51 protein-coding genes and 3 pseudogenes are annotated in these 57,010 nt (G+C 60.9%); 23 read left to right on the top strand and 31 right to left on the bottom strand.

Going from position 1 to position 57,010, the window contains the following annotated elements:
* Positions 1-275: 275 nt before the first annotated feature.
* From AC630_RS26905 to AC630_RS26895, 3 genes are all read right to left on the bottom strand, one after another.
* Complete coding sequence (locus AC630_RS26905) at positions 276-1,145, bottom strand: SDR family oxidoreductase (protein ID WP_074121485.1); 870 nt, start codon at positions 1,143-1,145, stop codon at positions 276-278.
* Between the two features lie 114 nt (positions 1,146-1,259).
* Complete coding sequence (locus AC630_RS26900; protein WP_143198342.1) at positions 1,260-2,189, bottom strand: glutamate cyclase domain-containing protein; 930 nt, start codon at positions 2,187-2,189, stop codon at positions 1,260-1,262.
* Positions 2,190-2,328: 139 nt separating this feature from the next.
* Positions 2,329-2,553, bottom strand: coding sequence for a hypothetical protein (locus tag AC630_RS26895; RefSeq protein ID WP_143198341.1), 225 nt, complete (start codon positions 2,551-2,553; stop codon positions 2,329-2,331).
* Between the two features lie 434 nt (positions 2,554-2,987).
* Here AC630_RS26895 and AC630_RS26890 point away from each other — a divergent pair, with 434 nt between their 5' ends.
* From AC630_RS26890 to AC630_RS44290, 10 genes are all read left to right on the top strand, one after another.
* Positions 2,988-4,370: an ABC transporter substrate-binding protein gene (locus tag AC630_RS26890; RefSeq protein WP_083636407.1), complete on the top strand. Its 1,383-nt coding sequence runs from the start codon at positions 2,988-2,990 to the stop codon at positions 4,368-4,370.
* 190 nt (positions 4,371-4,560) lie between these two features.
* Positions 4,561-6,885: a hypothetical protein gene (locus tag AC630_RS26885; RefSeq protein ID WP_143198340.1), complete on the top strand. Its 2,325-nt coding sequence runs from the start codon at positions 4,561-4,563 to the stop codon at positions 6,883-6,885.
* Positions 6,882-7,772: a branched-chain amino acid ABC transporter permease gene (locus tag AC630_RS26880; RefSeq protein ID WP_074121478.1), complete on the top strand. Its 891-nt coding sequence runs from the start codon at positions 6,882-6,884 to the stop codon at positions 7,770-7,772. The genes AC630_RS26885 and AC630_RS26880 overlap by 4 nt, the downstream gene beginning before the upstream one ends.
* A gap of 2 nt (positions 7,773-7,774) precedes the next feature.
* Positions 7,775-8,779, top strand: a complete 1,005-nt coding sequence (locus tag AC630_RS26875; RefSeq protein WP_074121477.1) for a branched-chain amino acid ABC transporter permease — start codon at positions 7,775-7,777, stop codon at positions 8,777-8,779.
* Entirely contained in the window at positions 8,776-9,549 is a 774-nt protein-coding gene (locus AC630_RS26870; RefSeq protein WP_074121475.1) for an ABC transporter ATP-binding protein, read from the top strand. Before AC630_RS26875 ends, AC630_RS26870 begins: the two co-directional genes overlap by 4 nt.
* Entirely contained in the window at positions 9,546-10,271 is a 726-nt protein-coding gene (locus AC630_RS26865) for an ABC transporter ATP-binding protein (RefSeq protein WP_074121473.1), read from the top strand. The genes AC630_RS26870 and AC630_RS26865 overlap by 4 nt, the downstream gene beginning before the upstream one ends.
* A gap of 102 nt (positions 10,272-10,373) precedes the next feature.
* Positions 10,374-11,471 carry a hypothetical protein gene (locus AC630_RS26860; protein ID WP_143198339.1) on the top strand — a complete coding sequence of 366 codons (1,098 nt, stop codon included), beginning with the start codon at positions 10,374-10,376 and terminating at the stop codon, positions 11,469-11,471.
* Positions 11,472-11,483: 12 nt separating this feature from the next.
* Positions 11,484-11,864 carry a cupredoxin domain-containing protein gene (locus tag AC630_RS26855; protein WP_143198338.1) on the top strand — a complete coding sequence of 127 codons (381 nt, stop codon included), beginning with the start codon at positions 11,484-11,486 and terminating at the stop codon, positions 11,862-11,864.
* Positions 11,865-11,925: 61 nt separating this feature from the next.
* Positions 11,926-13,869, top strand: a complete 1,944-nt coding sequence (locus tag AC630_RS26850; protein WP_143198337.1) for a hypothetical protein — start codon at positions 11,926-11,928, stop codon at positions 13,867-13,869.
* A complete protein-coding gene (locus AC630_RS44290) occupies positions 13,802-14,515 on the top strand; it encodes a hypothetical protein (protein WP_143198336.1) in 714 nt (237 codons plus the stop codon). Before AC630_RS26850 ends, AC630_RS44290 begins: the two co-directional genes overlap by 68 nt.
* Here the strand turns inward: AC630_RS44290 and AC630_RS46345 are convergent.
* The 7 genes and pseudogenes from AC630_RS46345 to AC630_RS26820 form a co-directional block, all read right to left on the bottom strand.
* Positions 14,431-15,303: an ABC transporter permease gene (locus AC630_RS46345; RefSeq protein WP_245330532.1), complete on the bottom strand. Its 873-nt coding sequence runs from the start codon at positions 15,301-15,303 to the stop codon at positions 14,431-14,433. The genes AC630_RS44290 and AC630_RS46345 overlap by 85 nt on opposite strands.
* Positions 15,304-15,376: 73 nt before the next feature.
* Entirely contained in the window at positions 15,377-16,522 is a 1,146-nt protein-coding gene (locus tag AC630_RS26840; protein WP_143198335.1) for an ABC transporter permease, read from the bottom strand.
* Between the two features lie 66 nt (positions 16,523-16,588).
* On the bottom strand, positions 16,589-16,915 hold the full coding sequence (locus AC630_RS42975; protein ID WP_083636405.1) for a hypothetical protein: 327 nt from the start codon (positions 16,913-16,915) through the stop codon (positions 16,589-16,591).
* Between the two features lie 2 nt (positions 16,916-16,917).
* Positions 16,918-18,198, bottom strand: a complete 1,281-nt coding sequence (locus AC630_RS26835) for an ABC transporter substrate-binding protein (protein ID WP_083636404.1) — start codon at positions 18,196-18,198, stop codon at positions 16,918-16,920.
* A gap of 76 nt (positions 18,199-18,274) precedes the next feature.
* On the bottom strand, positions 18,275-19,270 hold the full coding sequence (locus AC630_RS26830) for an ABC transporter ATP-binding protein (RefSeq protein WP_074121463.1): 996 nt from the start codon (positions 19,268-19,270) through the stop codon (positions 18,275-18,277).
* Positions 19,267-20,268: pseudogene (locus AC630_RS26825) on the bottom strand (ABC transporter ATP-binding protein). Before AC630_RS26825 ends, AC630_RS26830 begins: the two are co-directional and overlap by 4 nt.
* Positions 20,269-21,033: 765 nt before the next feature.
* Positions 21,034-21,390, bottom strand: coding sequence for an Mth938-like domain-containing protein (locus tag AC630_RS26820; protein ID WP_074121493.1), 357 nt, complete (start codon positions 21,388-21,390; stop codon positions 21,034-21,036).
* A gap of 622 nt (positions 21,391-22,012) precedes the next feature.
* Between AC630_RS26820 and AC630_RS26815 the strand changes: the two genes are divergently transcribed.
* From AC630_RS26815 to AC630_RS48105, 3 genes are read left to right on the top strand one after another with little or no spacing between them, the layout of a single operon-like run.
* Positions 22,013-22,402, top strand: coding sequence for a hypothetical protein (locus AC630_RS26815; protein WP_074121492.1), 390 nt, complete (start codon positions 22,013-22,015; stop codon positions 22,400-22,402).
* A gap of 47 nt (positions 22,403-22,449) precedes the next feature.
* Positions 22,450-22,926, top strand: coding sequence for an SAM-dependent chlorinase/fluorinase (locus AC630_RS26810; protein ID WP_208867052.1), 477 nt, complete (start codon positions 22,450-22,452; stop codon positions 22,924-22,926).
* Positions 22,927-23,163, top strand: coding sequence for an SAM hydroxide adenosyltransferase (locus AC630_RS48105; RefSeq protein WP_349539332.1), 237 nt, complete (start codon positions 22,927-22,929; stop codon positions 23,161-23,163).
* 904 nt (positions 23,164-24,067) lie between these two features.
* Here the strand turns inward: AC630_RS48105 and AC630_RS26805 are convergent.
* Entirely contained in the window at positions 24,068-24,766 is a 699-nt protein-coding gene (locus AC630_RS26805) for an IS6 family transposase (RefSeq protein ID WP_074121491.1), read from the bottom strand.
* Positions 24,767-25,091: 325 nt separating this feature from the next.
* On the opposite strand from AC630_RS26805, the gene AC630_RS26800 reads away from it, so the two are divergent.
* Positions 25,092-25,316, top strand: coding sequence for a hypothetical protein (locus AC630_RS26800; RefSeq protein WP_074121461.1), 225 nt, complete (start codon positions 25,092-25,094; stop codon positions 25,314-25,316).
* On the opposite strand, the gene AC630_RS26795 is transcribed toward AC630_RS26800, so the two are convergent.
* Entirely contained in the window at positions 25,313-25,927 is a 615-nt protein-coding gene (locus AC630_RS26795; RefSeq protein ID WP_245330531.1) for a hypothetical protein, read from the bottom strand. The two genes, AC630_RS26800 and AC630_RS26795, sit on opposite strands and share 4 nt — an antisense overlap.
* 474 nt (positions 25,928-26,401) lie before the next feature.
* Here AC630_RS26795 and AC630_RS44285 point away from each other — a divergent pair, with 474 nt between their 5' ends.
* A complete protein-coding gene (locus AC630_RS44285; protein ID WP_143198334.1) occupies positions 26,402-26,653 on the top strand; it encodes a hypothetical protein in 252 nt (83 codons plus the stop codon).
* Between the two features lie 530 nt (positions 26,654-27,183).
* Here the strand turns inward: AC630_RS44285 and AC630_RS26790 are convergent.
* Positions 27,184-28,458: a helix-turn-helix transcriptional regulator gene (locus tag AC630_RS26790; protein WP_245330530.1), complete on the bottom strand. Its 1,275-nt coding sequence runs from the start codon at positions 28,456-28,458 to the stop codon at positions 27,184-27,186.
* Positions 28,459-28,526: 68 nt separating this feature from the next.
* Positions 28,527-29,045, bottom strand: coding sequence for an SRPBCC family protein (locus tag AC630_RS26785; protein WP_074121458.1), 519 nt, complete (start codon positions 29,043-29,045; stop codon positions 28,527-28,529).
* 229 nt (positions 29,046-29,274) lie between these two features.
* Here AC630_RS26785 and AC630_RS26780 point away from each other — a divergent pair, with 229 nt between their 5' ends.
* The 3 genes and pseudogenes from AC630_RS26780 (at position 29,275) to paaI (ending at position 32,602) form a co-directional block, all read left to right on the top strand.
* Entirely contained in the window at positions 29,275-29,973 is a 699-nt protein-coding gene (locus AC630_RS26780; RefSeq protein ID WP_074121456.1) for a winged helix-turn-helix transcriptional regulator, read from the top strand.
* A gap of 158 nt (positions 29,974-30,131) precedes the next feature.
* Positions 30,132-30,553, top strand: a pseudogene (locus AC630_RS26775) (GFA family protein).
* 1,590 nt (positions 30,554-32,143) lie between these two features.
* Positions 32,144-32,602: a hydroxyphenylacetyl-CoA thioesterase PaaI gene (paaI, locus tag AC630_RS26765; protein WP_074121453.1), complete on the top strand. Its 459-nt coding sequence runs from the start codon at positions 32,144-32,146 to the stop codon at positions 32,600-32,602.
* Between the two features lie 269 nt (positions 32,603-32,871).
* Here paaI and AC630_RS26760 read toward each other — a convergent pair whose 3' ends face one another.
* The 3 genes from AC630_RS26760 to AC630_RS26750 all read right to left on the bottom strand — a co-directional run bounded on the left by AC630_RS26760 (position 32,872) and on the right by AC630_RS26750 (position 35,446).
* Positions 32,872-33,378: a DUF3455 domain-containing protein gene (locus AC630_RS26760; protein WP_074121489.1), complete on the bottom strand. Its 507-nt coding sequence runs from the start codon at positions 33,376-33,378 to the stop codon at positions 32,872-32,874.
* A gap of 129 nt (positions 33,379-33,507) precedes the next feature.
* On the bottom strand, positions 33,508-34,158 hold the full coding sequence (locus AC630_RS44280; protein WP_143198333.1) for a hypothetical protein: 651 nt from the start codon (positions 34,156-34,158) through the stop codon (positions 33,508-33,510).
* Between the two features lie 304 nt (positions 34,159-34,462).
* Complete coding sequence (locus tag AC630_RS26750) at positions 34,463-35,446, bottom strand: hypothetical protein (RefSeq protein ID WP_074121450.1); 984 nt, start codon at positions 35,444-35,446, stop codon at positions 34,463-34,465.
* A 398-nt stretch (positions 35,447-35,844) separates the two neighbouring features.
* On the opposite strand from AC630_RS26750, the gene AC630_RS26745 reads away from it, so the two are divergent.
* The gene (locus AC630_RS26745; RefSeq protein ID WP_074121448.1) at positions 35,845-36,024 is read left to right on the top strand and encodes a hypothetical protein; all 180 of its coding nucleotides are present in this window, start codon (positions 35,845-35,847) and stop codon (positions 36,022-36,024) included.
* A gap of 349 nt (positions 36,025-36,373) precedes the next feature.
* A pseudogene (locus AC630_RS26740) lies at positions 36,374-36,703 on the top strand (winged helix-turn-helix transcriptional regulator); the annotation flags it as partial.
* A gap of 110 nt (positions 36,704-36,813) precedes the next feature.
* Here the strand turns inward: AC630_RS26740 and AC630_RS26735 are convergent.
* From AC630_RS26735 to AC630_RS26720, 4 genes are all read right to left on the bottom strand, one after another.
* Positions 36,814-37,659: a metal-dependent phosphohydrolase gene (locus AC630_RS26735; RefSeq protein ID WP_074121447.1), complete on the bottom strand. Its 846-nt coding sequence runs from the start codon at positions 37,657-37,659 to the stop codon at positions 36,814-36,816.
* Between the two features lie 582 nt (positions 37,660-38,241).
* On the bottom strand, positions 38,242-38,871 hold the full coding sequence (locus tag AC630_RS26730; RefSeq protein ID WP_245330527.1) for a DUF3455 domain-containing protein: 630 nt from the start codon (positions 38,869-38,871) through the stop codon (positions 38,242-38,244).
* An 18-nt stretch (positions 38,872-38,889) separates the two neighbouring features.
* Positions 38,890-39,753: a hypothetical protein gene (locus AC630_RS26725; RefSeq protein ID WP_143198332.1), complete on the bottom strand. Its 864-nt coding sequence runs from the start codon at positions 39,751-39,753 to the stop codon at positions 38,890-38,892.
* Between the two features lie 81 nt (positions 39,754-39,834).
* Complete coding sequence (locus tag AC630_RS26720; RefSeq protein ID WP_074121443.1) at positions 39,835-40,815, bottom strand: hypothetical protein; 981 nt, start codon at positions 40,813-40,815, stop codon at positions 39,835-39,837.
* A 488-nt stretch (positions 40,816-41,303) separates the two neighbouring features.
* Between AC630_RS26720 and AC630_RS26715 the strand changes: the two genes are divergently transcribed.
* Positions 41,304-41,564, top strand: coding sequence for a hypothetical protein (locus AC630_RS26715; RefSeq protein WP_074121441.1), 261 nt, complete (start codon positions 41,304-41,306; stop codon positions 41,562-41,564).
* A gap of 418 nt (positions 41,565-41,982) precedes the next feature.
* Here AC630_RS26715 and AC630_RS44275 read toward each other — a convergent pair whose 3' ends face one another.
* The 6 genes from AC630_RS44275 to AC630_RS26685 all read right to left on the bottom strand — a co-directional run bounded on the left by AC630_RS44275 (position 41,983) and on the right by AC630_RS26685 (position 49,597).
* Positions 41,983-42,468, bottom strand: coding sequence for a hypothetical protein (locus tag AC630_RS44275; protein WP_143198331.1), 486 nt, complete (start codon positions 42,466-42,468; stop codon positions 41,983-41,985).
* Between the two features lie 167 nt (positions 42,469-42,635).
* Entirely contained in the window at positions 42,636-43,850 is a 1,215-nt protein-coding gene (locus tag AC630_RS26705; protein WP_245330526.1) for a helix-turn-helix transcriptional regulator, read from the bottom strand.
* Positions 43,851-44,274: 424 nt separating this feature from the next.
* Positions 44,275-47,199, bottom strand: coding sequence for an autotransporter outer membrane beta-barrel domain-containing protein (locus AC630_RS26700; protein ID WP_074121437.1), 2,925 nt, complete (start codon positions 47,197-47,199; stop codon positions 44,275-44,277).
* 492 nt (positions 47,200-47,691) lie between these two features.
* Complete coding sequence (locus AC630_RS26695) at positions 47,692-48,792, bottom strand: helix-turn-helix transcriptional regulator (RefSeq protein ID WP_083636402.1); 1,101 nt, start codon at positions 48,790-48,792, stop codon at positions 47,692-47,694.
* Between the two features lie 150 nt (positions 48,793-48,942).
* The gene (locus AC630_RS48415; RefSeq protein WP_502691537.1) at positions 48,943-49,119 is read right to left on the bottom strand and encodes a hypothetical protein; all 177 of its coding nucleotides are present in this window, start codon (positions 49,117-49,119) and stop codon (positions 48,943-48,945) included.
* A gap of 202 nt (positions 49,120-49,321) precedes the next feature.
* Positions 49,322-49,597: a cysteine peptidase family C39 domain-containing protein gene (locus tag AC630_RS26685; protein WP_074121435.1), complete on the bottom strand. Its 276-nt coding sequence runs from the start codon at positions 49,595-49,597 to the stop codon at positions 49,322-49,324.
* Between the two features lie 673 nt (positions 49,598-50,270).
* On the opposite strand from AC630_RS26685, the gene AC630_RS26680 reads away from it, so the two are divergent.
* On the top strand, positions 50,271-50,597 hold the full coding sequence (locus tag AC630_RS26680; protein ID WP_074121433.1) for a DUF1330 domain-containing protein: 327 nt from the start codon (positions 50,271-50,273) through the stop codon (positions 50,595-50,597).
* 496 nt (positions 50,598-51,093) lie between these two features.
* Here the strand turns inward: AC630_RS26680 and AC630_RS26675 are convergent, their stop codons facing one another.
* The 4 genes from AC630_RS26675 to mddA form a co-directional block, all read right to left on the bottom strand.
* Positions 51,094-52,281, bottom strand: coding sequence for a helix-turn-helix transcriptional regulator (locus AC630_RS26675; protein ID WP_245330525.1), 1,188 nt, complete (start codon positions 52,279-52,281; stop codon positions 51,094-51,096).
* Positions 52,282-52,394: 113 nt separating this feature from the next.
* Positions 52,395-53,153 (bottom strand): hypothetical protein, encoded by a 759-nt coding sequence (locus AC630_RS26670; protein WP_074121429.1) that lies wholly within the window; start codon positions 53,151-53,153, stop codon positions 52,395-52,397.
* Complete coding sequence (locus AC630_RS26665; RefSeq protein WP_074121427.1) at positions 53,150-54,163, bottom strand: NADPH:quinone oxidoreductase family protein; 1,014 nt, start codon at positions 54,161-54,163, stop codon at positions 53,150-53,152. The genes AC630_RS26670 and AC630_RS26665 overlap by 4 nt, the downstream gene beginning before the upstream one ends.
* Positions 54,160-54,912 (bottom strand): methanethiol S-methyltransferase, encoded by a 753-nt coding sequence (gene mddA / locus AC630_RS26660; protein ID WP_074121425.1) that lies wholly within the window; start codon positions 54,910-54,912, stop codon positions 54,160-54,162. Before mddA ends, AC630_RS26665 begins: the two co-directional genes overlap by 4 nt.
* Positions 54,913-55,077: 165 nt before the next feature.
* On the opposite strand from mddA, the gene AC630_RS26655 reads away from it, so the two are divergent.
* On the top strand, positions 55,078-56,646 hold the full coding sequence (locus AC630_RS26655; RefSeq protein WP_074121424.1) for a bifunctional AfsR/SARP family transcriptional regulator/alpha/beta hydrolase: 1,569 nt from the start codon (positions 55,078-55,080) through the stop codon (positions 56,644-56,646).
* Positions 56,647-57,010: the final 364 nt, after the last annotated feature.

Below are 57,010 nucleotides of genomic sequence, written 5' to 3'. Positions count from 1 at the left end.
ATGTTTTCGAACTTGTCATCAAGCTCGATTTCCTTCGCTACAGTCACGCCATCCTCACTCTTGCTGATCTGGCTTGGTGTCGGCTGAGTGAACGATGGATGAAACGATCCGGCCTGGCCACGAGACCGAATGTCTGCATGTGGCCCGTACGCGACGGACCCCGATCCTTGATCTAGCCTCGGCTGTTAGGGGTTGACCGGACACGCGGCCCGGACGCGGCCCAGTCGGCGCGAATGGCCCCGAGCCGACGTTGATGCATTGGCAAACGCGCCGGCCTAGCGTAGGGGCATCACCGTGACGCCGGACGGCGGCACGTCGTCGTCGGGCACGAAGAAGTCCGACGCCAGCGGGACCGAGGCATCGACGCGATAGCGGTCGAAATCACGCACTCCGCTGGCAGAGAGCACCTTGTCATCGATACAGAACTGCCCGGTGAACTCGCGCGACGGCTTCGTGAGGATGACATAAGCCGCATCTCCCATGATCTCGGGCGTGCGGCTCGCGCGCATCATGGCATCGCCCCCCAGGAGATTGCCGACGGCGGCGGTAGCGATCGTGGTGCGTGGCCACAGCGCGTTGACCGCGACGCCCGCACTCTTCAGCTCGGCCGATAGTCCCAGCACGCACATGCTCATGCCGAACTTCGCCATGGTATAGGCGGTGGAGTGCTCGAACCATTTCGCCTTCATGTCGAGCGGCGGCGACAGCATCAGGATATGCGGGTTTTCGGCCTTCATCAGGTGCGGGATACAATATTTCGACACCATAAAAGTGCCGCGGGTGTTGATGCCCATCATCAGGTCGAACCGCTTCATGTCGGTTGCTTGGGAGTTGGTCAGGCTAATGGCGCTGGCGTTGTTGACGCAGATATCGATGCCACCGAATTCGGCGACGGTCTTATCAACAGCTGCGATCACCTGGGCCTCATCGCGAATATCGCAGATGACTGGCAACGCCTTGCCGCCGGCCGCGCGCACCTCGTCGGCGGCGGTAAAGATCGTGCCCTTCAGCTTCGGATGCGGCTCCGCAGTCTTCGCGGCGATCGCGACATTGGCGCCGTCGCGTGCCGCGCGCAGCGCGATCGCAAGCCCAATGCCGCGGCTCGCGCCGGAGATAAACAGCGTCTTGGCTTTAAGGGATGACATCGGAGGACTCCTGTATGGGACACACCGAGTTGGACTCACTCACCGTTGAGAGTGAGGGTGGGTTGGGGGTACCGCAAGCACCAGCCCCAGACTATCTCCCTCCCTAACCCGCCCTCAGCGGGCGTGCGACGCCACCACGGCGGATATCTCCTCAAGAAGAGCCGCGTGCTGTTCCCACGGTATGCTGTCGACACTCATCTGCGGTCGCCCGGGACTATCGACCCGGCTGTCATCGACCGCCTGCCCGGCTTCCACCGCCGCCGACAGGAACCGGTGATCCATATCGCGATTGAAATAACGCAGGAGAGCGTCCCGCAAGGCCGGCTTCGTGCAGGCCATTGCAGCAAGGAGCCCATAAGCTCCCCAGTTCGACACGCCGGCGACGATGAGCGAATCGACCGGAGTGGTTGCTGCGATCACCTCGCCGTTGGGAATTCCGCTTTCGATGATTTCCTTGGGCAAGGATCCCATCCCGATCTCATTGCCGCCGTCTCCCATGCCGATCGTGTACCAGCGGCGCTTCGCGGCGGGGTCGCTAAAGAGAAGATGCAGCGGTGCCGTTTCGCGCGACATGTCCCATCCGTGCTCCCGGTGAGGCTTCCCATCCGAACCGGGAGAAACTCGCTCAATTGCGATCAAGTGAGTGATCGGCCGATCGCCTGTTTCCATGTACTGCCGCAGGCGGAGAACCGAACTTTCCGTCGTCGACACGACCTCAAGATTGACGGGCGCCGGCAGCGCCTCGACCACGGCCCACACCGCCTTTGCGCATGGTGCATCGGTAATGACCGTTACCGGAATGCCCGCATTTGCGAGGCCCGCGGCCAGATGAGCCATGCCGCCGAGCCCATCCGTTTCCGGAGAAGGCGGCTCCGCGTGCTGGATATAGAAACCGGTGACGATTCCAACGTGCGCGTTGGGCATGTTCATTATTGCTTCCGCGGCGCGGGCGAGATTGCCTTTTGCCCATTCGGTCATCTGGCTGATGTCGCGTTTAACCTTGCGCCCGATGATCGCCTCGATCCGGGCCACTGACTCGTTCACTGTATCCACCTCGACTTGCCTTCTCGAAGGTGCGGGGCTGGTTCTGCCGGGTTTTTCCGGTCGCCCTACATGACGTCCTTGCTCTGTTGCTTAGCAAAATCGCATGTGCCTACCCCGGAGCTCATCCAAGGATAGTTCGTCAGGTGGGTGTTGGCTTCCGGGGATGGAATAGCTCTTCGACGGATTGTTTCGGGTCCTTGATCCGAGAGCGGTCCTTGCGATCGTTCTTCTGTGCTTCGAGCTTCTGCAGGAAACGGAAACGCGGCGATTGGGTCGCGTGCCCCGATCGGCCGTGCTTGGTCATGCCGAAACCCTTTTGGCCGCCCTGCGTCATTTGGTCACCAACGAAGGCTGCGCGGCTCATTTCTTGCGCCCGGGAGCCGCCACCGACGCCAAGCTCCTTGCGGTTGGCCGAGAGTACCATCAGGGAAAGGATAGCGCTGATCGTTAAAAGGCGCGAGGCTGGGTCGGCGCGAGAGCAAAATGCTGCAGTGCGGCGAGCGTGACACCGAACCAATTGAGTTCGGCGGACGGTGCCGTGAGTAGGGTGTCGCGCGCCGGGCGTAATGCCGCTGACAGCGATCGATGCTCCAGCACCGCTTGGCATACGGCTGCGATGGATCGGGCCGGAGCTCGAGAGGTGCAATCGCTGGTGCCGGGCGCGTTGGGACGTCAAAGATACATTCACAGAGTTGTGGTTTGTCGAGATACAATGGCCTAAAATGTAGCAATGAGCCCCCCAATTAGGAGCTTGAACGTGGCGAAATCATCAATGTCCTCGACAAGGGAGGATAAACCATGGAGCACAGAAACGTAGACCGCAGAAGCTTTCTCAATCAACTCGGCGTTGTGGTCGGCAGCGCCGCGGCGGCAACCGCAATACCGGCCGTGAAGCCTGCATCGGCGCAAACTCCTGCGGCGCCGAAGGGAAGAATTCCCGATACGCCACTCAAATTCGGTCACATGACCTTTTTGACCGGCCCCGGAGCGGTGCTCGGCGAGCCTTCGCTCAAGGGTCACATCCTGGCGGCTGAGGAAATCAACGCCCAGGGCGGCATTCTCGGCAAGCGCAAGATCGAGACGATCACTGCCGACGAGGCAGCCGGCACAGACGCCAACGTAAAAGAGCTTCGCCGTATGAAGCTCTCCGAAAAAATCGACCTGTTTACCGGTGTCATATCGAGCGGCAACACGCCGGCACTCGGCCCGGTCGCCGAGGAGCTTGGCGCGCTGACGATTTTTGTCGACGGCTGCACCGATTTTCTGTGGGACAAAGCGGTGCCGAATCCGAAATTCGCGTTCCGCATTACCAACATCCAGTCAGCGGACGGTGTCACTTGCGCACTGGCGGCGGCGCAGGCCTGGCCCGAGGCAAAGCGGGTCGCGCACATTCACCCGGACTACAGCTATGGCCGCAATGCCTTCGACCATTTCAACATCGCGTTCGGCAAGCTCGTTCCGGGCATCCAGGTCGTCTCGGAAGGCTGGCCGAAGCTCGGCACCACCGACTTCACCGCTCACATCACCAAGGCGATGTCGTCTAATCCAGACCTGATTGTTTCGTCGGTCTGGGGCGGCGACTACGTGGCAATGTACAAGCAGGCCTTGCGTTACGGCATGTTCAACAGCGCGAAGTTTGCGAGCACGATCGCGTTTGGCGTTGCGCCACATGCAATCGGCAAGGATCACCCGGAAGGCGTGATCGCGGGCGTGCACGCGAACTATTACTTCACCTTCCCGCCGGGAAATCGTTGGCCGGCCAACAAGAGGTTCGTCGAGAAGTACTATAAGCGCTGGAACGAGTATCCGAACTTCCAGTCGGATGGTGCGTATCACACGCTCTACATGTACAAGACGGCAGTCGAGAAGGCGAACAAGCTTACAGGTGGCTGGCCGGAGGAAGAGGCGGTCATCAGCCAGCTTGAAGGCATGTATTTCGAGACGGCAGCCGGTGACCTCTACATCCGTCCGGACAATCACCAGGGCTACAAGGACGCGGTGACGGGCTTCAGCAAGAACGTCCCCGAATACCCGTTCCCGATTCTGGATCCGAATCGGATGGTCACCATTCCGATCCGCAATATCACGGCGCCGCCGCACTGGCCGAAGCCGGGCAATGGTCACAACGATCCGACGGCCACGTACAATTGGATCAAGGAGACCTGGCCGCAGGTCGCTTGAACGCAGCAATCGAGACGGCCATGCCTTTCTCGAAGGCATGGCGGTGTTCGGGTCTTGATCGGGCGGCCGGCAACTCGAACTCCACATCCGCGTCGTACGGCCGCGGCGAGATCCTGCCGGCACTGCGGCGATCTCGGTGGAGCGGAACATGTCTCTGCACCCAGCTTCGCCCCGGGCGCGAATATGCGGCGTGGTGCTGGGGCTGATCTGTGCCGTCGTTACTGTGCCGCCATCGGCGCAGGCCGACCACGCGGTATCTTATTTTCCCTCGTTCTACCCACATGAGATCCGCATCGAGCCGCTCGATCCAGAAGGAGCGGCTCGCGAGTTTGTCAACAAGAGCGATCCCCTGCACGTATATGTGGGCACCGCACCAAGCTTTTCCGGCCAGATTCCCCAGCACCTCAAGTCGGTCGAGTCGCTCAAATCGCTAGTCACCGTCAGCGTCAATCCGCAGTCATCCCGGCTTCAAGCCCGCGAGGCGCGCTGTCACGCCATCGAACAGGCTGCCGCCGCGCTGGACGCGCCACCTGACGTCGTTATTCATCCGTATCCGATCACGCCCTATCACGCCGACTATCTCGGCCACGCAGATCGCGTGTCTCCCGCCAACGCCACGCCCACGCCGACCGGTGCGCCCACGCCGACGTTTCGCGCTGGCGCCGATGCGGCCCTGCTCTCGCCGCGGGCCCGCGTCCAGGCAACGGACTGGGATGTGAGTCTCGACGAGACTTCGGTAAGCGCATTGCTGATCGACGCAGGCGTCGGCTTCAACGATTGGCCAGCGCCACCCTGGACCAAAGAAGGATGGTTCCAAGCCTACCAGTTGCTTCGTCCGTCCCTCAGTCAGGCGAACGACCAAAAGCAGGCCGATGAGCTTTATGATCGTCTCACCCATAACGAGTTCAGGGATCGCACCGAACAGATCAACCTCGAGCGCGAGTTGCTGGCAGCATTGATCGGCAGTTGTGAGCGCGCCGTGGTCGGCTATCGGCTGCGGCGGGAATTCTATACTGACGACTTTTCCGACGGCATTGAAAATATCGCCGTGGATTCGCAGTCCGGTTTGAATTCGGCCGTCTTTCTGAGGACGGTCAAGCTCAAGGATTTCCTCTGGAATGGCACGCTGCGCATTGGGATCGATCCGCGCCCGACCGCAGCCTGGAATCCAATCGCTGGCTTTAACGATGCGGCTGGCCGTCTGGTGTGGTCGACCGTCGGAGACAACGCCTTCCTGCCCATTCCCTATAATAGCCGGTGGGTCCAGAACCGCGCCGAAATTCGCACTACGGACGAATCCGGTATCAAGCGGTCGGTTCGCGTTCCCGACGATGCGCTGATGCCGGAGACCATGGCCGGCAGGTTCGGCCAGGTCGGGCCGGGCCATGGCGCGATGACAAAAGTGCTGTATCGCCTGTCGGCCTCGAATTTCAGCGACGCCTCGGTGATGGAGGCGGCCGATTTACTTTACCCGTATGCACTGGCGTTCCGCTGGGGCGCCGGCGGGCAGCATGCGGGGGCCCACGATCCTGAGATCGCTGCTGCGACGCGGCTGATACGCGAGCGGCTGCGCGGCTTGAAGCTCCTCCGGGTGGAGGAAACCTCGCGGTCGGTCGCTGATCAGACCTTCACCTATCGCAGCCCGATTATCGAGATTTATCTCGATAACCTCGCATTCGACGAACTGGAGAACGCCCTCGTCGCTCCACCCTGGAGTTCGGTGCCCTGGCACGTGCTTGCGCTGATGGAGGCGGCGGTCGAGCGCGGCATCGCAGCCTTCTCGCGCGGCGAAGCGGAGCGGCGCCACCTGCCGTGGCTCGACCTCGTCCGCGATCCAGCGCAATTGAAGACATTCCGCGCGCTGATCAAGGAATTTGCTCAGACCGGCTACCGGCCGGCAGCGCTCGAGTCGCTTGTCGGCCCGGAGGCGGCGAAGGCCCGTTGGCAGCTTCTCGACCAGTTCGTTGAAGCCAACGGTCATTTGCTGGTGACCAACGGACCCTACCGGCTGAAGTCCTGGTCGCCCGACGCATTCGTTTTCGAGGTTGTACGGGAATTCACCTATCCCGTCGGTCTCGGTACGTTCAACGGCTTCGCTTACCCGGCACGCGCGCTCATCACCGCTATGGAGCGCGCGGGCGATCTCGTGCTGGTCAGCACCGACGCCGAATTCGCGGTCAAGCAGCAACGCGACCATCGCCTCGTCCGCGCGCCGCTGCAGCCTGACACGCTGCGTGGCACACTGCTGCCTATTCGGCCGGAATCGCACTACGTCGTCATTGGCAAGGACGGCCGGGTGGCTGCGGCCGGAAGCCTGGTGCGGCAACCGGACCATCGCTTTGCGGCTTCTCTGCCGACCACCCTTCAGTCCGGCGTCTACACTTTGTTCGCAGCGATCTTTCTTGATGGGAATACGATTAATCCAGCTATCGGACGCATCGAGCTGCGGGATAGCGGGACAATTGGCAAGGCCGGGCGAGCCGGGGGCCCAAAGGATGAGGAGGGAAAGCCGTGACGATCCTCGTCATCCAGATCCTGAACTCGTTTTTTTACGCGGCAGTCCTGTTCCTTATCGCCGCGGGCTTAAGTCTCATCTACGGCGTCATGCGCATCGTGAACCTGGCGCATGGGTCGCTCTATGCCCTCGGCGCTTATGTCTCCGCCTGGATTGTCGGCAGCGCGGTCGGCCACGCGCTGGAGGGAAATCTCGGCTTGGCCGGAACGCTTTTACTCCTTCCACTTGGCGCTGTTGCTGTTGCGGCCGTCGGCGCGGTGATCGAGCCTACCCTGTTGCGCCCCCTCTATCGACGATCGGAGGAATACCACCTGCTCGTCACGTTCGGCCTGCTCATGATCCTCGAGGACGTCATGAAACTCCTGTTTGGCCGCACGCCCCTATCGGCCGGCCAGATCATGGATCAGATGGGCAGTATCCCCGTCGGTCGCCTGATGTATCCCACGTACAACCTGTTCGTCGTCACAGTCGGGATTGCCGCCGCGATCGGATTGTGGGCGTTCATCTACCGCACCAAGTTTGGTGTCATCCTGCGCGCTACCTCGCAGGACCGACGCATGGCTGCGGCGCTGGGCATCAATGTCAGCCGCGTCTATGTTCAGGCCTTCGCCATCGGCTGCTTCATGGCCGGCCTCGGCGGTGCGGTGGTGGTGCCGGCGCAGGCGGCGGTCCTCGGCCTGGGTATCGAGGTGCTTATCCTGGCCTTCGTGGTCGTCGTGATCGGCGGACTCGGGAGCTTGCAAGGAGCGCTCGTCGGCGCGTTGATCGTGAGCTTCGTGCGCACCGCTGGCATTCAGTTTTTCCCCGAGATTGAACTTGCGGTTCTCTACCTGATTGCGGCCGCCGTCCTCCTCGTCCGTCCCACCGGTATGTTTGGAAGGGCGTGACGATGGAGAGGACAGCAGCCACTGCCACCTCGATTTGGCGAATCACCATCGGCGCCGCAATCGCTCTCGTGATCCTTGCCGTCCTGCCGCAGCTCGTCGATCCCTATCAAACGGTACTGCTGACCTACGGTCTGATCATGGCCATAGCCGCACTCGGCTTCAATCTGCTGCTCGGCTACACCGGCCTTTTGTCATTCGGCCATTCCGCCTATTTCGGCGCCGGCGCCTATTTGGTGGCCTTCATCATGCGAGATTTCGGCGCGCACTCCATGGAGCTGTGCATCGTTGGCGGAATGCTTGGCACGCTGATCATTGCTGCGACTTTCGGATTCGTCTGCGTGCGGCACACACGCATCTTCTTCGGCATCCTGACACTTGCGTTGTCGCAGGTTCTCTGGAGCCTTGCCTTCAAGTTCTTCTGGGTGACGGGCGGCACCGACGGCATTCGCGTACCCTATGCCAATCTCACGCTGCTCGGCGGCCTGGTCGATTTCAAGGGGTCGGGCTCGTTCCAGCGTTTCATCTATGCCTATTATTACTATGTCCTCGCGCTGTTTGCCGTCTCCACGATCATCATGTGGGTGATCGCGCACTCACCGTTCGGCAAGGCGCTGCAGGCGATCCGTGACAACGAAACGCGCGCGCGATTCGTCGGCATCTCTGTGCGGCGGTATCGCTGGATTGCTTTCATGATTTCCGGGACTCTTACGGGACTTGCCGGGATTCTGTGGGTTCCGCTCAACGGTCTCACCACGCCCGACATTCTCTATTGGCCATTCTCCGGCGAGATCGTGTTCATGACCGTGCTCGGCGGATTCCGCTCCTTCACCGGTCCGATCGTCGGTGCGATAGCCTTCAACTACCTGAAGACATACGCGATCGCCAGCACCGAATATTGGCAGCTTTTGCTTGGCGTCGTGCTTGTCATTCTGGTCATGGCGCTACCCGCCGGCATTGTCGGAACGACCGCGCGGCTCGCCGCAAAGCTCAGGAGAAGAACGAAATGACTCTCCTGGAGACGGTCAACCTGAGGAAATATTTCGGCGACACGCATGCCGTCGATGATGTCAACCTGACCATTGCGGAAGGCGAGTTCATTTCCCTGGTCGGCCCCAACGGGGCCGGAAAGACTTCGCTTTGCAACGTCATCAGCGCCCATCTCGTTCCCGATTCCGGAAAAATCATCTTCAAGGGTACGGACGTGACCCGTTCATCCGTGATCGAGCGAGTGAAGGCTGGCATCGCGCGCAGCTTCCAGCTGGTCAACCTGTTCGACGATCTGACGGCCTTCGACAACGTCGCACTGGCGATCTTTTCGCGCGACGGCAAGATCCGGAATATGGCTGCGCTCGCCGACCGCGACCGCGAGGTCGCCATCGAGGCCGACGCGATCCTCGATCAGTTCGGACTCGCCGGCAAGCGCAATGAGCCGGCGCGGGGTCTCGCGCAAGGCGAACGCAAACTGCTGGATGTGGCGCTCGCTTACGCACTGCGGCCGACGCTCTTGTTTCTCGACGAGCCGACGAGCGGGGTGAGCACGCGCGAGAAGGACCAGATCATGGACGTCATCGCCTCGGTCGTGCGTCGCGAAGGGATCACGGCCGCGATCATCGAACACGATATGGATATTGTCTTCAAGTATTCCAATCGAATAGTCGTGATGCACCAAGGGGCGATCCTCGCCCAAGGCACGCCGGACGCCATCAGAAGCAACGACGAGGTTGCGATGATCCTGCTCGGCTCCGCGGGACCGGACGCCTTTTCACGAAAGGAATGATCGTGCTGGAGGTCAAGGCGATCCACACCTACCGCGGCCGCGCTCACATCCTCAACGGCGTTTCGCTGCGCGTGGACAAACAGGAGGTCGTGTGCCTGGTCGGGCGTAACGGCGCCGGCAAGACCACGACGATCGAGAGCATTATGGGCTTCCTGCCACTGCAGGGCGGCAAGATCGTATTTGACGATGAGGACTTGACGAGGCTTGCCCCGCATGAACGCGCCAAGCGCGGAATCGGCTATTCGCCGGAGGATTGCGGCATCTTCCCGGAACTATCCGTCGACGACAATCTGATGATCAGCCGCTGGCTCGGCGATGAAGTGTCACGCCGACGCGACGGGGCTGTACGCCCAGACCCACGGACGCAGGCTTTCGGGGTCTTTCCCGAAGTTCGGGACCTGCTGCAACGCCAAGGCCTGCATCTGAGCGGCGGTCAGCGCAAGATGGTTGCGATCGCACGCGCGATGATGTTGTCACCGTCCCTCCTCCTGCTCGACGAGGCATTCGAGGGATTGGCGCCGGTCGTGATCAATCGATTCACGGAGGCTGTCATGAAGATCAAGGCGATGGGCGTTTCTATTCTGCTGGCAGAATCACATCTCGCCGCCGCATCCCGTATCTGCGATCGACTCTATGTGATCGATCGGGGCGAGATCATTTTCCATGGTTCGCCGAAGGAAGCGCGCGCCGATGAGAGGGTTGTGAAAGCGTTGCGCGGATGAAGCGCATCGTCGCACGCGCGTGCACGATGCCGACTACAGTTCTGCGGGGACTGCTTTATGAGACGCTGCCTCACGCTTGGATTGCTGTTGTCGACCCTGACTGTGACCGCGGCAGTGCGGGGTGGTCACGAATTGCCGGTCTATCCATCTTATTATCCGCACGAGATCGAGGTTTGGACCGTTGCCCCTGACGCCGCGGAACGCCTGCTGCAACAATCCAAGATCCATGCCTATCTCGGAAACGACCTCCACCTTTCTGGCTCAGCGCCGGATCTGATCACCGCCGTGGAATCGCTCGGCTCGTTGGTAATCGTCCGCATCAACCCACAATCGTCATATGCTAAAGAGAATACGACCGCCTGCGCGGTCGCGCATGCCGTTGCCCGAAAACTCAGCTCGAATAATCCGGATGTGATCCTGCATCCCTATCCGATCACGCCGCTGCACGGGGACTATTTGTACCATGTCGATCTCGCGGAAGCCGCGAAACGACGCTTGCTTTCCGACACCCCGGTTGAGCCAACAACCGGGAATCTGAAGGTGAAGGCGGCCGGCGCTGCCGCCGAACGCTTGCTCCACGCCGAGAAAGCGACGCAGGAATCGGACTGGGACGTTGAAATCAAGGAAACCAGCTTGGCGGAACTCACTGACTCGGCAATGACCGTGATCAACGGCTGGCTAGTGCCGCCAGTGGCCAGAAGCGGATGGTACCAGGCCTATCTCGCCCTGCGCGACGCAATCGACGTCGGAACAAGAGAGAGCGTGGAGGTTGACCTGCAACGGATCCAGTCAGGCGATTTCAACGACCCCGTCGATCACATCAATCTGGAGCGGGCGGTTGTGACAGCCCTGGTCAACGACTGCCGTCAAGTGGTCGTCGGCTACACGCTCAAGCGCGAATATTTCAATTCCGAATTCTCGGCCGGGATCGAGAACATCGCCTTCGATTCCCTTACAGGCCTCAACGCCGCAATCTTCCTTCGCACGGTCAAGCTGAAGGACTTTCCCTGGAACGGTTGGCTGCGCGTCGGAATCGACGCCCGACCGGCGTCGGCCTGGAATCCGATCACGGGCTTTTCCGACAAATTCGGGCGACTGCTGTGGTCCGCCGTCGCAGACCCGGCGCTATTGCCGTCGCCCTATGACCAGGCGTGGATGGCCAATCGGATCACTGAGGTTCAGACTTCGCCATCACGATGAGGAATTGCAGCGATGCCTTGCAGCGCAATTTTTCGCACATGTCTCATTGGCGCAGTGCTCGCTTGGGCAATCAGAGCGGCGCTCATCGGAGCCAGCGCCGCGGAGCTGGCATTCGACCTCCATATCGAACGGGGCCGGGTGGCAGAGAACATGTCAGTCATCCGGGTCAAGCAGGGAGACGTCGTCAGGCTTCGATGGAGCACGGATCGATCAATCATCCTGCATCTGCACGGTTATGACATTGAAAGGAAGATCGAGCCCGGCTCGATCGGCGTGATGGAATTCACCGCGGACGTCACAGGGCGGTTTCCTGTAGAAGTCCATCGGTCGTCCGAGGGCGGCGGCCATTCTCACGGGGACGCTCCACTTGTTCGTATCGAGGTCTACCCGTAGGAACGTTCGTCAACGCTTGATAGCGGCTGGATGCTGGCCGTTAGCGGCTGCGGCCGTGCTCGTGAGCTTCACCCCAGCCACGGCGCACGGCTTCGGCCAGCGTTATGACCTCCCCCTGCCGCTGCCTCTTTATCTCTTAGGCGCCGCGGCCGCGGTGGTGCTCTCCTTCGTGATCGTCGGCCTGTTCGTGCACAGCGCACCGCCGACGCGCCCCCATTCACGTAGCGATTTGTTCGATTATCCGCTCGGAAGAGCCGTCGCGGCGGCGTTGGGCGTTCCGCTCAGGCTGAGCGCTCTGGTCCTGTTTGCTGCGATGCTGCTGGCGGGTTTTCTCGGCGATCAAAATCCTTACCGCAATCTCGCTCCGACCCTCGTCTGGATCATTGCCTGGGTCGGCCTCGCCTATATTTCGGCCTTCGTCGGAAATATCTGGCCGCTCATCAATCCATTGCGGACTATCTTCGACGGGGTGGAGGCGGCGTACAGGCACATTTGCGGCCGCAATCTTGCGCTCGACAAACCGTATCCCCACGTACTCGGTGTCTGGCCCGCCGTGCTCTTGCTGCTGGCCTTCTCCTGGACCGAGCTCGTCTATCCGACGCCTGCCGTGCCGTCACACATCGCCACCTTCGCACTCGGCTATTCCGTGCTGACCTGGACCGGCATGTTCGTGTTCGGCAGCGAGACCTGGCTGCGGCACGGCGAGCTCTTCACTGTCGTATTCGGCACCTTCGCCCGCTTCGCGCCAACGGAGATACGCACCAACCCGCCGAAACCACAATTCTTGCTGCGACGATTTGGAACGGGCTTGACCTATCGCGATCAGGTTTCGCCATCGATGATGGCGCTGGTTCTGCTGCTCCTGTCGAGTGTTCTTTACGATGGCCTCATCGCGACTCCCGAATGGTCGGTCGTAGAATCCGCGGTCATCGCGCGCTTATCTGATGTCGCCGAACTCGGCCCGATGGCAGTACGAAGCATCGGCCTGGTTGCGTTCTGGCTCCTGTTCCTGTCGGCCTATTGGATGGTGAGCATCATCATGAGTGCGGCGACGCAGTGGCAATTTTCGCCACGGCAGACCGCCCAGAGCTTCGCCCTCACGCTAATCCCAATCGCGCTTGGCTACCACGTTGCGCATTACCTCGTATACCTTCTGGTCCAGGGGCAATACATCGTTCCGCTGCTCTCCGATCCCTTCGGCTACGGCTGGAATCTGTTCGGGACCGCGAGTTACCGCCCAAACATTGCAATCGTCGGTGCTCGCTTTGCCTGGTACACGGCGGTCGGGGCCGTTCTTCTCGGGCACATCGCCGCAGTTTATCTCGCGCATGTGCAGGCGATGCAGACATTTGCCGCGCGCAAGCTCGCGTTGGCCTCTCAGATCCCGCTCACGGCGCTCATGGTGGTCTACACCTGCGTCAGTCTGTCGATCCTGGCCGAGCCGATCGTCGAGCGCAGCAGGCCATCCGCGCAACCATCGGCGGTGGCGGAAAATAAGATTGCGATACCCGCGGACGCGGTACTGCCTGATGCAGATAGCGGCCGGCTCCAGGCCATCGGTCCCGGCCAATTCGCCAGGACAAAATTGGTCTATCGTCTGCTCGGCTCCGCGTTCCACGATGGGACGAAGATGACGGCAGCCGATCTGCTCTACCCCTACATCCTTGCATATCGCTGGGGCATTCGTGGCGACGGCCGCGAGACCCATTACGATCAATCAATCGATACAGCGACCGCGCCGATACGCCGCCAGCTTGCCGGCTTGCGGGTCGTGGCCACCGACACCGCGTCCAAATCCTTCAGGGTCGGCGACGTCGATTTCCTCCGTGAAGTATTCACCATCGAGGTCTATACGACCAGCACCTCGATGAGCCCGGAGCGAGAGGCGTTGCCGGCCCCCCCCTTGGAGTACGCTGCCCTGGCATCTTCTTGTTCTGATGGAAGAAGCAGTCGAGCGAAACTGGGCGGCATTTTCGCAGACGGAAGCCATTCGCCGCGGCGTTGAATGGCTGGATCTCGTCCGATCACAACCGCTGAACGCGCGGTTCGCGGCATTGGCCGAGAGCTTCGAGCGTGAAGGCTACCGACCCGAAACCTTGCGCCAGCTGGTCAGCGTCGACGAAGCACGTCGGCGATGGGCGGCGCTCGCCGCGTTCTACAAGGCCAATGGCCATTTTCTAGTGACCAACGGGCCCTATCAGCTCAAAAGCTGGTCGCATGACAGCGTGATGCTCTCTGCGTTCAGGGATTTGAGCTACCCGCTGGGCGTGGGCTCCTATGACTCTTACGCGATCCCACGTCGCGGATTTATCACTGCAGTGGACTCGATGGGTGATAGGATCCGAATATCGGGCGACGTCGAAGTGATCGACAAGTTTCAGCGCAGGTATCGCCTCACGCGCATGCCGATTTCATCCATACCGCTGGATGCACTGAAACGAACACCCCCGGAATGTCGGTTCGTGGTCGTCAACGATCAAAGGCATGTAGTGCTAGCCGGCGCTGTCCCTCTCGGCGAAAGCTCCTCGTTCCAATTCGATTTCAAGAACCGGTTGCCGGTCGGCCGTTACACGATGTTCGCAACCATTACGCTCAACGGCAATGTCATGAATGCCGATATTCGCGAGATACCGATCGTCGTTTCCCCCTGATAGACAAGAGAACGACGGTTAGACCAAAACAGGCTGAGCCGCGGGCGTCGATTTACGGAACTTCCACATCTTCGACTTTGCCATCGATGGCGTCGTGATTTCGGAAGATTGCCGCCCGATCGGCGATCGCACAGCTTGGGATCCAGGGCATCGCGGAGCGCGTCGCCGAACAAACTGAAGCCGAAAACGGTGAGCGCGATCGCAAGACCCGGAAAGACGGCGATCCACGGCGCCGTCGAGGCGTATTCCTCGGCGCCTCCCTGCAACATCAGGCCCCACGCCGCCGTCGGCTCCTGCACGCCGAGCCCAAGATAGGACAGCGACGCCTCCGCCAGAATCGCCTGGCCGACGAATGCAGTCAGCATGATCAGGAACGGCGCGAGCACGTTCGGCACCATGTGGCGAAGTATTATACGCGCGTGGCCGAAGCCGCAGGCGCGCGCGGCATCGATATAAGGGACCTCACGGATCGCAAGTGCGCTGGAGCGCACGACCCGCGCGCAACGGGGGATGAGCGGAATTGTGATCGCCACGATCACGTTGTAGACCCCGCTGCCGAAGATAGCGATGACGGCGAGGGCCATGATGATCAGCGGGAAGGCCATCACCACGTCCATAACGCGCTGCAGGACGAGGTCGAGGCGGCCGCCGAAATAGGCGCTTGCCACGCCGAGCACGAGACCGGCGACGCCCCCGACGATCGCGCATGAGAACCCCACGATCAAGGCGGTGCGCGCGCCGAAAACGATGCGGGAGAACAGGTCGCGGCCAAACTGATCGGTGCCCATGAGGTGCGCCCAGCTCGGCGGTTCCGTCATGGCGGCGAAGTCGTTCGATGTCGGATTGTAGGGTGCGATCCAATCAGCCGCGAGGTCGGCGACTGCCATCACCAGCACCAACACTCGGCCGACCGTCCCGAGCGGCTGGCGGCGGCAAAAGCCGATGATGCCTTCGCGCGACGGGCGCAGGCCCTCCGCCGCGGTGTCGACGGCAGGAACGTAGGGCGCGAGATCGACCATGGTACGAGCTCCCACTCTTTAGCCGTAGCGGATCCGCGGATCGAGCCATGCAGAGCAGATCGACCACGAGATTGACGAACACGAAGACCGCGACCGTGAGCATCACGAGGGCCTGCGTCAGGGTATAGTCCTGGTTCTGGACGGCCAGCACGAACAGGCGGCCGACGCCATTGAGATTGAACACCTGTTCGGTCACCACGAGCCCGCCGATCAGGAAGGCGAACTCGATGCCGATCAAGGTCACGACCGGCAGCAGGGCGTTCTTGAGCGCGCGCCGGTTGATGATGAGCCGTTCGACCAGACCCTTCGCGCGGGCGGTCCGGATATAATCCTCGCGCAAGACCTCGAGCATCGCAGAGCGCGTCATCCGCATGGTGACAGCGGCGTAGCGGTAACCGACCGTAAGCGCCGGCAGGATGACCATCGACAGGTTGCGAAGCGGATCCTGCCAGAACGGGACGTAGTCGATCGGGGGCATCCAGGGCGCGCCGAATATTGCATGCGAGATATCGAGAACGGCCAGGATGGAGACGATTCCGAGCCAGAACGACGGCGTTGCTATGCCCGCGATGGCGGTGGTGCGGACCACGTGGTCGATCCAGCTGTTCTGCTTCAACGCTGAGATGATCCCGAGCGGGACTGAGATGACGATGGCAACTACTGTCGCCATCACGGCGATCTCTAGCGAGATCGGCAAGCGCGCCGCGATCTCTTCGGCGACGGGCTTGCCCGACCACATCGAGATGCCGAAGTCGAGGCGAAAGAAGCCCCACACAAAGTCCAGGAACTGTAGGACTAGCGCACGATCGAGTCCGAGCTCGGCGTGACAAAGCGCGACAGCGCGCGGGTCGACGCTTCCGCCACCGGAGCTGAGACGGACCACGCAGATGTCTCCCGGGATGAGGCGCATCAGCACGAACACAAGTGCCGCCGCTCCGACCAGCGTCGGGATCACGAGAAGCACCCGGTTCACGATATACCGGTACATCCTATGCGTCCGATCCTGACCGCGCCGTGATGCCAGTCAGCGGTTGTCGACCAGCATCGCGGCGGCCTACTTGTCGAGCCACACGTTGGCCAAGTCCTGATTGAGGTAATGGCTCGGACTGATCTTCCAGCCCTTCACATACGACCGGGCGGGGATAATGCGATTCCACCACGGCGTCATCAGCATGTGCACCTGGGTGTCGAGAACGTATTTTTCGAACTCGCGGAGCATCGCTCGCTGCTTGACGGTATCGGTCTCGTGAAGAAGCGCCTGATAGAGGGCAACCTCCTTATCGTCGTCGTAGTTGCCGTAGTTCTCGGCATAGACCGAGTGCGGCAAGAACTTGCCGATGTCCAGAAGCGGGTTCACCACGCTCTGACAGTTGAAGTCCACGGTTACATCGAATGTGCCGTGACGCAGCGCTCGAAGAACGGACCGGTCGGCAGCACGCGCTGCGTGACCTCCAGTCCGACCTTGCTCCACTCGTCGATCAGCCAGGTGGCGACATACTTGTAGGGCTGGTCGACGTTTCGGTTCATCAGCTCGAATTTGAGTCCTTCGGCCCCTGCCTCCTTGAGCAGGCGCTTGGCCTCCTCGCGCGATTTCCCGATATCCGGCCAGAACCCGGCCAACGTCTGCAGCTCCTCCTTGGTCGCTGCCAGCGGCGATCCCGGAAAAACGATGCCGGCGACCGTATGCACGGTGGCGATCTTGGCGAGCGCCGGCGCGCCGTGCCAGCTGTCGATTGCCAGTGCAAGCGCCCGGCGGACCCGCACGTCGTCGAACGGCTTCCGCTTGTGGTTGGGAGTCACCAGGTTGCCGCAGTTCCAGTCGCTCGTCTGAACGGTGATCTTGTCGCCGAGCTCGCGCACGAGCTCGTCGCGCGCCGAAGGCGGCAGGCCGCGGAACTCCATGGCGGCGCGGTCGGCGCGGATCGCGTCGACCCGCACGGCCTGCTTGGCCGCGAAGATGCCGATAAATCCGTCGAGATAAGGCTGTCCTTGGTGATAATAGTCGGGATTGCGTACCCCCTTGATCGACTGTCCGATTTCGTAGCCGGCGAACTTGAACGGGCCGGAGCCCATGATGTTCTTCTCGAACCAGCGTGGATCCTTGTCGAGGATCTCCTTCTTGTAGATCCAAGCGAAGGGATCGGCGAGCGAGGGCAGAAACGCGTTCGTCGCGAACTTCAGTCGGAACACCACGGTGGTCGCATCACGCGCCTCGACCTTGTCGACCATGATGAAGTAGCTCTCGCGTGCGCTCGATTCGCCCTCGCGGGGATGGACGATCTCCTGCCAGCTCACCGCAACGTCCGCAGCCGTGAGCGGCGAGCCGTCGTGGAATTTCACGCCCTCCCGGATCTTGAAGGTGTAGGTCTTGCCGCCGTCGGTCGGCGTCGGCATCTCGGTGCAAAGATCGCAGACGAAATCGATGGTCGACGACGGATTGTCCGGATTGACCCTGATCAGCACGCTGTAGAATGGTGCAGCCGCGTGCACAGTCGCATAGGTAGTCTCGCGGTGACCGTCGAAACTCGGCGGAGCGTCCGCCGGGATCATGAAGGTCAGTATCCCGCCGCGCTTCGGGGTGTCGGCAGCCGCAGGGGCGGCCACGTTCGCGATGCAAAGAGCAGCGCCAAGACCGGCTGCCGCCAGTCCTAATTTCCTGATCATTTGCTTCCTCCTTTTCCTTCCCCCCTTTGTTATTGGGATGGATTCCGTAGAGCCATCCGCCACAGATGGACCGAATCTAACGCACCTCGCTGCAGGCCACCCAGTGGCCGGGGCGCACCTCCCGCAGTTGCGGGCGGATCCGGCTGCAGCTAGAGACCGAGATCGGGCAGCGCGGATGAAACGCGCAGCCCGAAGGCGGATTGATCGGGCTCGGTACCTCCCCCTTCACGGGTCGGAACCTGCGACCGGCCTCGACGCTCGGATCCGGCACCGGCACGGCCTCGAGAAGCGCCCGGGTGTAGGGATGCAGCGCGTTGTCGAACAGCTCGTCGCAATCCGCGAGCTCGACGATGCGGCCGAGATACATCACCGCCACGCGCTGGCAGAGATGCCGCACCAGCGAGAGATCGTGCGCGATGAACAGATAGGTGAGGCGGAAGCGCTCGCGCAGATCCTCGAGAAGGTTGACGATCTGCGCCTGGATCGACACGTCGAGGGCGGATACGGCCTCATCGCAGATGATGAATTCGGGATTGAGCCCGAGAGCGCGCGCGATCCCGACGCGCTGGCGCTGGCCGCCCGACATCTCGTGCGGGTAGCGATCGGCAAAATTCGAACTGAGGCCGCAGATCGCGAGCAGCTCGCGCACCCGGGCCGCGCGGCGCGCCGCATCGGGCTCGATGCCATGTACCTTCATCGGCTCGGCGATGATGTCGCCAACCTTCATGCGCGGATTGAGCGAGCTGTATGGATCCTGGAAGATGACTTGGATGCGGCGCCTCAGGGCCTGGAGCTGCTTGTGCTTGAGCCTGGTGAGGTCGACGCCGTCATAGAGGATCTCGCCGGCGGTCGGCCGCTCGAGCAACAGAATGCACCGGCCGGTCGTCGTCTTGCCGCAACCACTCTCACCCACCAGCCCCAGCGTCTCCCCCCGGCGAAGCGTGAAGTCGACGCCATCGACCGCCCGCACCTCACCCACCGCGCGGCGCGCGAGGACGCCCTCGGTGACCGGGAAGAGCTTCTGCAACCCCTTCACCTCGAGCAGCGTCGGAGGGGTTGCGGGCGCCGTCATGCCACCGCTCCGGCCGCCGCGACGATCTCCCCAGAGCGCAGGCACGCCGCGAGGTGGCCCGCCGGCCCTGCCGGCTCGAGCGGCGGCCGCACCCGAGCGCAGGCTTCCACGGCGAAGCGGCAACGCGGGCGGAATGCGCAGCCTTGGTCGAGGTGCGCGAGGTCTGGGGGCTGGCCGTTCACCGGGTCGAGGCGCCCTGGCGCGGGCGATCGAGCCGGGGCACCGACCGCAGCAATGCCATCGTGTAAGGATGGCGCGGGTCGTGGTAGATCGCCGCCGCCGGGCCGCTCTCGACGATTCGCCCCGCATACATGACGTTGACCCGCTTGGCGTAGCGCGCCACCACGCCGAGATTGTGCGTGATGATGATGAGCGCCACGTTGAGCCGGCGCGTCAGCCCGTTCATCAGTTCGAGTATCTGCGCCTGGATAGTCACGTCGAGCGCAGTCGTCGGCTCGTCCGCGATAATGAGCTTGGGATCACAGGCGATCGCGATCGCGATCATGACTCGCTGGCGCATGCCACCCGAGAGCTGGTGTGGATACTGCTTGAGGCGGCGGGCGGGATCGGCGATGCCGACCAGGCCCGAGGAGCTCGATGGCGCGCTTGTGCGCCGAAGCGGGATCGGCCTGGCGGTGCTGCTCAAGCGTCTCGGTGATCTGCCGGCCGATGGTGAGTACGGGATTCAATGACGTCATCGGCTCCTGAAAGATCATTCCGATGTCGCCGCCCCGCACTTCGCGCATTTGCGCGTCGGAGAACTGCATGAGGTCGCGGCCGGCGAACAGAATCTCGCCACGCGTGATCCGCCCAGGCGGATCCGGGATCAGGCGCAGAATTGACAGCGCCCCGACGGACTTGCCCGACCCGCTCTCGCCGACAATCGCGACTGTCTCGTCCTGTTCGACAGTGTAAGATATCCCGTCGACAGCGCGCACGACTCCCGCGCCGGTCCGGAATTCGGTATGCAAATCCTTGATCTGCAGGAGTGGTGCCAATACACCCTCCCGATGTTCCTCTGGAAGCTATTCTTTTTTATAAGGTTTTCGACATTGGTATCGGCCGCCGAAAGAGCTTTCAACGATGGCGCAAGGTCGCATCAGAAGGTCTGGCTAACGAGGTCGCCAACGAGGTGCCCTCGCTGTCGCGCGGAGCCTCCCGCCCGACTGGGACCACGTGAGCAAAGGCCCCAGCGTGACGCATTGAATCCTTCCCCCGCCGTTGCATACACAACAATGCTGGGGATTTGAGGGCCCAGCGAACCAACCCAACGCCGCCAAACGAAAATTGCGCGGCGTCGTGATTCAGCATCACGTCCGGGCAGCTCGCTCATTCATCGGAACTGCGGCGCTTAATAGATCGCGGCTCGCGCGGCGCCGGACGGATCGCGTCGACATCAAGTTCGATGCCCATACTACCCTTCACCTTGCGGCGGCCGCAAGGCGCTAGGTCGATCCACGGCGCGGCCGAACCGTGCTTCTAGCACCGCGGGCCGCCGCGCCTTTCGGGAAGCCGCCCACCCGTTCGCTCCTCCCGTGCGCCCCCCGGGGGGTTGAACCGCCCTCGCCGGCAGGCCCTCATCCAGGCACCTCGGCCAACCGCAGGCGCGCTTGGTAACGGCATGCGCGTGTTGCAGCGCGTTGGCATCGCTTCCAAAACGATGCGCGGGATGGCGAGGATGCCTTCGACGTCAAGTAGTCGACGGCTCACGCCATCGTCCACGTCGGCCATGACGCGGCTTCGCTCACGCGCAGGGCATTCTTTCAACAGGTCACGTGAAAGAGCCCGATCCTCTTTTCGCGCGACCGGTTGAACGTCTGGATCGCCTCGGGTGTCGGCTCCAAGAGAACCTTGCAGCCCTTTTTTTCGAAATAGGCTTCAGCTTCCGGCGATAGGCGCACGTGGTCCATCTGACCCGAGCCAATGACGACCTGGTCGCAGCCCTTCTCGAAGAGAAATTTTGCCTCGTCTTCTGAAAGCACGTGGGAAGTCCCATAGAGTCTCTTTGATAACTTCTTCTTCCGCTTCACAACTTCGCCGGAAAGACGAACAACCACGTCATGCTCATACGTCTTTCCGTCAATCGTAATCGCGCCAAATACCGTGCCATCGATCTTCATCGTGACCTCCTCATCAGACCCCCGCTCCAACGCGCAAGCAGTGAGGCGCCTCAACGCCGGCATCATCCGGGCTCACAGCCCTCCAGTCTGCCGATCCGGATCGGGACGCGCCGTCGCCCCAGCCGCCCGGGCGTGCCTCGAACAAGCACGGGATCGCGGTGGAGCAAATGCCGCAGCGGCCGTCGCTGGTAAGCCGCCAAGTAGTGATGTCATACCAGTCTCGGCCGATGATCCGCCCACCACAGCCTGGGCAGTACATGCTTTGGCATTCGTCGTGTGGATCGCTGGGCAAATCTCGTTTTTTGCCGACGACGGGCCGTGACGAAGAGTTGCGCCACGACGTCTAGCCGAGCCCGCCTGACGGCACGAGCGCCCAACTGCGCCGGCGCATTCTATTCCCGATCGGCGGAGACTGTAAGCCGAACCGTCGACAATCTCGGCCGTTGAGATCCAGGAGCGCTCCCGCCGCTGAGACATTATTGCTTCCCGACGCGGGCGACGCCCACTTCGGGCCAGTCACGCAAGCCTTCACCCCCGCATGCCGCCAGCCCGATTTCCGGCGCTCGGCCTGCAACTCGCGAGAGTGGAAGGAGATTGGTATGCTCGGACCGAGACCAAGCCGATGACAACCTCGAAAATGATCGCCGGCCTGATCGGCCCCACCCTTGTCGCAATCGCTGCCGGCATGCTGCTGAACATTGGCCTGTTCCCTACATTGACGGAGCAAGTTTCCCGTGACCCCGCGCTCATCTTTGTGTCTGGCATCCTCTTGTTCGTCGCTGGGCTTGCCATCGTGCGTGTTCACAATCGCTGGACGTACGGATGGCCGGTGCTCGTCACCGTCCTTGGTTGGCTTGCCGTCCTCGGCGGGCTTGCACGAATGCTTTTCCCAACCGGACTAGCCGCGATTGCCGCCGGAATTGGCCGGGCGACCGGCGTGATCATTGCGGCAGCCATCGTCCTCCTGGGGCTCGGCGCGCTACTCTCGTTCAAGGCCTACCGACGTGATTGAGCACGCTTGCGTGAGTCAAATCCACCGAGGTCCCACTGGGGCATAACATGATCGTGCTGTTCACGGATTTCGGGTTGCACGGCCCCTACACGGGTCAAATCAAGGCGGTGTTGCACCAAACGGCGCCGGGCGTCCCCGCCATCGACCTCTTCACCGATGCGCCGGTGGGCAATCCCAAGGCGTCGGCGTATCTCTTGGCAGTCTACGCAGCGGGGACTGTCTTTCTCTGCATCGTCGATCCCGGCGTCGGCGGGACGCGCCCGGCGATTGTGCTCGAGGCCGACGGCCGGTGGTATGTGGGCCCTGGCAACGGCCTGTTTGAGCTGGTCCAGCGCCGTGCCACAAAGACGCGCAGCTGGGACATCGACTGGAGGCCGGAGCACCTGTCGGCCAGCTTTCACGGGCGCGACCTCTTCGCGCCGGTTGCAGCCATGCTGGCGCGCGGCGAGCCGCAGCCCGGCCAGCGAGGGGATGACAGGGATCGCCGCGCAGACTGGCCGGATGACCTGTGCGAGATCGTTTAAGTGGACCATTTCGGCAACGCCATGACTGGGTTGAGGGCGGCCATGCTACCGCCAAACGCGAGGCTTGCCGCGGCGGGTCGGGTATTGGAGCGCGAGAGAACCTTCAGTGATCGGCCGCCAGGCTCAGCCTTCTGGTACGAGAACTCGAACGGGCTCGCCGAAATCGCCGTCAACCAGGGGCGCGCTGACCGCGATCTTGGTCTTTCGATCGGCATTCCGCTCGAGATCGTCGCCTAAATGAAGGCGGTTCCCTCACAACTTTGATCTGCGGCTATGGGCATGCCAAAAAAAACAGAGCTCGAGAACCGATTGGCCGAAGCCGCAAAGGCGCCGCGCCAAGCTGCCAGCGACCGTTAACAAGCAACTGGCCGATCAGACCCGCAAGATTCTCGGCAAGCACTACGCGAGTAAATATCGGGTACGGTAATCGCGATCGCTGCGCCTGGACAGTTCGCGCAACGACCGCGGCGACTTGAGTTGATCGCGAGCAAATGTGAACTGAAACACAGTCACGCTGAACGCTGAGTCCTAGGTTCAGCCATTCGCAACCTGTGGCACGAGAGGGAGCTATGAATTACAGCTCGTCCGTAGCTGAGCGCGCAATTCTGGCCATCAATCGCTTACTAAGCGTTGCGATGACATCCGCCTGGACATCCGCATTGCGCCATCAGCATGCATTGTCGCCGCAAGAGGAAGATTGCAGCGCTGATCACAGCTGTTCGTCGGAGGAGAAATCTTCTGCAGCGGATGATCAGCTACTTCATTGGGGACGCGGCGAGGCCCCAAGCGCACGGGGCAATGGGAAACCTCGCAGCACATCGTCCGTTTGGGCACGTCGTGACAATTTAATGCACAACGCCGCGCAAAATCGCAGAAGATCGTAGTCTGGCGTGCAAAATCGTACGATTGGTAGCGGGGGAGCGCTACCGCTTTTCCCCACACCACCCAAATCTGCGATATTTTCTCCGGTGGTCCGCCCAAAGTCTCCGATCCTGTCGGGCGACAGGTTCAAATCGGGGAGGCGCAACCACCGATACCGACATTCGGTTCAAGTTGCGATCTAACCAAGATGGCCCTTCCAAAGGGCTGTGTCGCAAATTTCCGATTTGAGCCGGAGACCGATAGGAATATTCACGGATTTTCACGCGGCGAGAATATCGAACTGCTCGGCGAGGGACGGATGCGGATTGAAGGCAAACCTCGCCTGTTGTTTGCGCATCATGTGCACCATTTCGATGCCGCCGAGAACAATGCGAACACTGTCCCTCGATTTGAAACCGAGCATCGGGCGCACTCGTCGCTTGATCGCGCGGTGATCCTGCTCGATGCGGTTGCTCAAGTAAAGACTCTGCCGGACACGGATTGGAGTCAGCCGTCGTCTCGATCGATCTTGCAAACGGTTTGTCTTATGGCAGGACACGATCGCCTCGCGGTTGGTTTGACTGCCGTCGATGACGATGCGTTCGGGACGTCCATGCCGCTTAAGGGCGTTGGTCAGGAAGCGCTTCGCGGCCGCCAGGTCGCGGCGTTCGCTGAACCAGAACTCGACCGTGTCGCCAGTGCTGTCGATTGCGCGATAGAGATACATCCATGCTCCGCGCACTTTGATGTAAGTTTCGTCCATATGCCATTTCAGGCCGACAGAACGCTTCTGCGGATTGAAGCGCTGAAGGAGCACTGCTGAGTAACGGATGACCCAGCGATGGACCGTGGCGTGATCGATGGCGATGCCGCGCTCGGCCATCATCTCTTCGAGATTGCGCAAGCTCAGTCCGTAAGCGAGATACCAGCGCACGCACAGCAAGATCAGCGAACGATCGAAATGGCGGCCTTTGAACATCATACACCTCCGAACTTTGCAGGATGTGTATGCGAAAGCAAGTTACCCGAACGTTTGCGACAGAACCGATTTGTTGGGCATACGTTCTCCGTTAGAGAACTGTCCCTAATTTCCCGTGTCTCACTTTTGGGGGGCACTCCAGTTTTCAGGGTGGACGCCGCGTCCGTCGGAGACAACCACTTCGGCGGTACCTCCAAGTCGTAGTCGAATAGCGAAGCATCGGTGCCGGCGCGCGCGGTGCTACAATCGAAGACCGCCAACCCGCCATCTTCGTAGACGAGATTGACAAGGCCGCGAACGCTCGATCAGAACAGCGACTGCGCAGGTGATCAGGATCACGATAATGATGGCGAGCCACATCGGAACGTCCGCGCCCTGGAGCGCGATGGCGCTGATCGCGCCCATCGCGAAGTCGCCTTGGGCGACGTTCGATACCGGTGACGTTATAGATGCAGGTGAAGCCGACGCCGATCAGGCCATAGATGCTGCCGACGACCCATCCACTGATGAGAAACTGCAACGCGTCGGAGATCCGCTCCTCCTAGGCTAGACCCGCGTCCAGGATTCGGAGAAGGCAAGGAAGGCCGTACTCTTCCGCGTGCCGGCAAAATCCCGCTGCACAACCTTGCCCGAAAGCGGTCGACCATTGATTGTGACTGAGCCATCGCCAGCATCTAGGAGCAGGCTGTACATCTGATGGATCTTGGTCGGTCCATTCTCCGCCGGCATGTCGACCGCATAGGGAGCGCCGAGCTTTTTCCAGGTCGCGACGACCTCCAACTCCCTGCTGCGGACGATCTCGGAATAGGTCGACAGCGTGCTACCCTCGCGCCGGCACTCGATCATAGACAGGTGGGCGACCGCCTGAATACCCGGAGAGACACGGAACGAGGCGAATTTTGAGAAGAACTCGTTGATCAAGTAGCGCGCCAGCGGTTCGTTGTCGCTTATGCAGACATTGGCAACCTCGGGATAACCCCGTGCAACGCCGGGCTCGTCGAGCACGACGATGCCGCTACCCATGCCGTACTCGGAATACATGATACGAAAGAAGCACATCAAACCGGTCCACGGACCATCCTGCGTGTCCTTCAGGTAGATACCCGGGTTCTCACCGGTCCAGGCCACTTTGCCGGGATGAATGGGACTTTTGGTCAACACGCATGCTTCTCCTTACTCTCTTGATCAGGCCGCAGCCTGCGGCGCGACGGACCGCTCATACTCCACCAGCATATTCCGCACTGGCGTCCCCCTCCTGGCGCTTGCGGGTTGGCTGGCACTTGCCGCGCCCGCCGTTGGGACCGAAGTGAACATTGGTGTAATTCTCTCATTGACAGGGCCCGTTGCGATCCGGATTCGCAACGCGAGCAATTTACGCTGAATAGGCCTTGGCGGCGGTAGCACTGCGTTGAAAACCTCGCGTCCTTCGATCAGAGGATGCGACGACCCCGAGCGCCACGTACCACGACCATCGCTGGCACTGCTATTTCCTTGAAACGGTCCGCTTGAGTGGACGAGCATCGCTTCATCCCCCGATTGACTGACGCGGCGGGCCAATTTTTACGGTTATGACCTGATGCAGCACATTGGTCTCGCCTGATGGTCATGCATGCAGATGGGCGGACAAATCAGAGAATGGCGATGAAGAACCATATGAAGCGAATCTCGATCGTTACGACGCTGGTGGCTGGCTTCGTGTTCATTGCGGCTACGAACGGAGCATTCGCGCGAGACAGCACCGGTACACGCCCCATCAGCACCGCCGCAGGAAAGCCTTTCAACATCAATGGCGGTACGGGCAAAGGCGTCGGCGGTGAGGCCAATGCCGGCTTGGGCGGCTCTGCCGGTGGAACTCCCCGCCCCAGTCGCCCTCATCGGCAATGGTAGCGCAGCGCAATGATCCGGAAATTCAGACGATATGGAATGATCCAGATTTGCGGGCACGGCGATGGAATATCTCGGCAATTGCCACACTGCCCCCTCCGATCGAAGGACGCGCACCCAGCCGACCGATGCTAGTGCAAACGTTGGGCGCAAACTCATCGGAAGGTACCTGAACCATGATCAAGATCCGAAGCATTGCAATTGTGTGTGCGATTGCCATCGGCGGAGGAGTAGCGGCTACCAGCGTCAATCCGGCACTTGCAATGACAGCCGCTCCGACCGGCCATTCAGCATTGAAGTCCACCATCGTACTGACCTCGACCGTCGTTCGGCATCCAGGCGGCAACATTGTGCGGCCGGTTATCCGCGATAGCGCTGGCCGGATCATCAATCGCCTTCCTGGGCGATCCTTAGGGCTGGGAAAACCGCGCAGGATGCAGTGCCTCAACTACAACGGCGCGAACAGGTGCAGGCCCATCTGACAGACGCGGTAAGTATCTCAGAAGGGCCCGCCGATAGTTGGCGTGCCCCCTTTAATCTGCCAACGGCGTGGAAAATCCAGCGACCAGCTTGACCAGATCGGCCTGGCGGCGAGTTCCGGTTTTTTCAAACAAGCGACCGACATGCGTCTTGACCGTGGTCTCCGCGACGCCGAGAGCAGCGGCAATTTCCGGAACACCGCCAACTTCGACGACGGCAAGCAATACGCGCAATTCGGTGGGCGTCAATTTATAGGTAACGCCGATAACTTCCGGAACCGATTGCGTTTCCAAGATGGCCTTGCGGACGAACAATGCAGCGACCGCCATATGGGCGACGCCCGCACGCAGAGGGGCGTCTGAGCTCAGCGGCAACAGGTGAGCGACGTAGCGCTCTCCATCGGGCGTCTGTAGTGGCAGCGCGATGCCATTGATACCAGGCGCGGCGTCGCCCGGGCCGACCATTGCGAAGGTGTCGCGCAAGATCTTGTTGATCTGTGCCTCGCCTGCGACGAGTTGGCCTTTCATTGACCGTAGCACGCGGCCTTCCCTGAGAAGGGCGTGCCCTGCGACGTTGGCGTGGACGATATGTCCTCTTCGATCGACGAGAAACATACCGGCGCTGAGTCCATTGAGGGTTTCGGCAAACGCCGCCGCCTCCGCGTGTTTAAGATCGATCGCCTTCGCGATCAGCGCTGCACGGCGAACGTGAGGGATGACAAGCGACATACGCCGTCGCATTTCGTTGTCGACCATACCGTCCGCCCTGCTCCGGACAACACTGAGAAAAACACAACGTGTCGCGGATTTCTCCAGCACGGCGCTTGCAACATCGATCCAACCCTGGGGCGCCGCCCATTCCTGATAGAAGCGCCCTTGGCAGTATTCCTGATAAGACACGAGATCCGGAAGACTAACGACTTGTCCCACGCCAGCAAGTGCCACTGCCGCAAGAGGGTCGAATTTCGAATATGTCTCGGAATAGAGCCGCATACTGTGCGGATCGATACCGAACTGATAATGGGCTTCCACGATTGCACTGCCAGGGCCCTTCAACGCAAGCGCGGCTGCCCGGCCGCCAACAAATTCCGCTATCTCCTCGAGAACAACGGTCCACATCGTCGGGTCGAGCGAGGCATCGTAAATGTCTGCTATCAGACGGGATGCTCTCTGATATTGGGGTATGCGCTCGCTCCCCGGCTCAAGTCGACCGGCCGGCGGGGACTTCGCAATGTCTTGAACGGCGTAAGCCAAGGCATTTTCTCCTTTCAAAGACGAGTCCAAAATGCTTGCGATCGAGCCATTCCGAAGTATCTCGCCGGCCGGCATCGAACATGAATCCGAGCCGAACCGGCAGAGATGAAAGCGATTGTCGAAAGCGGACGAGCCCGCCTCGTTTACTTCGCGAGTCTGGCTTTGATTTCGGCGAGACCGGCTTCATAGATGCCGTTCAACGCCTCGCTAGCCGCCGTTTCCTTGCCCTGGTCCGGGGTGTAGGAGCCGGTCCAGGTAACGGTGGAGGAGCCGTCACCCTTGGCCGTAACCTTGATCGTCGACGTGTAGTTCGTGACAGGCAACGGACTCGCTACAAATGCGTAAGAATAGCTATACTCTGCGTCATTGCGTGCGGTTTGCGTTTCCACGAATGCCGCCTTGCCATCCTTGGTCACGAGGGTCCGGGTCGGCCGCGCCTTGCCGTCCTCGATGCAGGCTCCCACGGGCGGCAACCAGTCCTTGATCGCGCAGAACGGACCAATCACGGACCATACGGCTGCTGGTGACCCTTTCACGTCCATGCTGCGCGACAGCGTTGCCGCTGAAGCGGCCGAGACGCCGAAAGTTAGAAGGACTGCGGTGCAAAACGCCGCGGACCGCATTATCGCCGGCACAATAGGTTCAATCGCGTGCTTTCTCATAGGAATTCCTCATCGGTTAGAAGCTGGAGCTGCGCTCGGCACTCATCAGTGGCAAGCGACGACAAGTGCAGCGCAGGTTTTCGGCGAGCCCAAGCCCGCGTCCGGCCAACTACCAATCCGCGTTGCGCGAGGCCAGTTCAGGAATTGAATCGAGGCCAGTACAGAAACTGAACTGGAAGCGCTTGCGTTTAAGCCGTAGGCTTCCCTGGTCATTTTGGCGGAGGAAAGCATGTCGGTAGGTAGCTACAAGCAATTCTGTCCGGTCGCGATGGCCGCGGAGATATTATGCACGCGCTGGACTGTGGTCTTGCTCCGCGAGCTCGTGGCCGGCTCAACGCGTTTCAATGAATTGCGTCGAGGCGTGCCACGGATGTCGCCGGCCCTGCTCTCGCAGCGGCTCAAGGATCTTGAACTGGCCGGGATTGTCGCCCGCACGGCCTCGACTTCGGATCCAGGCGTCTTCGAGTATCATCTGACAGCGTCCGGACGCGAACTCGGTCCCATCGTCGAGGCATTCGGCGTCTGGGGTCAACGCCGGATCGAAGCGGATTTATCGCTCAAGCATCTGGACGTCCAACTTCTGATGTGGGACATGCGACGAAATCTGAATACGACCCCTATGCCGCGAACTCGCAGCGTAATTGAGTTCGTTTACCCAGAGCTTTCGGCTACGCAGCGCTCCTGGTGGCTGATCGTTGATCCTCAAGACGGTGTCGATCTCTGTTCAGTTGATCCCGGCTTCGACGTCGACCTCTATGTGTCCGTCGATCTGCGCACCATGACTGCCATCTGGATGGGGCTTGATACGGTACGCGCTGCCATTGGAAGCGAACGGATGATGCTGACCGGAAACCGGCAACTTGCCTCGGCCATGCAGAGCTGGCTCGGCCTTAGTCCCTTTGCAAAAGAACAAAAGCTCGCGGGTTGAATGCGGGTAACGCTCTAGCACGCCGAAACGGGCGGCAATGAAGTTGATTTGGCTGTAACGGCTTTCGCATATTCGCGTCGAAGTACAGTTTGTGAACTGGAATCGTATCAAACTTCGCTGATATTCGGAGACTTCATCAACTTCGAAAGGGAAGAGACATGAGTCACGTTGGAGGCTGCTTTTGCGGCGCAGTTAAATTGGAAGTTACCGGATCGCCTGAAGGCATGGGCTATTGCCATTGCAATTCTTGCCGGTCGTAGTCGGGCGGGCCAGTCAATGCCTTCACTCTGTGGAAGCCTGACGCGGTGCGGGTCAAGTCAGGAGCCGAGCACGTTGCGACGTTCCAGAAGACGCGCTCAGCGAGCGTCAGTATTGCAACAAATGCGGCGGGCACCTCATGACCAACCATCCAATTCTAGGACTGGTGGACGTGTTCGCGGCGACGATCCCGACGCTTACCTTCACCCCCGGCGTTCACGTCAATTACGCTGAGACGGTTCTGCGCATGCGGGACGGACTCCCAAAGCTCAAGGATTTCCCGGCCGAGTTGGGTGGCTCCGGCGAGGTCGTCGCGGAATAAAGGCTGGCTCTTCGAACAGCGCCTGATCGGCCACCCCGCCGGTCAGGCTTTCGATCGCAAAATCTTACAGATGAAAATGCATTCAGCCGCAATTTCCTGATTGAGCGTGGACGATTTTTCGTTGGCGAAACATTCGCAAAATGCCGGGAAACTAGAATGCGCAGAGCCGTCATCCTTGCGCTCAGCGTCATGAGCGTTGAAGCCTCCACTCCGCTCGCGATCGCGGGAGCGACGACCTGCAAAGCCAAGTTTAGCACCTGCTATCAGGCCTCAAGCTTTGCTGCCGAGTCTGCGCAGCACTGCATTGCTGATCTCGCCAAATGCCAGGACGACGGAACCTCCGGTGTCGTTATCGGACCGGGCACTCTCCGTCCGGCTCCCAATGCCGGCGTGCCGCCGCTCCCGAAATAGGACCACCCGCTTCAGCCGCGAATGCGGCGCTCAAAGATACTTGAGCAGGTCAGAAAGCCCCTACCGGTGTCCGTTTCGTCGGAGCCGGAGCTTGAGCTCGGGCTCCGACGGTAGGTAGATCTATCCCCTCGCCAGGCACAATGCCCAGAGACGTTCGCTATCGCTACCGGCATGCAGTAGCGCTTTCCAGAACCACGCAAAGACGGATCCGCAATGCTTTGGTTCGCAGGGATCAATTTCGTCCACCTTGGTGTTGTTCTGAAGAACCACCCCGGTTTCGGTAGTCCAGATCGGTTTCACTGCCGTCTATCGCACGGGCGTTACGATGACTGGCGTCGTGCCCCCTCGGCGACTGCGGTCGCGATGAGAAGTGTACCAGCGACCACGATCGGCTCCGCGTCCTCCTCGGAGAACAATTGGATGAATGGTGTTCCTTGTCGGCACTGACCGCAAGGCGCGGCCTTCGGTGCCGGCAGCATCTGCTGCGAACGTACCGCCGGCGGCCACGGCCGGAACGGTCCCCGCCGCAATCATCGCGACGATGTGAATTGTGGCAACAAATTTTTTTGAAATATTCATCGAGTTTCCTTTCTGTCGGTCCGCAGATACTGCGCGCCTTGGCAAGGCGGTTGAGAGCGATTCATTGCCGTCCGCCTGTAGCATTCGGCAGCCCCGCAGAAATCCTCCGACTGGAGGACAAGCCGTTAAGTCTTTGGCTATCGTCGCTAGGAGACTCGAATAGCTTGCAGCGTATGATCGACGGGGCCTGATCGCCAACTGTCACCCAAAGGTGTTGCCATGATCGCAATTCGGAGAGCGGAGCCTGGGTCCGTAATGCTTTCGCATCACGACTTCATGATCGCAACATCCTTCGATCGCAGGACGCTTTCGCGGGGTGCGGCCGGCATTCCTGATGGGTCCATCACCGCGCATGCGGACTGCAACTATCGAGGAACGAAATCATCGCGAACTCGCCGGAACGAGCGTCGACGAAATTATCACTCCGTCGTGCATCTCATCGGCCATTGCGTAATCCGGCGGAGCCCGGCCATCGCGGGTTGCGGACGTTATCGACGGCGGCTCCGGCGTGCCCGCGTGTGCATGAGGCCTGCTCGCCGCCGCGCCTCGCGCAGTCCAGGCGTCACGACGGCAACGTTCGGAAATCATCGAGAAGCTTTAATGAGTAATGTGACCGCCATTTCGGCGCGCGAGCTGGCGGAGGCCTGCGCGGACTTCCTGTGGCGCCAAGACGCCACGCTCCGCAGCCTTGGCCTCGAGCGGTTATCGATCGAAGTCGGTCAAGCCAGGGTCGCGATGACGGTGCGACCTAGCATGGTCAATGGCCTCGGAATCACTCACGGCGGTGCCATCTTCACGTTCGCCGATACGGTATTTTCGCTTGCGTGCAATACTTACAATAAGCGCACGGTTGCCGCACATTGCCGCATTGCGTTTCTACGACCGACCAGGCTCGGTGACCGGTTGATTGCGACGGCGACGGAGATCGCGCGTTCCGCACGATCCGGCATCTACGATGTGAGCATGACTTTGAAGGATGAGATCGTAGCGGAGTTCCGTGCGCATTCGCGCGTGATTGGCGGCGCCCTGCTGCCGCCCGGAACAGTCGGCCTGGATTAGGCCGGCTGCCAAATCCTCAATCCTCTTCGTGGTCTTACCTTCCAGCTCGACTGTTTTCCGCCCGCGCTCATTGCTCCGCAGCATTCTTGCCATCGCGGATGGTTTCTTCGAGCCGACGCGCCAAGATCTGAACACTGTGCTGCCGCCCATTCAGTATTTCTTATGTTCTCGTTGCGACGTATGAGTCTCCACACGCTGTCCAATCGAGGGGCGCAGTCTGGCAGTGCTCCAGCAGAGCTGCATGAACGCACAATCTCACCGCCAATGCGTCAGTCCTTTCGCAAGAATACATAATCCGCTGAGTAGGGCACGCTGCGGAGGGCGCCCGCTTCATCACACGGCCCGCGCGCGACGCCGCCTCGGGTATTGATGCGTTGTACTTGCGTCACGCCGGACAGTTTCCCGTCACCGCGCTGGTCCACGACGTCGAGCCGGAGCCACGGGATATCATCCTGAGTCGCGCCAGGTGCGCTGCTGGCCAATTTGGCGTGCACCACGCTCCCATCGGCGTACTCCCAACGCGGGCCCGCGTAGTGGCGCCCGACCGTGCTGCCCTCGAAGATAAGCGTGGCAATCGGCTCACGAGCCCGCCAGGCGAGGTTGCCGTCGGATGCGGCCCTGCACTCGTAGACCTGGGCCCCTTCGGCATGGAGAACTGCAGCTGTTGCCAGGGCAGGCATCGCAATGTCTTGGGGGAGTTGAGCCGCATTGGCCGCGGTAAGCGATCCGACGCTCAGCGCGAAGACGAATAGCGGCACTTTACGGTAAGCGCTCATGGTTTTCTCATGGATGATGCGGGAGGGTCTCGAGGACGCGCGCAATTCGTGTCGAACCATTTCCTCATGATCCGACGACAATTCTGGGAAGATCGCAACGTGAACCTTCACGCTGCGATCTGTTTTGATTCACTGCTGCTTGTGGTTGCCGCCGCCCGGAGAAGATCCTGAACTCGATCCACCTGACGTCTTGGACGCCTGGGTGACAGTAACTCCTCCTTGACGGCCGGCGGCGGCTCCTTCCGGATGACGATGATCTCTGACGGCTGGCCCAGGGTTGGGCACTGGCGAGTTGCCGACGGTTCCGGGCGCGGCCGCCGGCGGCGGGCTGCTTGGGTTGGACGCTGCCGCCGTCCCGTTGCGATGATCGTTGACGACGGGAGGTCGATTGCCCAACGCATCGTCGTTGCGATGGCCGGTTGGCTGCGGAACGGACTGGCCCGCTCCAATCGCTCGGTCACGGACGACCTTGTCGCGGGCGAGGGCGTACTCGTTTTTTGCAGCCGCGGGATTGGCGTAGGCGGCATTGACGCCCGCCGCCTTAAGTTGTCTGGCCAGTTCAGGATCCCAGACGTGATAGCTGGCGCCATTTGGCGCCAGAATCATCTGTCCATTTTCGATGGGTACGCCCTGTTTGACACGATAGGTGCTGGTGCCTGCACTGTCCGTCACGACGACGGTGGTGTACTCGCCATTCCAGGTCGCGCCATCTGAGGCAGTCTTGCCTCCGCCCTTTCCTCCCGTGTTAGTTTCCTTGCCCCCCGCCCCGCGGCCTTGCACGTCATTGCCCTTATATCCCCTCTCGCGATTCCTGCTTTCGCACACTTTCTCTGCTTTGTTGCAGGCGTTGAAAGAAGCGAGCTTTTCGCCATTGCGAATGCAATAGTTGAATCTTGCCTGGCAGTTTTCAGGCTCAGCAAGGGCCTGCTGGGTGAAAGCCCCCAGCTCATCAGCGTGAGCGCGATGGTCGAGATAGTTTGGTGTGAACGTTCAAACATTCTAATCTCCGCGGATAGTTCATAGGCTGTCGAGCCCCGCAGGGCGGCGGGAACAAACCCGCCACCCCGCGCGATCAATTGCAGCGTCACCAGCTCGTAAAGACGTCCTCGATGAACTTTGCCGATCCTTTCACTCCGTCAACGGCGCCCTTAACTCCACCTTTGGCGAGGCCGTACCCAGCAGCAACGGGAGGGCCAAAGGTCAGGAGTCCAACTCCGTCCATAGCCTTGGCGACAGTTATCCCGACCTTAATATCTGGTGAATCAAAACCGGTGACGGGGTGCACTCCAGCGCCTCCAGTGGTCGGCGCCACCGGCGTCGGCGCAACGCTGACGACCGTCTTGCCTTCTCCGTTTCGGGCGCCAACCTGAATGCTCTTGTCGCCTCCGACGCCGAGCGCGTTGCCGGAGATGGTCACCGTGCCACCGTTCAGCGTCACCGAGTCCTTGCCATTGGTCACGGTGATCTTGCCCGGACTGCTGGAATACGCCGACACGCCTCCCGCACCGTTGGGGATTTCATATTTGGTCACACCGTTGGATACGGTCACGTTGCCGGCAGGTAGGCTGGGGATCGGATGGATCGTGTTGGCGGGCGCAGTAACGCCGACCGGGTTTGCGGAACCGGACGCGACAGGTTTGCCCGGAATGGTCTGGGGTGACTTTTCGCCAGCCGCCTCTACAGGCTTGCCGCCGGTCGCCTTGGTGGGCATGCTGCCGGGCGCAGCCATCTTGTGCTTGCCATCACCAGACCGCTCTTCGTCACGGCCCCACTTTTCATGCTTGTGGTCCTGCTCGCTGCCATACTTGCCACCGCGGTCGGACCTGACATGATCAAAGTTGGGGTTGCGATCAAATTTGTCGCCGCCGCGACGCTCAGCGATGACGGGATGAATGTCGTTGCGGCCGGAATTGGCCGTGGCGCGCTTGGTATCACCGCCAGAACCCTGGCCGAAGTTGTTGCCGCCATGATGCCCGGCATGACCTGGCGCGGCGGCAAGCAGAAGGATTCCAGCCGCAAGCGTTGTGATGGAGGTGGTCGATCTAACGAGGCGCTTGAATTCTCTCATGGTCTACTCGCTGTATTCCGGTTGACGATTTCTTCCCCGGCTCGACAGTGTCCGCATGTTGAGAGCCCTGCATCCTCCGATTGGAGGAACCACGTGGCAGGTCCCGTTGTAGAGGGATCAATTCGGCGTTACCCAAATCAGTTCGTAAGGCGACTTGAAGCACCTTCGGAAACAGCGTCCCTCTTTCCAGCGAGTGCGCGACCGAACAAAACCAGAGAGCACGTTTCGATCAAGCCAGTCGAAACGCGCTCTGGAGGACGCGAAAGGGAAGCCCAGCCGGCATTCTTCCGGATCTATCCTGGTTATCTGATCGTGCGCCGCGGGGCGGGAACGGGCGGGCCAAGAAAGCGAACCGGCCGGGCGTGACAGCGAGATGAGTTGCGGCAACGATCATAGTGATGGTGGTTACCACCCAGATCGCCGGTGTGAAGGACGATATTCCGAAGCGGCTTCGAGCCGGCACCAAGGCCCTCGCGAGCGCCACCGTCCTTGGCACTGGCACCCTCGGCTGCAGCCAGCAGGATGATCCCGGCGGCAAGCGTTGCGATGAGGCCGGTCAATCCAACAAAGCGCTTTGAGCTATTCATGGTTCGCTCTCTTGTTCGTTCACAGATATTACCTGGTCCGCGACTAGTCGCAGGTCCTGTCTCCGCCGAGATCGGTGCGACAGTGACATCGAATTGAGCGCCCAGCGTCCTGCGATCGGAGGGCACGCGCTCGTTCCGGCAACTCAATCAATGAACCACGGGGCTAAAGCAGCGGGTTTGGAAAGATGATGCGCATCGGCCATTCCGGATCGACTCGTCGCTGGCGCACAAAATCCAGCACGCGCTGTCAATTCAGGAACCGAACCCCGTCAATACAGACGCTGAACTAGCGACTTATGCCGTTCGGTCACAAGCTCCCACGATCGTAAAGGGGGGAAGCATGACCCAAGGCAGCTACAAGCAGTTCTGCCCCGTCGCAATGGCTGCAGAGATACTGTGCACGCGATGGACGATGGTCTTGCTCCGGGAGCTGATCGCCGGTTCGACGCGCTTCAACGAACTGCGTCGCGGCGTTCCACAGATGTCGCCGTCTCTGCTTTCGCAGCGCCTGAAGGAGCTTGAATTGGCTGGCGTCGTCGCCCGCACAGCGTCGGCCTCGGAGCCTGACGTCTCGACCTATCAGTTGACGGCGTCCGGACGCGAACTCGGGCCAATCGTGGAAGCATTCGGAATCTGGGGTCAACGCTGGATCAAAGCGGACTTTTCGATTGCAGCATCTCGCTCCGAACCCTGATCCGGGACATGTGACGGACCCTTAATACGACGCCACTCATCGATGAACTGAACAACCAGACGATCCGGTCAAGATCGAGCTTGCGTCTATTGTTGCGGACCGGAAAGCGCGATTTCGTGCTCAGCGCGAAAAACATTGCCGTAAAGGTTCGCAATCCACTGACGCCCGCTCGATGTCATGTTGAGATAACGGATTTCGGCCTGGATATGAGGCGCCACGCTGTTCCAGTAAAACTGGGGGTATCGACTGACGATGTCGGCGGGCGACTCATATCTAAGCTGGCGATTCAAGCCTGTCTCCTCAAACTCGTGAAACAGCGCATTGGCCTTTCTGATGTAATTCGGATCACCGAGTTGGCCGATAAAGTCGGCTGCCCGAACGATGGACGCCTCCTCTTGATAGTCTTGCCCCTCATTTGAAACGCTTGACGGGAATCTCGTACCCTCAACGGCGTGAGCAATACGTCTTTTGTCGAGCGGGGCGATGCCTTCGATCCTCTCCATAATGTAAAGCTTCGATCGATCGACATGATAGGGCAACAGGGCCGCGTCGGATGAACCGCGCGGCACCGTCACCTTTTTACCAGTCGGATCGATGATAAAGCCCGCATCGTCGTCTTCACTGAACAAACCACGCACATAGCCGATGTCGTGGGTAAGGCACGCAATCATGACGTGCGCGTAGTCGTCAGCGGTGACGTGGGTGTAGAGCGCTCGAGCGCAGAGTATATCGTGCCCCGCGAGCGTCACGAGGAGGGTGTGCTCGATATTGTGGTAGAGAGCGTCGCTGTTTCCTATGGCTTCGAGCGCGATGCGGGCGATAGATGGCACGATCTCCGCAAGATGCGGCTGCGAAGACCCGAACCGACCGCGCATATAGGAACCGAGAAGCTCCTCCAGGGCGCCCGCCGCGAGGTCCGGAACGGTTATCATACCTGTCGCAGCGGAAATCCCGACCCGACAAGATCCGGCATCATGAGATGCGTCCATCTTCTTTGCGCAGAATTTCATCGATCCTCTCTGATTTTGTATCGCAATCGACAATAGCTCGACTGATGTCGAAGCCCGCTTCCGGATTGGTAAAAGCGGATGCGTTTCAAGAATTATTGGGCTCACTACCGAGTAGATTTCTCATATGTTCGACAACACGTCTCGCGGCACCGAATCGCCGCCATCAAGCTTGTAAAAGATCCCTGCCGAGGTCTGGCCGCAAAACTGCGGTCATCCCGATGTCGATGCGATTCCAGATGATAAGCCTTAAAAATATTCTCCTGCGGAAGAAATAGTCCGCGGAAGTATGGACCCGCGAAGCCAATCGATTTAACGGCGGCGCACCTCATTCGGTCGGAAGTCAAATCGATGCCGGCCGGTCTTTCGCCATGCGGCATCCAGTTCCGGCAGGGCCCGCAGATGCGAAAGCGCAAGCACGTCCATTCAAAGCAGCCAACAAGAAATAGAGCCCCGGCCGCTCGAGGCCTTTCATTGAGCAACCACCGCTGAAGGACTTGCCCGGCATTAGCCCTTTCGCAAAAATACGTAGTCCGCTGAGTAGGGCACGCTGCGAAACGCACCAGCTTCGTTACATGGTCCACGCGCTACGCCGCCTCGGGTGTTGACACGCTCTACGTGGGTCACGCCCGACAATTTTCCATTGCCGCTTTGCTCCACGACATCGAGCCGGAGCCACGGGATATCGTCCTGAGACGCGCCCGGCGTGCTGCTGGCCAATTTGGCGTGCACGACGCTGCCATCGACGTACTCCCAGCGCGGGCCCGCGTAATGGCGCCCGACGGTGCTGCCCTCGAAGACAAGCGTGGCAATCGGTTCACGGGCCCGCCAGGCGAGATTGCCATCGGATGCGGCCCTGCACTCGTAGACCTGGGCTCCTTCCGCATGGAGAACAGTAGCTATTGCCAGGCCGGGCGTCGCAATCGCTGCGGAGATCTCGGCCGAGGATTGGGCCGCAACAGCCGCGTTGAGCGATCCGACGCTCAGCGCGAAGACGAATAGCGGCAGTGTGCAATAATTGCTCATGGCTTTCTCACGGGTGATGTCTGATGTCTCAAGGGCGCGGGCAGTGCGCGTCGAACAATTTTCGGTCGGCATCGAACGCCATTCGGGAAAGATCACAGCGTGGATCTTCACGCTGCGATCCGTTTCGACTTACTGTTGCTTGCGGTTGTCGCCACCCGGCGAAGATCCTGAACTCGATCCGCCCGACGACCTGGACGCCTGGGTAACGCTCACCCCTCCTTGACGGCCGGAGGCGGCCCCTTGCTGACGGTGATCCCGGATCGCTGGCCCGGTGTCAGGTGCAGGCGAGTTGCTTACGGTGCCAGGCGCGGCGGCCGGCGGCGGCGCGCCGGGTTTGGCCTCGGCCGCCTTCCCATTGCGATGATCGTTGATGGTGGGAGCGGCATTGCCCAGCGCGTCGTTGTTGCGATGACCGGTCGGCTGAGGGACAGGCTTGCCCGCGGCAATCGCGCGGTCACGGACGACCTTGTCGCGCGCAAGCGCATACTCGTTCTTCGCGGATGCGGGATTGGCGTAGGCGGCGTCGACACCTGCGGCCTTGAGTTGCCTGCCCAGTTCGGGATCCCAGACATGATACCTAACCCCGTTCGGCGCCAGGATCATCTGTCCGTTTTCGATCTCAACGCCCTGCTTGACTCGATAGCTGCTGGTGCCGTGCCCGTCGGTGACGACCACGGTGGTGTACTCGCCGTTCCAGTTCGCATCGCTGCCGACCTTGCTTCCACCTTTGTCTCCCTTGCCGGTTTCCGTGCCCTGCGTCCCGCGGCCGTGCACCTCTTCGCCTTGATATCCCCTGCTTCTATTTCTGCTTTCGCACGCGTGTTCAGCTTTGCTGCAAGGCGTGAAAGAGGAAAATTTTTCGCCATTACGAATGCAATGGTTAAATCTTGCCGAGCAGTTTTCAGGCTCGGCAAAGGCCAGCTGCGTGAAAGACCCGAAGGTGATCAACGCGAGCGTGACGGTGGGCAGCGTACGACGTGAGAGTCTGGACATTCCGGTCTCCGCTGATTAGGGGCTGCGGCGCTTGTCGGGCGACGGGAATGGACCCGCCGCCCGCGCGATCAATTGCAGAGATCACCAGGCAAAAAAGTCATAGATGCCCTCCGCCGTCTCTTTCACTTCGTGAACGGCTCCCTTAACGCCGCCTTTGGCGAGGCCGTACGCAGCAGCAGCGGGAGGGCCATAGGTGAGGAGTCCAACTCCGTCCATGGCCTTGGCGAAAGTTATCCCGACCTTAATGTCTGGTGAATCAAAACCGGTGACGACAGGGTGTACTCCAGTGCCTCCAGTGGTCGGCGCCTTCGGCGTCGGCGCAACGCTGACGACCGTCTTGCCTTCGCCGTTTCGGGCGCCAACTTGAACGTTGTTCTGTGCGGCTCCGACGCCGAGCGCGTTGGACACGGTCACCGAGCTGCCGTTCAAGGTCACCGAATCCTTGCCGTTGGTCACCGTGATCTTGCCTGGAGCGCTGGAATACGCGGAGACCCCTCCTGCACCATTGGGGATTTCATATTTGGTCACGCCGTTGGAGACCGTCACGTTGCCGGCGGGTGGACTGAGGATCGGATGGATTGTGTTGACGGGCGGAGTGACGCCGGCCGCGTTTGCGGAACCAGTCGCGACAGGTTTGGCCGGAATGGCCTGGGGTGACCTTTCGCCAGCCGCCTCTACAGGCTTGCCGCCGGGCGTCTTGGTGGTGCTGCCGGGGGCAGCCATCTTGTGCCTGCCATCACCGGACCGCTCTTCGTCACGGCCCCACTTTTCATGCTTGTGGTCCTGCTCGCTGCCATACTTGTCGCCGCGGTCAAACCTGGCACGATCAATGGTTGGCTTGCGATCAAATTTGTCGCCGCCGCGACGCTCGGCGATGACGGGACGAATGTCGTTGCGGCCGGAATTGGCCGTGGCGCGCTTGGAATCACCGCCAGAACCCTGGCCGAAATTGTTGTCGCCATGATGCCCGGCATTGCCTGGCGCGGCGGCAAGCAGAAGAAGTCCAGCCGCAAGCGTTGCGATGGAGCTGGTCGATTTAACGAGGCGCTTGAATTCTCTCATGGTTCACTCGCTGGTTCGTTCGCAGATTCAAGATCTCTGCGACTGGTTGCTTCCCCAGCGCGACAGTGACACCACGTCGAGCGCTCTGCGTCCTCCGATGGGAGGAAGCAGGCGGCAAGTCCTCGTGCCGATGGATCAACTCGACGTTACCCAAATCATTCCATTTCGTGATCAGCCAAACAGAAATCGCTGCGCGAAACATCGAGCTAGCGATCCCGTTCAAGTTCGCACTTGTTTCGATTGGTTGCTGCCGGTGCTGCCGTTCCTGGACGGCGCTGAGCTCGACCCGCCCGCCGTTTTTGGCGTCCGGGTCACGGTCTCTTCGAAACTTTCCTGCCGCTTATCCTGCGATCGAACGATTTGGCACTGACCGCTTTCTGTCAGGATCGCTCTGAACTCAGGGGTTTTCCCGGGGTCGTTTGCATGGTCGGCCAAGCCGCCATGCGGCCAAGCGTCTTAGGCGATCCAGAAAAACAGGAGACGAGAGTATGCTGAAGAACCGCGTGACAACGCCCCGCATCATTGCAACGCTTGCGGCGGGATTCATCCTGATGGCAGCCGCGGAAGGTGCGCTCGCCCGGGTGAACACCGGCACCCGCCCCACTAGCACCGGCGCCGGCAAACCCTTTGGCATCAACTCCGGCGTTGGCAAAGGCGTCGGCGCCGATGGCGGCGTTGCCATGGGCGGCGGCGGCGCAGCTGCTCCTAAGCCGCCGCGGATCCATCACCCCTTCCCTCACCGCGATTAGCTGGCGTCAGATCGCGACCGTCGTCGCGGCCAAAGACGATCGGGTCAAAACCCGTGGGGCGAGCAAACCATCCTGCCTCGCCTCCAGCCCGCAGGATGGAAAGAAGACGGCGGTTAGCATCTGCGATTGCGTCATTCTCGCCGGAATAGCCTGCAAGCCTTCAGGCTTGTGAGGACCCCCGCCGTGCGCGCCGAGCGCTGGCTTTCGCCTTCTCGGGCTTCAAGGCCCATTGCTGCATCGCCGCCGTCATCGCTGGGCTCAGCGGATTCAGTCTTTTTCCTCGCGTCGAGAGCTTCGCGTCTGCGATCGCAGGATTCTGGCGGCGAAGCGAACACAAAGCATCGACTCACAGGGAGTGGCGAATTGAGCCACCCGGCGCGGTATCGCTGTCCGCGACGCCGAGCCGGGTGAATCAAGGTTATCGGCCGATCAGAACAGGAACAGGCTTGGTCGCCTCGCCGCCAGCCCCGGCCTGCGGCCCGACCACGCCGCGCCGGAACAGATCTGATTGCCGCCCCGGATCCTTTCCGATGATCGGCGGGCTTTCATAGCGGCTGTGCTTGTGCCTCGGTTTGTACCACCGATCATGATCACGATGCTTTCCGTCATACCAGCCGCTATTTTTGTGATCCGAGCCGCCGTCATGGCCGACACGACCGTCACCCTTTCCAGGGTCAATGGGAATGGGGGGAAGAGGCTTGTCGATCGGACGGCCGGGAGCGGGCTTTTCAACGAGGAGAGCGGCGCCGCCACCGCCCGGTGGGGATCTTGTCTCGGTGCTGCTGATGCCAGACCGGGCACCATTTTTGGCAAACGCGTCATCCATCGTCACGGCCAGGGCGATACCGGCCACGAGGATCGGAAGAACCCGGGTCGTTATGGCAAAACATTTGAGTATCATCATCAACTATCCTTTCGCTCGTTCGCAGGCCCGACGCGGCCTGTCAGAAAAATGCTGACCTCGCTCGAAACGAGATTCGACCTGACCGTAGTGCGATGCTGAAGGGCGCGCGTCGTGCGATCGGAGGACGCGAGCCAAGAGTTCTGATCCACCGACAGCCGCGCTCGACATCAGGATCGGACTGCCAGCGGCGTCGAAAAGCCGGCAACCAGTTTGACCAGATCGGCCTGGCGGCAGGCGCCGGTTTTTTCAAACAGGCGACTGACGTGCGTCTTGATGGTGGTCACTGCAACGCCGAGAGCGGTCGCGACCTCGGGAACCCCGCCAACCTCAACAACAGCAATCAGCACGCGCAACTCCATTGGCGTCAATTTGAAAGTCCTGCCAATGATTTCGGGGGGCGAGGAGGTTACCAATGCCGCCTTGCGGACGAACACTGCCGCGGTGGCGGCGTAGCTAATTCCGGTGCCACGGCGCGCGCCCGAAGTTAAAGGCAGCACGTGAGCGACGTAACGCTCGCCATCATGCGCCGTCAGCGGCAAGGCAATACCTTTGATGCCGAGAGCCGCATTGCCCTGCTCGGCAACGGCAAATGCATCCCGCAAGGTCTGGTTGACCTGCGCATCGCCTGCCACGAGCTGACCTCTCATTGAACGCAGAAAATCACCCGCGTCGAGCATGACGCGCCCAGCTACATTTGCGTGGACGATCTGCCCGCGACCATCCACGAGAAACATACCGGCAGCGAGTCCGTCGAAGGTTTCGGTGAACACCGCCGCTTCGGCGCGTTTGAATTGGATCGTCTTGCCAATAAGGATTGCGCGGCGGACATGAGGCGCGATGACAGCAATACGCCGGCGCATTTCGTTGTCGACCATGCCGCCCGCCTCACCGCGGACAACGCCGAGAAACGCGCAACCTGTCGCCGACTTCTCGAGCACGGTACTTGCAACGTCAATCCAGCCTTGGGGCCGCGCCCATTCCTGATAGAAGCACCCCTGGCGATATTCCTCATAGGGCACAAGATCCGGAAGGCTTACGATCTCTCCGACACCAAAGAAGGGCATGCCCGTGAGCGGACAAAATTTCGAATACGTCTCCGAATATGCTTGCATGTAATCGGGGTCGACGCCGAACTGATAGCGGGCCTCGATGAGTTCGCTCGCAGAATCCTTGATCGCAAGCGCGCCAGCTCGACCCCCAGCGAAGTCAACAATCTTCGTGAGCACGCCGATCCACTGTGCGGGATCGAGCGCAGCATGGTAGATGTCGCCAACAAGGTCGCTAACTCGTTGAGATTCACACATCTCGCTCGTCCGCGACGCGGATTCGGTGACGCGACCGATCGCTCTGAGTTTCGGGATTTCTCGAACCGAGCTCGCCACGGACATCTCTCCTGTCAATCCATTTCATAAAGCTTGCTACTTAAATGGCGGCACGACACAACGACCGTGACGCGGGACTTGGGCAATTGCGACAGCGGCTTTTCAGCCGCGAAAGCCGATGAGATGCCTGCGCTCAGCAGAGCAAGCGCGCCAAGCGGCGCAGAATGCGTCGTTCAATCATGTTCATAATAAGTCCTTATCGCTTAAAGGCGCGGATATGCGGCTTGGCGCCCATCGGCGATAAGGCAGTGCGCACGATTCCAGGCGATCGCCGCGCTCGCGGAATGCCAATTATCAACCTCCGCCACGCCTGACTAGTTCAGGTTTTGAATCTGGTTCACGAGCGAAACGAAACTAAGCGCGCAACCATGCTCGGTTAACGCCAGTCGCGGCGACCCAGCGGGATACTGCCGTGCGCCGCGCATCAGAATGCCACCCGCACGCCGCCGCGAGCGGTGCCGGTGCGGCTCTGGTCGGACATCACGATGCCCTCGATTGCACCGAACACCGCGACGTTCGGGCTGGTGTGGTAGTCGAAGCCGGCGCCGGCCACCGCGCCCACCGTGCTGCCCTTGCCCGGAGTCGCGAAGGTGAGGTTCTGGCCGATCAAGACCGCGTTGATGCCGGCGTCGCCGACGCGCTGTTGCGCGATCACGCCGCCATGCACGTTGGCCTTCAGGACATGGCCGCCGCCGGAGAAGCTGGTCAGGCGGGACACGTCGAGCTCGCCGCGCTCCTCGAAATTCTGCAAGGTGCGGCTGCCGATCGACAGGGTCTGCGCCGAGCCGGTCTCGCTATAGCCGTCGAACAAGCCGGCGATGTAGCGCACCCGGGCGCTCGGCGTCAGCAGATAGCCGCTGCCAATGTCGAGGCGGTAGCCGTAGGCCACTTCGGGGCTGACGAACCAGCCGTTCGAGCTTGCGGTGGCGTGTTCCAGCGTGCCCAGAACGTTGTTCTGCACCAGCCGGCTCGATTTGTTGCGGGCGCTACCGCCCTGCACGGTGACATCGAGAAAGGTATTCGCCCATTCGAACCGGCTGTAGCCGCCGGCGAACACGTAATCGGTGTCGACCGTCTGCGAGCTCAATTCGACCGAGAGCGCTCCAGCGCCGCCGCCGGCGAACACGCCGACCAGCCAGTACGGCTGCAGCCGGCGGTCGATACCGATGGCGCCGGCGAACGCGGTCGAGGTCGAGCGCAACGTGTTTGCGGTCTCGTCCTGGCTGCGCTGCCCGCCGAAGCCGCTGCTCCACACCGTCACCGGCGCCGCGCTCCAGCTCGCCACCGGCGCCTTGCTGAACATCTGCGCCCTGGCCGGTGCCGAATCGTCCATGGCGTAGCTCATCATCGTCAGGTTGGCACCACTGGTCGGCGACACGCCGTTGAGCCGGCCCTGCACCATCGACGACACGCCGCCGGCAAAGTCCATCAGCGTGCGGTCGGCCTGCGCCAACGCGGTGGGATCGAGCGAGGCGGTGACGCCGCCGACCGTTACCGACGGCTGGCCGCCGGCCCCGAGCGAGATCAGGACGGTGTTGATGACGCCTTCGAAATTGACGAGCTTCGCCTGCAGCGCCTCGACCACGCCGGCCGCGCTGCGCGTCAATGTCGACAATCCGCGCCCCGGCGACCCGGTTGTGGCCTCGACGTTGATGACGTCGGCGGTATTGAGGCCCATGTCGATCTTGCCGACGATCTGCGAGCCGCGCTTCAAGGTCAGCGTGTCGGCGGCCGAGGTCAGCTTGATCGCGGTGCCGCTGGCGCCATCGGTACTGGCGATGGTACCGGCGTTGGTGATGGTGGCGCCGCCCAACGTCGCGTCGGTGGCCCGGACGGCGATATTGCCCGAGATGGTGCCGAAGTTCGTAAGATCGAGGCGGCCGGCGGCAATGCCGGAGAGTCCCGCCGCCGATCCGCCGGCGATGGTGCCTCCCGCATCGTTGGTCACCGTGGCGAAGGTGGCGAGGATGCCAAACGCCCCACCTGAAATAGCGCCGCCGCTGGCGTTCTTCACGACGGCATTGCCAGCGGCAATGCCGTCGCCAGTCGTCGCCGTAATGTTGCCGGCGTTAGCCACCGTCATGGTGTTCGCTCTGATGCCGAACACTCCGCCCGAGATGGCGCCGCCGACCTTGTTGGTCACCTCGGCGGTAACGGCGTCGATGCCGATGCCGCCTGCGCCCATCGCCGAGATCGCGCCGGAATTGCTCACCGTGGCGAGGTCGCCACTGAGGATGCCGAAGCCGTTCGCGCCCGTCGCCGAGATGGCGCCGGAATTGCCCACGTTGACCGAGCCGGCACTGACGATGCCGACGCCGCTCGCAACCGTCGACGAGAGGATGCCGGAATTAGTCACGGTGTAAGTGCCGCCCCCGCCGCCGCCGCCGATGGCAGCTGCGCCCGAAATGGTGCCGGAGTTGTTAATGGCTCCGCTGCGCAATTGCACACCTTGGCCGCCCGCTATGATGGTGCCAACGTTGGTCACGGAGCCGTCGGTGGCCTTAACGCCGAACGCCGAAGCCTGGATCGTGCCGCCGCTCTTGTTGTTCACGTTGGCGGTGGTGGCGGCAATTCCGGTTGCGCTCCCACCCCCCGTCGCGGTGATGCTCCCGGCGTTATCCACCGTGGCGGTGGTGTTGGCGAAGATGGCGGCGCCATCCGCAGCCGTCGCCGAGATGGTGCCGGTACCATTGCTGATAGTGAGGCCGCTATTTGCGCTGATGCCGAATGCCTTGCCCGTGATGGTGCCGAGGCCGGAGTTGCCGGTCGCATCGATGTTCGCGTTGCCCGCCGTGGCTAGAATGCCGATGCCGTTTGCGCCTGTTCCCGAGATAGTGTTGGCATTGTTGATGATAGCATTACCGGAGATGCTGATACCGGTTCCGACGCCCGAGATGGTGCCGGTGTTCGCGGTCAAATTAATATCTCTTGCCCTGATGCCAGCGGTGGCTGCGCCCGTTCCAAGGATCTGACCGGCATTACTGACGTTGATATCGCCGACAGTGAGGCCGAAGAAACCTTGGATCGTCGCGCCGCTCTTGTTGACCAAATTGGCGAGACCATTCGAGATGCCGGCAGCATTGGTACCCGTGATGGTACCAAAATTGACAAGTGTTCCTCCCACACCGGTTTTGAGGCCAAAGGAATCGCCGCTCAGGTCGCCGGATACCGTGTAGTTATTGTTGTTGTCGTTAAAGGTGCCGTAGCCGGTGATGCCGTCCGGGCCGCTATTGGTGACGGAGCCCAAGCAAACGACGGCCACATCGCTCGCAAACGTGCTCGTTAAACCGCCGACCGTACACGCCGCCTCGGCGCGCCCGATTGCCGCGAAAGAAACGGACACCAGCATCAGAGCCAATCCAAGACCTTGGTCAAACCAACGGCGCGCACAGTGCCGTTGCGCAACATTATTCATAACGGCCCGATTCATTTCGATTTCCTCAATTCCACGTGGTCGATTCGCCAACAGTGCGTCTCGACGCGTTTACCGTAGCTGCGCCCAGCACTGCCGGCGCCCCTCGAACGAAAAAGGCGGCGCAGGATTCGAGCTGGGTGAACCCTATGGATGGCGGCGACGGAAAACTTGGACAGAAGCGCAGACGAACCAGACCAAAACGAAATGCGGACAACTTGCGCACCGCTGATGCAAATCGGCGACACGCGGGACAACCAGCGGCATTGACCGGACATGCACAACGTCTCTCCGCGGAGCGTGTCACCGGGCTCGCTGAAGGCGAGACCGGTGGCGGCGGCGCATGACGACTCACCAGGAGGCCGGCTCAGACAAATGTCTTCGCACACCGCGCCGCGACGAAACGCCGGGGCCGACGCGATGCATCTTTCAGGGATTGGCCGGCTCTTCGGCTGCAGCTTCCCTTATGTCTCGGGGCGTGAGACCGTAAAAATTCCGGAAGCTGCGGTTAAAGTAGGACAGATCGCCGAACCCGACGTCGTAGGCAATGCTGCTCACGGGACGTCGGCGGGATCGCGGAGCGCAGAGCATCCGATGAGCATGCATGAGCCGCTGATTCAGCAGGAACGCGGAAAACGTCGTGCCATCGACCTCGAAGAGCATTTGCACGTAGCGCGCGGACACGCCGAGATGCGCGGCAACAGTTCCAACCGAAAGGTCTCGACGGCCGCTATTCTGCATGATGTAGGTCTTGGCCGCACTTAGCCTTGCGGCACGCACTCCGCCATCCTGCGCCGCGCCGGCAGCATCACGTGTTGCTCCAAGCGCAAGCGCAACAAGGTCGTGGATGTGACTGACGGCAAGACGCGCAAGCGCGGGCGCCGTCAGGGCATTGTCGTCGAGCAGCGTAACCGTATAGCTGGTCAAAAGCTTAAGGGCGTCGATCTTTCCACTTATGTGGCTCAGGGAAACCTCGTCAATATCGTTGACGAGCGGCGAGAGAATGGGGCGTGGAATCCGGAGCAAAAGAGACCGGCCCGAAACAAAACGTTCGAATGTGGTCACTTCGTCGCTTCTGATGAGCACGGCATCGCGCTCGCGAAGCACCACCTCGCGTTCGCCGGCAGCGATGACGGCCGCTGCCGTGTAGTTTACAAGGAGCGCGACGTCGTCGTTGCCGTCCGCGAGAAATTCGCGGGTCCGCTTGACGCGGGCGGCCGACAAATTTCCCAACACCAGATTCAATCCGGGCAAATGACGCGAAACAATGCTAGATTGGAACAGCGCGTCTTCAGCCGGCTCGATTTCGACTCCGAGCACGGTATATCCATAGTGCTCGCGCCACATCGGAATGCGATCTTCCTCAGGCAGGTCGTCGGTCGAGAACCGGACTGTTGCGAAGTCAGTTGCTACGGTCATGCAGATGGTTTCCGTGCAGCGTTGCGAGGCCTCTGGTCCCGATGCATAGGCCGCGGCAAGCTGAACCGCGTCCTGCGATCGGAGGACGCCAATTCGATGCGCTTGCATCATGAGTAAGATCTTCGCGCGCCCCCTCCTCTAGAGTCTGCCAGCGTCAGCTCAGCCAGAATCTCATCTCAGCACCGCCAGACGTTCAGGTCTTTGACGGTAGCGGTCTTGTAGCGCGACGACCGACTGGCCGAAATTCAGTGACCTCAGCTCTCATCGGTTTGGATCGGCGAGGGTCCAATCTTGCCGGCCTGTAGTGACAGGCAGAAGAACCCCACCTATGACCCGCGAATGGGCGCGCAACTCCGCTATGATGTCATTTTCCAAGGTCACCCTGACATCGTGGATTCCGGATCGTCCGGAGCGTACGACTTCAATCGCGGTCGCCACCAACCGGTCGCCGAGCCTACACGGTCGCAAGAACGAAATGCTGCAGTGTCTATGCTAGGCAGCACAGTCATCGCGACCGTGGCCTGCCCCGCCTTGATCGATAGCCGCTCTAAGCCAAGGCTTCGAAGCACGGCGTCCTGTCTCCACAAGAAGTCCGCGCACGCCCACGCTAGCTCGCGTGAGGAAATGCCTGTCGGATCATTCACTGAAAACTCCTCTGATATTCTCCGATTGCACGGCGGGTCATCAGGATCGGCCGGCCATCCCAAACCGCAACGAACTCTTCCCGCGTCAACAGATCAGGCCGGGGCGCCAGCGGCGACTGGACGAGGATCTTGTTCTCCCCGACCCTGGCGACCACCAGGAACCCGCCGTCGCGCAGGGATGCAATGGCAGGCAAAGGCGCGCTGGCAAGCCGCGACCAGTCGGTCCGATAAACACGAGTTTTGAATCCCAGATCCCTGGCGCGCCAAAGCATCTCCGGTGCGCCTATCTAGTCTGTGCCCAGCGCATGCATGATCTGTCCGGCCTGGACCGGAACGCCTCGGAGATAGAGCAACATCAGGAGGGCTACGAGTCCAGGATCATCAGGAGTAGGGCTGTCGATTTCGGTGCTCATCATTATTGCTCTTCAGGGCGCTGCCACCTAGCCTGTTGTTGCCGCCGCCGGTCTCCGGGCTGATTCATGGGCTTGCTGCCTGTGGAACTGGCTGAATCGCTCACCCCCGTAAGCTGTCAGCGATCATGGCTGCCTACCAATCCGGCCGCGTCGTGCGATCGGAGGATACAGGCTTTTCAACATAGCGTCTCGCGCAAGCCATGCGGACGCCGCCATCGGAAGCGGCCATCCTCACCACAACTTTCGGCTCTGGACTCGCGATTGTTACAGTGCCTGCACCAGTCCCGGCCAAGTGCAGGCAGCCAGTGCTTGCCTTACCTTTCAAACTTTTTCATCGTAGGTAGCAATTCAGTCCAGCTTGTGTGGTTCATCAGATTCGCCAACCGCTATCTCACAGACGGATGATCAATACAGATTCTATATTGGCCAGATTCACTTACTGAACTGGTAGCCGCTGCGTTCTTCTGGCAAGTCGAGACCAGACCTCCGCCGATCCGGCGGGGGCTGACATTCGAAACAGGAGCAACATCGTATGAAGGCGTTTTTGATAGCAGATATCAAAGTGACGGATGATAAATGGGTGCCGGAATACGCGGCTTCGGTACATGACCTCGTGCATAAACACGGCGGCAAGTATCTGTCGCGCAGCGGCAATGTGAAGACACTTGAGGGTACGCCTCTGGATACTTCTCTTATCGCGATTATGGCGTTTCCATCGGTAAAACACGCAGAGGCGTTCGTTGCTGACCCCGCGTACGCTCCTTACATCGCGGCCCGCCAAGCTGGCAGTGAAAGCCGCTTCCAGCTAATCGACGACACCGACTTGGCGGGCACAATATCGTATCTGAATAAGGGATGAACAAACGGTCACGCGCGCTTGCGTGACCGAATCCCGCTCTCTTCTCCGCCTCAAGACTGAGCTCGGCAGTGTGAAGTTTCCCGAGCTCAATCGAGAGCGGCTGATCGAGTTCGGAAGAAAGCGCGCAAGGAGGCTGCTCGACGTTCACTCGCGTTGCGGCCTGCACACTCGCGCGGTCACCGTATTTCGTGACCCGCTATCCGAAGGCTTCAGACATTTCGTCTCCTCCATGCCTGCTCCGGTTGCTTCCGGCTGGAGCGGTCGCCAGGTTGGACTTGCACCCACAGGAAAAGCGCCGCCTTGTCACGGCGCACACCCGGAACGGACATTGGGTCGCATTGGTAGAGCGAGTGTTTACCCTTCCTCGCTTCTTGTTCGTCGGTAAAGTGTAGCCTTGGGCGCTAACCCGCGGCCAGCACCTAACCTTCAATTATGAACGAGCCTTCCTCGGGGGAACCGGCGCGGACGTTTGCGCTCTCAACATGCCCGATCGCGGTCAATCGGTTAGCGGCGTCGCATATCCCGCGACAAGTTTAACGAGATCTGCCTGCCGCGTCGCACCCGTCTTTTCAAACAACCGGCCGAGATGCGTCTTGATGGTTGTGACTGCAACTCCAAGAGCCGCTGCAACCTCTGGAACGCCGCCCACTTCGACAATAGCCAACAACACGCGAAGTTCAGTCGGTGTTAATTTGAACATCTTGCCAATGACTTCGAAAGCAGACGGGACTTCTAAGGCTGCCCTTCGAACGAACAAGGCCGCCGCGGCTGTGTAGGTTCTGCCGGCACGACGGCGGGCCCCCGAAGTCAAAGGCAGCACATGGGCAACATAGCGCTCATCGCCCTTGCCAACCAGCGGGACCGCTATCCCCATCGTGCCGAGCGCGGCATCCAGCTGGCCGGCAGCGGCAAATATTTCACGCAACGTTTTATCAACCTGCGCATCACAAGCAACGAGCCGGCCGCCGACGGAACGCAGAATATCGCTGACGGCGATCATGGCATACCCCGCGGCGTTGGCATGAACGATACGGCCTCCCGCATCGACGAGGCACATGCCGACACTAAGACCATCAAGCGTGTCGGCGAACGTCGCAGCCTCCGCGGCCTTCAAATCGAACATTCTTCCGATCAGAACCGCTCGGCGGATATGGGGAACGATCAGCCGCATCCGATGCCGTGCTTCGTCATCAACCATGCCGTCTCGCTCACTGCGGAAGACACCGAACATCGCTACGCTGGTTGCTGATTTGTCCAGAACGGCATTGACGCAATCGACGAGACCCTGCGGCGCTACCCGTTCTCGATAAACTCGTGTTTCCAGGAATTCAGGGTGGGACATCAGATCCGCAACCGCGACGGGCTGTTCGATCTCCGCAAGAAACTGTCCACCCGTGGTTGGACCAAACGTCACATATTTGTCGAAATAGAGCTGTGTGAAATATGGGTCAATTCCAGTCACGTATTGAACGCTGCCCTCCTGATTGGCCACGTTCTTGGAATACAGCGCCGCACCCGTCCCGCGGACGAAATGTGCCGCCCTTTCAATGGCACCTATCCACAGCGAATGATCGAGGACGGTGTCGTAGACGTCGTCAATGACATTGCTTAGCTCTTGAGGATCATAGTTGTCATCTCGTAACATGGACAATTCAGAGGCTGCTTGCCGTTGTTCTGGCTTCATTTTGCAAGACTTCTTAAGCGCTTCCGCTATTGATCGATTGATCGACACAGTGACATGCCTAGTGTGTCATCCGGAGACTTGGTGGTGTCGGCCCCAATCGGTCCGGCACACGTTCAGGCGCGGCCGAGCTGCACTTGGCGGTCGACTGCAATCCACGTCGCTCGGGCCACGGCCAACAACGTTCCAGCTTCACCATAGGCCGCGGCCTCGGCAACGCGTTTGCGGCCGTCGCGGCCGGCCTCCCAGGCGGTGATGACGCAGCGTTCTCCCGGGCGCGGCCGTGTCTCTATCCGTGCCGACATCCGACCCAACAGGATTGGCGTCCGGTCGAAGCTGCCGCTCTCCCGGTCGCGAGAGGAAGCATAGCCCGTGGGACAATCGAGCGCCGACCAGAGAAATTCGGGCGCGACGAAGCCGTCCTCCGCCGCCAGGGTCGGATCCGGTGTCCAGGTCGCCGCGAGCACAACCGAAGCATTCCGGGATTGACGCACGAGCGGTCCGGCAAAAATGCGCAGGCCATCTCCCTGCGCCCTTGCAGGACCGCACACGAAACACGTCGGCAGCGGATGCTCGTGTGGCTTGACCGGCGTCAGCAACTCGGCTGCACATGCCTCGTCGAAGCTTGCCGTCCCCAGGCGCGTCAGCTCAACACTCGCCGGTCGTCCAGTGGCGACGACTGTGGCGCCATCGCGAAGCTCCCATAACCCGTCGTCCTTCGCGACGACATCGAGCTGCTTATCCAGGGGCGGAGGTGCGCGCAGCGTCACCTCCGCCCCGCCGGCAATGTGCCGGGCCAGCCGGCCACAGACATATCCGCCGTTCCCGGAGTTCGGAGGACCGCAGTAGCGCTTGTCGATGATAATCGATGTCATCGATCCGTTCCTCTCTTGCCGCCGCCACCGCACTCTATTGTCGTAAGGACGATTCTTCCCTGAACCGTCCGATTAGCCACGGCGCGCATCGCTTCCTTGACCTGTTCCAGGGGAAGGACGCGATCGATGTGGGGGCGAATCTTCCCCTCGGCCAACAATTGCGCCAGGGTGTCGTTCATGCGCGCGGCCTGCTCGGGGAATTTCTCTGCCCATGCGCCGGCAAAGACACCAACAATGGAATAGTTCTTCAAAAGCAGGAGGTTCATGGGCACCGAAGGGATCTGGCCGCTCGTGAAACCGACCGGCATCAGCCGTCCGCCCCACTTCATCAGCCGCGCCATTTGCTCGAAAATCGTTCCGCCAACATTGTCGAAGCAGACATCGACGCCTTCTCCACCGGTTATCGACTTGATCCGCTCGCGCAGGTTTTCGCTCCGATAGTTGATGACATCGCAGGCACCGTAACGGCGCACCAAAGCCATCTTGTCGTCGGAGCCGACACCGGCGATGACCCGCAGGCCCAAATGGCCGGCGAGGTCGACGGCGGCAAGACCGACCCCGCCTGCGGCCCCAGTGACAAACACTGTTTCATCGGGTTGCGCTCGTGCGCCCTCTGTCAATGCGTAATACGCCGTGCCATAGTTGTGCCAGACCGTGGCCGCCGTTTCGAACGCGACGCCTGCCGGCAACAGCACACTCTTCGATTCCTTGGCGACCATCCGCTCGGCATAGCCGCCCGTCCAGCTTCCGCACGCCACGCGATCGCCCGGCTGAAATCTCGTTACCTTTTGGCCAACCGCGATGACGACGCCGGCCGCTTCCGTGCCGGGCACGAATGGTGTCGGTGGACGCATCTGATAAAGGCCCGAGACAATCAGACTGTCCATGAAACTTACGGAGGCCGCGTGTACGTCGATCAGAATCTCGTCACCGGCCGGCTTCGGTTCTTCGACCTCGCCGATGCACAGGTCCTCCGGACCAGTAAACGCGTTGCATAGTACTGCTCTCATCGTGATGCTCCTGCTTGGCTGCGACCGAAAATGCGCGGCAGCAGCATGGGAACGCGCTGGCGATACTGCTGGTAAGTCGTGCCGAACTGAGCGATCAAATCCCGCTCCTCGAACTGCAGTCCGACCAGGATGTAGATTGTGATCATGATCGCGAACAGCATATGGCCTGCGGTCATCTCAGGCGTGGCCCAGAATGCGAGCAAAAAGCCCAGCATGAGCGGATGCCGCACGATTTTGTAAAGCAGGGGTGTCCTGAACGCCTGACCCGGGGCCTCGGCTCCACGCAGCGCGAAGAAGGCCTGGCGCAAGCCAGATAGGTCGAAATGATCGATCATGAAGGTCGAGGCAAGCACGAGCAGCCAACCAAGCCAGTAGACACCGATCAGCAACCAGCCTGCAATTCCGTCGATCTTCCAGAGGAGTGTCGGGATCGGCCGCCACTGCCAGAATAGCAGCAGAAGGATCAGGCTGGAGAGCAGCACGTAGGTGCTGCGCTGGCAGGGCACGGGAAGGATTTTAGCCCACCACTGTTTGAAAATTGGGCGCGCCATAATGCTGTGCTGGATTGCAAATATGCCGAGCAGCAGCAGATCGACGATGATAGCCTCGCTCAAATTAGTCGGCCCGCCGGCGTCGATCGACTTGGGCACGAGAGAGTTGCTGAAGAAACCCAGCGCGTAGAGAAATGAAGCAAGGAAGACGGCATAGCTCACAATGGCGTACAACAGGATGAGGAGACGTGCGAACATGGATGTTTTCCATTATTGTGCCAGTGGCGGCGGTGCCGAATGCAAGAACTTGAACCGTTTGATAGCGAGCGTGTTCTCGATCAAGCCTAACTGTTGTCACTGGACCGTCCCCTGTGCGTCCCCCCGAGCGCCGGTAGGGCAAGGCGTGATTTCAAGGCTTGGTTCGTGACCCGGTTCTCGCTTCAGACGCTCGGGCTCCCGGAGATCCACGGCAACGACGGCCCGATCAAGCTGAACCTGCGCAAGGGTCTTGCACTGCTGATCTATCTCGCGGAGGCCCCGGGCGCCGTTGCACGGGACGTTATTGCCACGCTGCTGTGGCCCGAGAGCCCGGGCGAGACCGCCCGCGCGCGATTGCGGCGCATGCTTCATCGCATCGAGCTTACGCTCGGCGAGCATATTTTCGAGACCGACCGCACCAGCGTGCGGTGGTCTCCGGCGGTCGAACTGAGGGTCGATTCGCATCTGTTCGAGAGCGACTGCGACGGAGGCGCTTTTGAGGAAGCCTGCCTACGCTATCGGGGTGACTTCCTCGCGGGCTTCTCTCTAGCCGATTGTCCCGAGTTCGATGATTGGGCGTTCTATCGCCGCGAGGCACTCAGGGGGCGACTCATGCATGGGCTGGAACGCCTCGTGCAGGACAAGAATGCCGCCGGCGAACATTTTGCCGCGACAGCTTACGCGGGGCGCCTTGTCGAGCTCGATCCGCTGAGCGAGGTGTACTGTCGGCATTTGATCCGCAGCCTCCTGCTTGCCGGCGATCGGAGTTCGGCAGAACGGCACCACGCGGCACTGACAAAGCGGCTGCGTGACGAGCTTGGGGTTGCGCCCGAAGCCGCGACCGAAGCGCTCATGGACCCCACCACGGCGCCGCTGGTCCATGCCGCTCCGACAACACTCTATGTGAAGGGCGCCAGCGTACATCTGGCCTATCAGACATACGGAAGCGGCGAGATTGATGTGCTGATCGTGCCTGGCTTCGTGTCACACGTGGAACGCGTTTGGGAGCATCCCTCGTGCCGGGCATTTCTGGTTTCATTGATGGCGTTTGGGCGACTCATCCTGTTCGATCGTCGCGGTATCGGGCTGTCGGACCGGGTCGGATCAGCCCCGAGTGTCGAAGTCACGGCCGAAGATATCGGCACCGTGCTGCGGGCGGCGCACACGCGTCGCGTCGTCCTGTTTGGGGCGTCGGAATGTGGGCCGGCTTGCATCAAGTTTGCGGTCGATGAACCCCGCCTCGTGGCTGGCCTCATTCTGTTCGCGTCATCGGCCAAGGGTTGTTGGGCCCCGGACTTTCCGCACGCGTTGCGGGCAAGCCAATATGACACCTGGCGCCAGCAGCTCGTCGCCGAATGGGGTGGCCCTGCAGGGATCGAAACCTTCGGGCCGAGCCTTTCTCGTGACCCCCAGGCGAGGGCCTGGTGGGCCGGGCTGCTGCGCGCGGCCTCCAGTCCGGGCGGCATTTGGGCCGTGCTCAAGGCGTTGCGCGACACCGACGTGAGACACCTCCTGCCACGGGTTTCTGTGCCCACGCTGGTGCTGCACCGCCGGAACGACCGGGCCGTGCGTATTGAGGCAGGCCGCGATATGGCCAGTCAAATCACCGGCGCTCAATTCGTTGAACTCGACGGCAATGATCATTGGTTCTTTGCTGGTGCTCAGCAACCAGTGCTCGAGGCGATCAAACGATTTGTCAACGCCCTGCTGCGCGACAGGAGGCCAACGCGGTGAAGCTAGGTCAGCGACTCAAGCATCTATCACGGAGAGGCGCATGGTAGCGGGCTTCGTGAAGGGCAGGTGAGCATCCGGCCGAACAGCCAGATCAGTTTGGCGCGTTTGCACGGGAGTTCGTCGAAAGCAAAGTTGACGTAATTCTCGCCGTCACCGCGCTAGGCGCAAGGGGAGGCCAAGCAGGCCACCGACATGATCCCGATCGTGTTCGTGCTCGATCCCGATCCCGTCGGCAGCGGGCTGTTCGTCGTCAGATGATTTGAGACTGATTAGGCGGGCTGCGAAGGGAGGCTCTGGCTCATCAGGGGTTAGAGTTTAAGCGGCCTGCAGTCGATGCTGCAAGCGACGATTTGCGATGGTGTCG

This window comes from Bradyrhizobium sp. AS23.2 (assembly GCF_001908185.1).
GTDB lineage: Bacteria > Pseudomonadota > Alphaproteobacteria > Rhizobiales > Xanthobacteraceae > Bradyrhizobium.
The sequence above is the reverse complement of the archived record's forward strand: the minus strand, read 5'-3'. Positions and strand labels throughout refer to the sequence as shown.

Bases quoted from the DNA above. Each gene is read 5' to 3' on its own strand.
- mddA (WP_074121425.1), bottom strand. From the start codon at position 54,912: ATGTTCGCACGTCTCCTCATCCTGTTGTACGCCATTGTGAGCTATGCC.
- AC630_RS26675 (WP_245330525.1), bottom strand. From the start codon at position 52,281: ATGAAGCCAGAACAACGGCAAGCAGCCTCTGAATTGTCCATGTTACGA.
- AC630_RS44290 (WP_143198336.1), top strand. From the start codon at position 13,802: ATGGAAGAAGCAGTCGAGCGAAACTGGGCGGCATTTTCGCAGACGGAA.
- AC630_RS26895 (WP_143198341.1), bottom strand. From the start codon at position 2,553: ATGAGCCGCGCAGCCTTCGTTGGTGACCAAATGACGCAGGGCGGCCAA.
- AC630_RS46345 (WP_245330532.1), bottom strand. From the start codon at position 15,303: ATGGGCACCGATCAGTTTGGCCGCGACCTGTTCTCCCGCATCGTTTTC.
- AC630_RS26665 (WP_074121427.1), bottom strand. From the start codon at position 54,163: ATGAGAGCAGTACTATGCAACGCGTTTACTGGTCCGGAGGACCTGTGC.
- AC630_RS26725 (WP_143198332.1), bottom strand. From the start codon at position 39,753: ATGTCCAGACTCTCACGTCGTACGCTGCCCACCGTCACGCTCGCGTTG.
- AC630_RS26790 (WP_245330530.1), bottom strand. From the start codon at position 28,458: ATGCCGGCCGGCGAGATACTTCGGAATGGCTCGATCGCAAGCATTTTG.
- AC630_RS44275 (WP_143198331.1), bottom strand. From the start codon at position 42,468: ATGATGATACTCAAATGTTTTGCCATAACGACCCGGGTTCTTCCGATC.
- AC630_RS26875 (WP_074121477.1), top strand. From the start codon at position 7,775: ATGGAGAGGACAGCAGCCACTGCCACCTCGATTTGGCGAATCACCATC.
- AC630_RS26750 (WP_074121450.1), bottom strand. From the start codon at position 35,446: ATGAGAGAATTCAAGCGCCTCGTTAGATCGACCACCTCCATCACAACG.
- AC630_RS26685 (WP_074121435.1), bottom strand. From the start codon at position 49,597: ATGCTTTGGCGCGCCAGGGATCTGGGATTCAAAACTCGTGTTTATCGG.
- AC630_RS26855 (WP_143198338.1), top strand. From the start codon at position 11,484: ATGCCTTGCAGCGCAATTTTTCGCACATGTCTCATTGGCGCAGTGCTC.
- AC630_RS26840 (WP_143198335.1), bottom strand. From the start codon at position 16,522: ATGTACCGGTATATCGTGAACCGGGTGCTTCTCGTGATCCCGACGCTG.
- paaI (WP_074121453.1), top strand. From the start codon at position 32,144: ATGAGTAATGTGACCGCCATTTCGGCGCGCGAGCTGGCGGAGGCCTGC.
- AC630_RS26695 (WP_083636402.1), bottom strand. From the start codon at position 48,792: ATGATGCAAGCGCATCGAATTGGCGTCCTCCGATCGCAGGACGCGGTT.
- AC630_RS26680 (WP_074121433.1), top strand. From the start codon at position 50,271: ATGAAGGCGTTTTTGATAGCAGATATCAAAGTGACGGATGATAAATGG.
- AC630_RS26865 (WP_074121473.1), top strand. From the start codon at position 9,546: ATGATCGTGCTGGAGGTCAAGGCGATCCACACCTACCGCGGCCGCGCT.
- AC630_RS26805 (WP_074121491.1), bottom strand. From the start codon at position 24,766: ATGTTCAAAGGCCGCCATTTCGATCGTTCGCTGATCTTGCTGTGCGTG.
- AC630_RS26830 (WP_074121463.1), bottom strand. From the start codon at position 19,270: ATGACGGCGCCCGCAACCCCTCCGACGCTGCTCGAGGTGAAGGGGTTG.
- AC630_RS26890 (WP_083636407.1), top strand. From the start codon at position 2,988: ATGGAGCACAGAAACGTAGACCGCAGAAGCTTTCTCAATCAACTCGGC.
- AC630_RS26810 (WP_208867052.1), top strand. From the start codon at position 22,450: ATGATCGTGCTGTTCACGGATTTCGGGTTGCACGGCCCCTACACGGGT.
- AC630_RS26815 (WP_074121492.1), top strand. From the start codon at position 22,013: ATGACAACCTCGAAAATGATCGCCGGCCTGATCGGCCCCACCCTTGTC.
- AC630_RS26700 (WP_074121437.1), bottom strand. From the start codon at position 47,199: ATGCTGGTGTCCGTTTCTTTCGCGGCAATCGGGCGCGCCGAGGCGGCG.
- AC630_RS26820 (WP_074121493.1), bottom strand. From the start codon at position 21,390: ATGAAGATCGATGGCACGGTATTTGGCGCGATTACGATTGACGGAAAG.
- AC630_RS26745 (WP_074121448.1), top strand. From the start codon at position 35,845: ATGGTGGTTACCACCCAGATCGCCGGTGTGAAGGACGATATTCCGAAG.
- AC630_RS44285 (WP_143198334.1), top strand. From the start codon at position 26,402: ATGGCGATGAAGAACCATATGAAGCGAATCTCGATCGTTACGACGCTG.
- AC630_RS26785 (WP_074121458.1), bottom strand. From the start codon at position 29,045: ATGAGAAAGCACGCGATTGAACCTATTGTGCCGGCGATAATGCGGTCC.
- AC630_RS26835 (WP_083636404.1), bottom strand. From the start codon at position 18,198: ATGATCAGGAAATTAGGACTGGCGGCAGCCGGTCTTGGCGCTGCTCTT.
- AC630_RS26720 (WP_074121443.1), bottom strand. From the start codon at position 40,815: ATGAGAGAATTCAAGCGCCTCGTTAAATCGACCAGCTCCATCGCAACG.
- AC630_RS26780 (WP_074121456.1), top strand. From the start codon at position 29,275: ATGTCGGTAGGTAGCTACAAGCAATTCTGTCCGGTCGCGATGGCCGCG.
- AC630_RS26905 (WP_074121485.1), bottom strand. From the start codon at position 1,145: ATGTCATCCCTTAAAGCCAAGACGCTGTTTATCTCCGGCGCGAGCCGC.
- AC630_RS26715 (WP_074121441.1), top strand. From the start codon at position 41,304: ATGCTGAAGAACCGCGTGACAACGCCCCGCATCATTGCAACGCTTGCG.
- AC630_RS26870 (WP_074121475.1), top strand. From the start codon at position 8,776: ATGACTCTCCTGGAGACGGTCAACCTGAGGAAATATTTCGGCGACACG.
- AC630_RS26670 (WP_074121429.1), bottom strand. From the start codon at position 53,153: ATGACATCGATTATCATCGACAAGCGCTACTGCGGTCCTCCGAACTCC.
- AC630_RS26760 (WP_074121489.1), bottom strand. From the start codon at position 33,378: ATGAGCGCTTACCGTAAAGTGCCGCTATTCGTCTTCGCGCTGAGCGTC.
- AC630_RS26735 (WP_074121447.1), bottom strand. From the start codon at position 37,659: ATGATAACCGTTCCGGACCTCGCGGCGGGCGCCCTGGAGGAGCTTCTC.